This is a genomic window from Pseudomonas sp. AP42, from assembly GCF_001728935.1.
Taxonomy (GTDB): Bacteria; Pseudomonadota; Gammaproteobacteria; order Pseudomonadales; family Pseudomonadaceae; genus Aquipseudomonas; species Aquipseudomonas lactis.
The window spans coordinates 1-53,389 of the sequence record NZ_LYSO01000036.1; the positions used below are offsets into that span (position 1 = coordinate 1).

A 53,389-nucleotide genomic window follows, 5' to 3' on the forward strand; every position below is an offset into this window, starting at 1 on the left:
TTTAGATCAGTGGCAAAAGTGACTGATCACCCTTTCATTGAGCTGAGTCAAAAGACCGAACGGAACGATCTTTACCATTGGACGTACAACTTTTAAACGTCCTTTGGAGCTCCCATGAACAAGTCTCTGCTCGGCGCGTCCCTCTTCGCGCTCGCCCTCGTCGCCCCCGTCGCTCACGCCCACCAGGCGGGCGATATTCTGGTTCGCGCCGGTGCAATCACCGTGAACCCGAAGGCCGACAGCAGCAGCGTCAAAGTTGACCAGGGCCCATTGGCCGGTACCAACCTGGGCGGCAAGGCGACCATGAGCAGCGACACCCAATTGGGCTTGAACTTCGCCTACATGATCACCGACCACGTCGGCATCGAACTGCTCGCGGCCACGCCGTTCGAGCATGACGTGAAGATCAAGAACACCGCCCTGGGCGCCGCCAACGGCAAGCTCGGCACCCTGAAACACCTGCCGCCGACCTTGAGCGTCGTGTACTACCCGCTGGATCATAAGTCTGCGTTCCAGCCGTATGTGGGCGCCGGTATCAACTACACCTGGATCTACGACGAACACGTGGGCAGCCGTGCCGAACAGGCCGGTTTCAGCAACTTCAAGGCCGAAAACTCCTGGGGCTGGGCCGCGCAGATCGGCGCCGACTACATGATCAACGACAAGTGGATGATCAACGCCCAGGCGCGCTACATCGACATCAGCACCAAAGCGACTGTGGATAACAACGCGCTGGGCCAGGGCACTCGGGCCAAGGTCAATGTGGATGTAGACCCGATGGTTTACATGGTGGGTATCGGCTACAAGTTCTAAGTCCGGTTAAGCCACACCGCATAACCCATGTGGGAGGGGGCTTATGTGGGAGCCGGGCTTGCCCGCGATGCAGACACCTCGGTGTATCAGTGATACCCAGGTGATGCTATCGCAGGCAAGCCAGCTCCCACATAAGTCCCCTCCCACTTTTGGTTTTGGGGGTGTCAGCTATGGCGGTAGAAGCGATCCAGTAGCGCCGGCAAGCCTGCCCGCCATGCCCGTGGCTTGATGCCGAAGGTATGCAGGATTTTCTTGCAGGCCAGCACCGCATGCTGCGGTTCATCCGCCGCATCCGGCCGCGCTGCGTGAGCCTGGGCGGTGGGGGACTCGATGGCCAATGGATGGAAGTTGCGCGCTTCAGTGAGAATCGCCTGGCCCAGCGCCAACGGCGTGGTCGCCTCGTGGCCGGCGTAGTGGTAAGTGCCCCACAGTGGCGCGGCGCAATCGAGTTGCTTGAGCACCGAGATAATTACCCGTGCGGCGTCGTCAACCGGCGTCGGGTTGCCACGACGGTCGTCGGCCATCAACAGCTCATCCGGTTTTTCAGCCCGGGCCAGGAAGCGCCCGAGCGTGCCGTCGACGCTGTCATCCAGTAGCCAGCCAAACCGCAGCAGCACATGCTGCGGGCACGTGGCGCGCACGCTTTGTTCGATGCGCCACAACGCTTGGCCGCGCAGGCCCAGGGGCACCGGCTCGTCTTTCTCGCTGTAGGCGGTGGCGCGGGAGCCATCGAATACGCGGTAGCTGGACGGTTGCAGCAGGGTGATGCTGTGATGCTGGCACAGCTCGGCCAGGCGTTCGATGGCGAATTCCTGGGCGGCCAAGCGGGACTCGCTCACGGCTTCGGCCTGGAACCAGTCGAAATAGTAGGCGAGGTTGATCAAGGCATCGGGACGGGTGTCGTCGAGCAATTGGGTGAGACTTGCGGCATCCCAGCCGTCTTGGGGCGGTTTGGGGGCGAGGAAACCGATGTCTTCCTCCGCACCGAGGCGAATCAGCGCCTGCCCGAGGGCATTCCCGCCGCCCAGTAACATAAGGCGCATTCGCATAGATTGAGCAGGCCCGGTCTGTTTGGAACGATGGTTATTATCGACAGGCGTGTGTGCGCTGTCGTAGGTCATTGCCAGAATCGTTGCATTTTGCGGGCTTGTAGCGCAACCGTCACGGATTAAGTGTCTTGACGTCGGGTTCGGCGGCCTCCTGTTTCAGCGCCGTACGCGGTGCGAGCAAGAGCTGCTGTGGATAAGTCTGGGCGAAGTGCACCGCCTCACAGTTATCCACAAGCTTTTTCAGACGCTGGTTAAACGCACGGCTAACCGCGTACTGGCCACCCGAAACCGTGCGGAACTGCGCGGTGAGCACCACGCCATTGAGGTCCATCTTGTCTACCCCGAACACCTCCAACGGCCCTTGCAGGTTGTACTTGAGGAACACATCGTCGCGGATCGACTGGCCGGCCTCGCGGATCAGCTCCACGGCCTTGTCCACGTCGGTGTCGTAGGTGAACTGCACCGAGAAGAACGCATAGGCGAACTGACGGGACTGGTTGGTGACCGCCTTGATCTGCCCGAACGGCACAGAATGCACAAAGCCCTTGCCGTCGCGCAGGCGCAGGGTGCGGATGGTCAGGCCTTCGACGGTGCCGGCGTGGCCGGAGTCGAGCACCACCCAATCGCCGATGGACAGGGTGTCTTCGATAATGATGAACAGGCCGGTGATCACGTCCTGCACCAGTTGCTGGGAACCGAAACCGATGGCCAAGCCCACCACCCCAGCGCCCGCCAGCAACGGCGCGACATTGATGCCCAGGTTGGCCATGGTGGTGATCGCGCAGATCACCACCAGGATGATCTTCACCGCATTGCGCAGCAGCGGCAGGATGGTTTTGACCCGGGTACTGGGCTGGCGGCTGGAGCGTTTATTCACCGGTGGTTTGAGGGCTTCCTGGATCGCAGTGTCAAGCACCACCCAGAACAGCCAGGTCACCAACAGGATCAGGCCGATGCTGCTGAGGGAGTCACTGATGGCCCGGCCCACGGAGTTGCGCTGGGCGAATTCGAACAACGAGACACCCCAGATACGCCCGAGTATCTCGATAAACGCGATGGCCATGACGATACGCAAAATCGCGTGCAGCAAACTCAGGAAGCGTTCCTTGTAGGCGCTGCTGCGTTGGATCGATACCTGACTGCGGGACTTGAACAGGTGTTGCAGCACAGTGCTGAGAAACACCGTACCGATCAGTAACAAGGTGGTGAGCAGCGCGCAGCGCAGGGCCTCTTGGTTGTCGTCACCGGCGCCAATCAGGTTGACCGCCGAGACCAGCACCATCAATAGAATCGGCCAGTACCAGAGCCCGGAAAACACCCGCAGCGACTGTTGCAATGCTGGATGCTTGAGGCGCTGGGCCAACGGCCGGTTGCGGATCAAATGGGCCACCGGGCGACGCAGGCGTACCACCAGCACGCCAAAGATGACCGCGGCAAACAGGCCGGTAAACACAGCGATGCTGCTGGTGATATTGCCGCCCAGTTGCCGAGCGATTTGCGGGCTGGTCAGCGCATCGCTGAGGGCCGCGAGAAAGCCGATCAGGAATAGAGGCTTGGGGCAATAGTCACGAATGATCCGCACCGCAGGCCGCTTGTGCCCGACGTTGAACATCACAATGACGCACAGCAACAGCGAGGTGGAAAAGATGCCACTGCTGGTGGCGTAGGCAAAACACAGCGCCAGGGCTCGGCCGACAGACGCGGCTAAAAAGTGACTGACATAAAGGGTCAACGGCAAGCAGATCAGCGCTGGAATCGTGTAGGGCACCACATAGCCCAGCAAGCCTTGCAGCCGTTGACGCCGCGCAAGGAATGGGCGACGGCTCGCGCGTTTCACAACCAGGCGCCCCAGCATCGTCAGCAAAGCAAAGGCACCGGCCCACACGCCAGACAACAGCAGGAAATCGCCGGCCACGCTCCACGGCGAGCGTGCGGTGGTCTGGTCCACCAGACGCCCTACTTCGTCTGCGGCGCGGTCGGCCCGCAGGCGCCAGGCGTCAATGAGGTTCTGGTTGAGGTCGAGCTTGTCTTGCACGTCATCAATGCTGGAACTGATGGCCCCGAGTAGCCCGCCTTGCACCAGCAATTCCGGCTTGGCCGGCGTCTCGGCAGCGGGTGCCGTCGCTGCGGCTTGCAGTGCGCCGTTACCGCAAAGCAGCAACGCACCGAGCAGTAATGCAGTCTTTAGATTCAGCAAAACAGCGAGCTCCTTCAGCAGGGTCTGTAAGGAACTGACGGGTTTAGGCCTTGATCGTTCCCCGCATGGGCGATGCCCTCCCATCTTTTCCTACCCTGTACCGCCTGTAGGAATGTGGAAACTTTCAGCCAAATAGCGCAGTCATCCCATAACGGAGGTCACCTCACCCACCAACCACGGGAGCACACATGGCGGCGATTCACATCGGCATTTCCGGCTGGCGCTACACGCCCTGGCGCGGGGACTTCTACCCCGAAGGGCTGACCCAGAAACGCGAGTTGCAGTTTGCGTCACGCGCCGTCAACAGCATCGAAATCAACGGCTCGTTCTACGCGCTGCAAACCCCTAAGCGCTATGCCGAGTGGTATGCCGATACGCCTGAAGGTTTCATGTTCAGTGTCAAGGCGCCCCGTTTCATCACGCATATCCTGCGCCTGCGCGATGTACACAAGCCGATGGCGAATTTCTTCGCTTCCGGGGTGCTGGAACTCAAAGAAAAACTCGGCCCAATCCTCTGGCAGTTTCCGCCCAGCTTCAAATTCGACGCCACGCTGTTTGAAACCTTTTTGGCTGAATTACCCGCCGACACCCAACAGGCCGCCGCCCTCGCGCGCCAGCATGAGCCGCGCCTTAACGGCAAGTCGAGCATGAAGGCCTATGCCAAGAAGCCGTTGCGCCATGCCGTGGAGATTCGCAATACGAGTTTTGCCGTGCCGGAGTTCATCCAGATGCTGGATAAGCACGGGGTGGCCCTGGTGGTCGCGGACACCGCAGGCAAGTGGCCGTACATGGAAGACGTGACCGCCAACTTCATGTACCTGCGCTTGCACGGCGACAAGCAGTTATACGCCAGCGGTTATAGCGCCGAAGCGCTCCAGCGCTGGGGTGACCGCATCGAGCGCTGGGCCCACGGCAAGCAGCCTGCCGATGCACACCTGGTCGACCCGCACCACACGCCCCGCAGGCGTAAACAGCGCGATGTGTTCTGCTTTTTCGACAACGACATCAAAGTTCGCGCGCCCTTCGATGCACGCCAATTGCTGCAACGTTTCGGGCTGGACCAACACCTGCTCACCGAACCTGGCCGGCTGCCGGAACCAGGAGTATTGCCATGACGCATCCAGAGCTGATCCCCACCCCGCCGACCACCGCCATCACCCGTTTCACGGTGCTGACGGTCAATATCCACAAGGGTTTCACCGCGCTGAATCGCCGCTTCATCTTGCCCGAGCTGCGTGAAGCGGTGCGCAGTGTGGGCGCGGACATGGTGTTCTTGCAGGAGATCCATGGCACCCACGAACGCCATCCGCAGCGTTACAGCGACTGGCCAAAAATGCCGCAGTATGAGTTCCTCGCCGACAGCATCTGGCCGCAGTTTGCCTATGGGCGCAATGCGGTGTACCCCCATGGCGACCATGGCAATGCACTGCTGTCCAAATTTCAGATCATCCGCTATGACAACCTCGACATATCGCAAAGCGGCCATGAAAACCGCGGCCTGCTGCATTGCGTGCTGCGCCTGCCGGGCAGCGGTCAGCAGGTGCACGCGATCTGCATCCACCTGGGCTTGCGCGAGGTGCATCGCCAACAACAATTGCGGTTGCTGGAACAACGTATCAGCGAGATTCCGGCCGATGCGCCGTTGGTGGTCGCCGGCGACTTCAACGACTGGCGGCAAAAAGCCGACCTGAGTCAAAGCGGTTTGCAGGAAGTGTTCATGCACACCCTCGGCAAACCGGCGCGCACCTTCCCGGCGCGCCTGCCACTACTGCCGCTGGACCGCATTTATGTGCGCAATTTGAAGGTGCACAACCCGCGCGTGCTCACCACTCGCCCCTGGTCCCATCTTTCAGACCATGTGCCGCTGTCGGTGGAGGTTGAGCTATGAACGTTGCGGTAGACCATATCGCCACAGACCAACCGCCAGACGACAGCAAGGCGCGGGATCTGGATTACGGCTGGCAAAGCGGCAACCGCGTGGAGTTGCTGGAGAACGGCGAGGCATACTTTCCTGCCGTATTCGAGGCGTTGCGCGGCGCCGAGCGCGAGATCCTGCTGGAGACCTTTATCCTCTTTGAAGACAAGGTCGGCTTTGAGCTGCACAGCATCCTCATCGAGGCGGCCAAGCGCGGGGTGAAGGTGGTGGTCAGCCTCGACGGTTTTGGCTGCGGCGAACTGAGCCCGGGCTTCCTGCGGGAGTTGGCCGAGGCCGGGGTGATGGTGCAGATGTTCGACCCGGCGCCCAAGACGCTCGGCATACGCACTAACTGGTTTCGCCGCCTGCACCGCAAGATCGTCGTGGTGGACGCCCGCGTGGCGTTTATCGGCGGGATCAATTTTTCCGCCGACCACCTGGCGGATTTCGGCCCCGAAGCCAAGCAGGATTACTCAGTACAGGTGATCGGCCCGGCTGTGGCAGACCTGCACCATTTCGCCCTCGCCCAAAGTGGCCGCCAGGTGCGCAGCCGTCGCGGTTGGCGACGGCGCCAGCAACGGCCCTCGCCCTGGACGAACGAGCCAGGCGACGGCCTGGTACGCCTGATCTATCGCGACAACATCCAGCATCGTGACGACATCGAAGACGCGTATATCCATGCCTTGAGTCAGGCCCGGCAGCGGGTGGTAATCGCCAACGCGTATTTCTTCCCCGGCTACCGCCTGCTCCGCGAGATCCGTAACGCGGCGCGCCGTGGCGTGCACGTGCAGTTGATCATGCAGGGCCAGCCCGACGTGCTGTTGGCGAAACTGGCCGCGCGCATGCTCTATGACTACTTGCTCAAGGATGGCGTGGTGATTCACGAATACTGCCAACGCCCGCTGCACGGCAAGGTGGCGTTGGTGGATGACGAATGGAGCACCGTCGGCTCCAGCAACCTGGACCCCCTGAGCCTGGCATTGAACCTGGAAGCCAACGTGCTGATTCGCGACCGGGCTTTCAATCAACAGCTCTACGAACGCCTGGAAGCACTCGCCCACAATCATTGCCAGACCATGCCGGAAAAGCGCAAGCCACGCCTGTGGCTCTGGCGCCTGACCGTGGGTTTCCTGGTGTTTCATGTAATGCGCCATTTCCCGGTACTGGCCAGTTGGTTGCCGGCCCACAAACCGCGCTTGAAACCTTTTGAGGCCACGCCCCATGACGTCTGAAGCCCGCCCCCAAGCGCAAGCCTCTGGGTTCAAGCGCTGGAAGAAACCGCTGACGATTGCGTTCTTCGTGCTGCTGATCGTGTTGTTTACCCTGCTCGCCCGGCGCATCGACTGGAGCGAAGTGTTCCAGACCCTGAGCGAGTTCAAGCTGCGCACATTGTTCATCGCCGGCGCGCTGACGCTGTGCAGTTTCATTGTCTACGCCTGTTTTGACCTGATCGGCCGCACCTACATTCGCCAGCCGCTGCGCTGGAAGCAGATATTGCCGGTGGGCATCATCAGCTACGCGTTCAACCTCAACCTCAGCGCTTGGGTCGGCGGCATTGCCATGCGGTACCGGCTGTATTCGCGCCTGGGCGTGAGCACCAGCAATATCGCCAAGATCCTCGGCCTGAGCCTGGCCACCAATTGGTTCGGCTATATGGCGTTGGCCGGGGTGGTGTTCAGCAGCGGGTTGGTGACCCTGCCGCCGGGCTGGAAGCTCAGCAGCGGCGCCTTGCAAGGAGTCGGGGTGTTATTGGTGCTCGCGAGCCTGGGCTACCTGGCGGCGTGCCGGTTTTCTAAAAAGCGCGCGTGGTCGATTCGCGGTATCGAGATCAACTTGCCGTCGCTGCGCATGGCCTGTTTGCAGCTGGCTCTGGGTGCGTTGAACTGGTCGTTGATGGCCGCAGTGATATTCACCTTGCTGCCGGCCAAACTGGATTACCCGTTGGTGCTGGGGGTGCTGTTGATCAGTGCGATTGCCGGAGTGGTCACCCATATCCCGGCCGGGTTGGGGGTGTTGGAGGCGGTGTTCATTGCGCTATTGCAACATGAGGCGTCGCGGGGGAGTTTGCTGGCGGGGCTGATCGCGTACCGGGCCATTTATTTTATTTGCCCGTTGTTGATTGCACTGGTGATGTATTTGGGGGTGGAGGCCAAGGCAAAGGCGTTGCGGGTGAAGAAAACAGCCTGAGAGAACTGAGGTGATAGTTACATCGCCTTCGCGAGCAAGCCCGCGCCCACAGGTTGGATAGCGTTCCAAATGTGGGAGCGGGCTTGCTCGCGAAGGCGCCAGCCCAGACACAGATGAATCAACGGGCCTGAATGATGCTCAACCGCTCCCCCACCACCATCTCGGTAATCCAGTCCACCAGTATCGAGGTGTACGCCTGTTGCGACACCGGGTCGCTCAGGGAATGGTCGGCACCGTCGATGATGCGGTGGGTCAGGGAATGGGTCTGCTGGCACGCCGCACGGTAACTCATGATGGTCGCGTGGGGCACATGGTCGTCGGTTTCCGACTCGACAATCAGCACATCGCCGGTAAATTGCGCACAGGCATGCAGGGCCCGATTGGTTTCGGCGTGCACCAGGGTGCCGCGGTAATCCATCAGGTCGGCTTTGTCCAAGTCGCGCTTGGGCTTGAGCCATTCCTGGTCGCGATACAGTGCCGGCACTCGCAGCGCCAGCCAGCGTACCGGGCGCAACGAGGTGAGGATCGCCGCCAAGTAGCCGCCATAACTGGTGCCTACCACTGCCACCGCCGAGGTGTCGATCGCCGGGTGGGACAGTAGGCGGTCGTAGGCAGCCAGCAGGTCGCGCAGGTTGTCTTCGCGGGTGACGCGGGACAAGGGGATGCCGGTGCCAGCATGGCCACGCAGGTCGAAGGTCAGGCACACACACCCAAGGCCTGCGATACCTTTGGCTCGCTCCAGGTCGCGCTCCTGGCTACCGCCCCAACCGTGCACGAACAACACACCGGGCACTTTGGACTTGGGGCTGAGGAAGGTCCCGCTCATTTGTTCGTCGTCTATATCAATGCTGATGCTCTCGCTTCTAGCCGTCATAAGTCTGGACCGTCACATACTTGAGTAGAAAGTCGCTGTTCTCGGCCGGGCCTCGGTATACCTCGATGGCATCCGCCGGCAGCGCTTGGTCTACATAGGTTTCTACCGAGGACACACGGATGGCCTTCAGGCCCGGGTGGTTGATAAAGCTCTGCAGCGCCGCGACTTCCGCGCTACTGGCCCCGCCCATGCGCCAGGATTGTTCGAGCACGCCACTGCGGCGCTGGCCTGTGCTGTCCAGGCCTTGGGCGATGTCGTAGTTGCGGCGCGAGGCGAAGAAGCTTGGGTAGGCTTCATTCGCGGCTCGGTCAAAAACCAGCGCCTGTTCGATAGCCTTACGCACGTCTTCAGGCAGATCCAGTTTGAGCAGGGCTGCGTAATCACCGGGGACGACCAGCAGATCGGAACCGCCGTAGACCTCTTCGCCCTGCCCGTCTTGCGTCAGGTGCTGCTCGCCGCAGTAGCTGAAGAGGTGATCGCCGATAAAACTCTGGCCCACACTATGGGTGACCACCTCGTGCAGGTCTTGTTCCAGCACCACGCCTTGATTGAACATTCGGGCCGCTTCCGGGCGGGCCACTATCGCGTCGAATTCATCCAGGCTGTGGATAACTTCCTGCCCCCGCCCTGCACAGGCATTTACGGGTTTCAGACGAATCGGGCCGCTGTAGAGCAAGCGGGTCGCGGCAGGCCGTGCATCCTCAAGGGCGAACACACTCACGCCGTCCAACACCACGTCACGCACACGCTCGCAGAATGTCGGCGACCAGCCTTCGGGCGCCTTGGCCTCGGGACTCAGCAGGCCGTGACTGATGGCTTTGGTGCAGATGAAAGCGTGATCGACATAGCCGCCCCACAGATCTTGTGGCCCTTTGATATTGAGCCGTTGCGCTTGGGCAGGTCCGACCAGCGTTTGCGTGGGCAGCAGGTACAATTCCCGGCCCGCATGCAGGGCCGGGTCGTAGCTACCACCGAACTTGAGCCCCAGGATCTGCGCCAGCCAGCGCGCGAGTGCACGGTTGGTTTCAATTTCATGCAGGGGCGCGCCTTCTCGCATGGAGTGGGCGACCACCAGCTTCTTGCGACTTATGGGGGTCATGCGTTCCCCTTTCTATCAGCCGTTGTGTAGCAGGAGGGCTGCATGGATCAGGCCAACATAGGGTTTGCGGGGATGGCCGTAAAATCAATCAGTTGCGCAAGAAGTGATGGCCGTTAGCCTGTTTTATTCTGCACGACCCTAAGTTAACCCTGCGGCGTTCTGCACGATTCAAACCCCAAAACGGTTGCGGTAATCGCTGGGGGACAACCCCGTGATTTTCTTGAAAATGGCGCGAAAGGCGCTGGGGTCCTGATAGCCCACGGTCCAGGCAATGTGATCGATCGTGCCGTTGGTGAACTCCAGCATCTGCCGTGCCTTGCCGACCCGCAGGTGCTGGCAGTACTCGGTGGGTTTCAACCCGGTGGCGTTGCGAAATCGCCGCAAGAACGTGCGCTCCTCCAGGTTGGCCTCCTGCGCCATCGCCGCCACGGACACATCCACCGCGCCACTGGCCTGCAGCCAATGCTGGACCTTGAGAACCGCACCATCACCATGCCTGAGAATCGGCGCAAAGTTGCTACCGCACTGGCTGGCACTGGCGCTGTGTTCAATCACCAGAAAACGCGCCGTGTCGGCTGCAACGCTCGGGCCCATCAGGCGGTCGACCAGGCGCAGGCCCAGTTCGGACCAGGCCATCAGCCCAGCGGAGGTGATCAGGTCGCCGTCATCGACAATGGGTTTATCCGCTTCCAGGCGCACCGCCGGGTAACTGGCCGCAAAGGACTTCGCGGAAGACCAGTGAGTGGTGGCGCTGCGACCATCCAACAAGCCGCTGCGCGCCAGCATGATCGAACCGATGCACACACCGCCCAGCACGGTGCCGACCGCATGTTGCCGGCGCAGCCATTGCAGCAGTGCAGGCGGCGCCTGGTCTTCGGTGAACTCGGCAATCGAGGGTGGCACCAGCACGGCCATCATCGGTTGGTCGGGGCCGGGATGGCTGTCGAACGTGCGCGCGGGCGTGCCGTGGGCATCTACCTGCCAGTGGCTGACCCGCAGCAGCGGCAGTTGCGCAGATTCATGCTCGGCGGCGATGCGGTTGGCGACCCCGAACAGGTCAGTCAGCCCGTGGACTGCGGCGAGTTGCGCGCCCTGGTAGATCAACACACCCAGCTCGACAGTGCTGCGTTGCGCGGCCATTGTCAGTTTTCCCCCTGTTATTGTCGGTGCAGCCAATTCTCGGTGTGATCGCCAGATAAGATACTAGGCCCATCAACCCATCACGAGGCAACATACATGGCCAAGCAGGCGCTCATCCTAATCGATATCCAGAACGACTACTTCCCCCAGGGCAAGTGGCCGCTCGACGGCGTGGAAGCCGCAGCGGACAAGGCGGCGCAGGTGCTACAGGCATTTCGGCAAGCAGGCGATGCGGTGATTCATGTACGCCATGAGTTCGCTGGCGACGACGCACCCTTCTTCACCCCGGGCTCCGAAGGCGCGCACTTGCATGCCAAGGTAATCAACGAGGGCGATGAGCCGGTGGTACTCAAACACTTCGTGAATGCGTTTCGCCAAACCAATCTGCGCGAACTGCTGGAACAGCGCAGCATCACCGACGTGGTGGTAGTGGGCAGCATGAGCCATATGTGCGTTGACGCCGTGGTGCGGGCAGCGGCGGACCTGGGCTACAAGGTTACGGTGATTCATGATGCCTGCGCGACCCGCGACCAGGAGTTCAACGGTCAGGTAATTCCGGCAGCGCAGGTACACGGCGCGTACATGGCCTCCCTGGCCTTTGGCTATGCGGGTGTGGTGTCGGCAGAGGAATATTTGAAGGCCCAAGCAGCGGCCGCGTGACCGCCACCCGGGTTGATCGCTTCAGCGTGTGGCAATGATGAACAGGCGCGGAAAGGGCAACAACACCGTGCCATCGGCCAGGGCGGGATAAGCCTGGGTAATTCGCGCCTGGTATTGCTGCAGGAAGGCGGCTTTTTCATCGTCGGTCAACGGCGCGAGAAAAGGCCGTAATGCCGAAGCCTTGAACCACTCCACCACCGCCCCGTGGTCCGCCAACGGGTGCTGATAGGTGGTGCGCCACACATCCACGGTACTGCAATGCTTGCTCAGCAGTTCGTAGTAGTAACTGGCGGTGTGCCGCTCATTGTGTTTGACCGCCCCTATCTTGGCCGCCCATGGGCCATCGGCCGCAACTTCACGGGCCAGGCGATGGGCGGGCTCGTCCAGATTGTCCGGGGTTTGTACCGCCAGCGTGCCGCCTGGGTTCAGTTGGTGGACCAAGTGCGGGTACAGCGTGGCGTGATCGGGCAGCCATTGCAGCGAGGCATTGGCCAGGATCACATCCAAGCGTTGCGCCGGATGCCAGGCGCCGATGTCTGCCAGCTCGAAGTTCAACCTGGGCAGGCGCTTGCGTGCGTCTACCAACATGTCATCGGAGCTGTCCATGCCCGTGACGTGCGCTTGGGGGAAACGCTCGGCCAGTACTTCGGTGGAGTTCCCCGGCCCGCATCCCAGGTCGACGGCGGTGGTCACGTCGATGTTGGGAATGGCTGCCACCAGGTCACGGACGGGGCGAGTGCGCTGCTGTTCGAACATCGTGTACTGCTTGGCGGACCAGGTCATCACAGCCTTCCTTCTTGCTAGAGGTGACGACAGCCTAAATCTTGTGGGCCATGAGAACAAATGTCGGGGTTGGTGTGCTGTTTGCACAAAGGCATCCCGTGCACCGACACCTGGGCATTGCCCATAAAAAACCCCCGATGCTTTCGCTATCGGGGGTTTTGTTTGTTCAGGGTCGGTCTTGGACCTTAGAACGGGATATCGTCATCAAAGCTGTCAAAATCCGGAGCCGGTTGCGGAGCAGCCTGTTGTGGCGCTGGGCGCGACTCACGCTGTGGCTGTTGGCTTGGCTGCGGACGCGACTGCTGCGGGCGCGGTGCCGAGTTGGACATGCCGCCCTGGCCCTGTTGGTCGCCCTGTGGACGGCCGCCCAGCAGTTGCATGGTGCCTTGCATGTCGACCACGATTTCGGTGGTGTAACGCTTGATGCCGTCTTTTTCCCACTCACGGGTTTGCAGTTTGCCTTCGATGTACACCTGCGAACCTTTGCGCAGGTATTCACCGGCGATCTCTGCGACCTTGCCGAACAACGACACGCGGTGCCACTCGGTTTTCTCTTTGCGCTCGTTGGTCTGCTTATCGGTCCATTGCTCGCTGGTCGCCAGACTCAGGTTGGTCACAGCATTACCGTTAGGCAAGTAGCGAACTTCGGGATCCTGGCCGCAAGTACCGACCAATATGACTTTGTTAACCCCACGGGCCATAACGTTCTCCTAGGCTGGGCGCGCTGTCGGCACTGGGTTGACCAGTTGCTCGAGCGTCGCGCGATCCAATAATTCGGTGTCCAATTTGATGTAAATGGCCGCCTCTTCAGCGACCACCACTGCATCCGTTACCCCTACCACGGCCTTCAGGCGCTCGACCAGGCCGGCTTCGCGGATCGCCTCGGGCGATAGCGGCAAACGCAGGCTGGTGACGTAGGGAGGTTCGCGCATGGTAACAGCAAAGACCAGCCAAAGTGCAGCCAGCGCGGCGCATCCGAGGAACACAACCGACAAACCGCCATGCTGGAACATCCAGCCGCCCATGATGCCGCCCAACGCGGAGCCCAGGAACTGGCTGGTGGAATACACCCCCATGGCCGTGCCCTTACCGCCCGCCGGTGAAACTTTACTGATCAGCGACGGCAACGACGCTTCGAGCAGGTTGAACGCGGTGAAAAACACCACCGTGCCGATCACCAGTGCGCGCAGGCTGTCGCCGAACTGCCAGAAGAATAGTTCAGTGAGCATCAATGTCGCGACGGCGCCGAGTAAAACTCGTTTCATTTTGCGTTTCTTCTCGCCATAGATGATGAACGGGATCATGGCGAAGAACGAAATCAACAACGCAGTGAGGTAGACCCACCAGTGCTGTTCCTTGGGCAGCCCGGCTTTTTCCACTAGGGCCAGGGGCAAGGCGACGAAGCTGCACATCAGCATGGCGTGTAATACGAAGATACCTAAATCCAGGCGCAGCAGGTCCGGGTGCTTGAGCGTCGGCAGCAACGCCTTGCGTGCAACGCCCGATTCACGGTGCGCCAGGGTGCCGGTGGAGCGCGGCACCATAAACGCCACGATCAGGATGCCAAACAACGCCATGCCGCCCGTGGCCAGGAACAGCCCATGCAAGCCGAACGCACGCGTGAGCAAGGGGCCCACCACCATGGCCACGGCAAACGACAGGCCGATGGTCATGCCGATCATCGCCATGGCCTTGGTGCGGTGTTGTTCGCGGGTCAGGTCCGAGAGCAGCGCCATCACGGCGGCGGAAATCGCACCGGCGCCCTGCAGGATGCGCCCGGCGATCACGCCCCAGATCGAATCGGACTGGGCCGCCAGCACACTGCCAAGGGCGAATACGATCAGCCCGAGATAGATCACCGGGCGACGGCCAATGCGGTCGGAAATAATCCCGAACGGGATCTGGAAAATTGCCTGGGTCAGGCCATAGGCGCCAATCGCCAGGCCGATCAAGGCGGGGGTCGCCCCTGCGAGATCCATCCCATAGGTGGCCAGCACCGGCAACACCATAAACATGCCCAGCATACGGAAGGCGAACACCAGGGCCAGACCGCTTGCCGCTCGGGTCTCGCCGCTACTCATGCGTTCGCTGTGGGGATCGTGCATGGAAAAACCTCGTGTGAACCGGCGGCGATTCTACCAGTCCCATCGATTGAGAGGGTATATGCGGCGCTTTGCCGCGCAGCTTTCATGTAAGGCTGCAAGCGGCGTTTTGACAGTGTATATTCATCCAGTCTTTAGCCGTATACTCCGGCATCATTTACGCCCGCCGTGCGAGGCCATCTTGGACAAGATCCTGATTCGTGGGGCTAGAACCCACAACCTGAAGAACATCGACCTGACCCTGCCCCGGGACAAACTGATCGTCATCACCGGCTTGTCCGGCTCCGGCAAATCGTCCCTGGCGTTCGACACGCTGTATGCCGAAGGTCAGCGTCGCTATGTGGAATCGCTGTCGGCCTACGCCCGACAGTTCCTCTCGATGATGGAAAAGCCCGATGTCGACACCATTGAAGGCCTGTCGCCGGCTATTTCCATCGAGCAGAAGTCCACGTCCCACAACCCGCGCTCTACCGTCGGTACCATTACCGAGATCTACGACTACCTGCGCCTGCTGTACGCACGCGTGGGTATCCCCCGTTGCCCGGACCACGATATCCCCTTGGAAGCCCAGACCGTCAGCCAGATGGTCGACCTGGTGCTGGCCCAGCCCGAAGGCGCCAAGCTGATGCTGCTGGCGCCCGTCATTCGCGAACGCAAGGGTGAACACCTGTCGGTCTTCGAAGAGCTGCGGGCCCAGGGCTTCGTGCGGGCGCGCATCAACGGCAAGCTCTATGAGCTGGACGAAGCGCCGAAGCTGGACAAGCAGAAAAAGCACTCCATTGATGTGGTGGTCGACCGATTCAAGGTGCGCGCCGACCTGCAGCAGCGTTTGGCGGAATCGTTCGAAACCGCGCTGAAGCTGGCCGATGGCATTGCCCTGGTAGCGCCGATGGATGACGAGCCGGGCGAAGAGATCATCTTCTCCGCGCGTTTCGCCTGCCCTATCTGTGGCCATGCCATCAGTGAGCTGGAACCCAAGCTGTTTTCCTTCAACAACCCGGCCGGCGCCTGCCCGACTTGCGACGGCCTGGGTGTGAAACAGTTTTTCGATATCAAGCGCCTGGTCAATGGCGAACTGACCTTGGCCGAGGGTGCGATACGTGGCTGGGACAGGCGTAATGTCTACTACTTCCAGATGCTTGGGTCATTGGCGTCCCACTACAAATTCAGCCTGGAAGTGCCATTCAACCAACTGCCGGCAGACCAGCAGAAAGTCATTCTCAATGGCAGCGGTTCACAGAATGTCGACTTCAAATACCTGAACGACCGCGGCGATATCGTCAAGCGCTCGCACCCGTTCGAAGGCATCGTGCCGAACCTGGAACGCCGCTACCGCGAAACCGAATCGGCGAGCGTGCGCGAGGAGCTGGCGAAATTCCTCAGCACACAGCCATGCCCGGATTGCCGTGGCACGCGCCTGCGCCGTGAAGCCCGGCATGTATGGGTAGGCGAGAAGACCCTGCCGGCAGTGACCAACCTGCCGATCGGCGATGCCTGTGAATACTTTGGCGTGCTGAAGCTGACCGGTCGTCGCGGGGAAATTGCCGACAAGATCCTCAAGGAAATTCGCGAGCGATTGCAGTTCCTGGTTAACGTGGGCCTGGACTATCTGTCGCTGGACCGCAGCGCCGACACCTTGTCCGGCGGTGAGGCGCAGCGCATTCGCCTGGCCAGCCAGATTGGCGCCGGCCTTGTGGGCGTGCTGTATATCCTCGACGAGCCGTCGATTGGCTTGCACCAACGGGACAATGACCGCTTGCTGGGCACGCTGAAACACCTGCGCGATATTGGCAATACCGTGATCGTGGTCGAGCATGATGAAGACGCTATCCGCCTGGCGGACTACGTAGTCGATATCGGCCCCGGCGCGGGCGTGCATGGTGGCCATATCGTTGCTGAAGGCACGCCTGCCGAGGTGATGGCACATCCTGATTCACTGACCGGCAAATACCTGTCCGGCCGTGTGAAGATTGAAGTGCCCGCCAAGCGCACACCGCGCAACAAGAAGATGGCGCTACACCTCAAGGGCGCGCGCGGCAACAACCTGCGCAATGTCGACCTGGAGATTCCGCTGGGCCTGCTGACTTGCGTGACCGGTGTTTCCGGTTCGGGCAAGTCGACGCTGATCAACAACACCCTGTTCCCCCTGAGTGCTACCGCCCTGAACGGCGCGACCACCCTGGAAGCAGCGGCCCACGACAGCATCAAGGGCCTGGAGCATCTGGACAAGGTGGTCGACATCGACCAGAGCCCGATTGGACGTACGCCGCGTTCAAACCCAGCCACCTACACCGGGCTGTTTACGCCTATCCGCGAGTTGTTCGCTGGCGTGCCAGAGTCGCGCTCACGGGGTTATGGGCCGGGTCGGTTCTCGTTCAACGTCAAGGGTGGCCGCTGTGAAGCGTGCCAGGGCGATGGCCTGATCAAGGTGGAGATGCACTTCCTGCCGGACATCTACGTGCCGTGCGATGTGTGCAAGAGCAAGCGCTACAACCGCGAGACCCTGGAGATCAAGTACAAGGGCAAGAGCATCCACGAGACCCTGGAAATGACCATCGAGGAAGCTCGCGAGTTCTTCGACGCGGTGCCGGCGTTGGCGCGCAAGCTGCAGACGCTGATGGATGTGGGCCTGTCGTACATCAAGCTGGGGCAATCAGCGACCACGCTGTCGGGTGGCGAGGCGCAGCGGGTCAAGCTGTCTCGCGAGCTGTCCAAGCGCGATACCGGCAAAACCTTGTACATCCTCGACGAGCCGACCACCGGCCTGCACTTCGCGGATATTCAGCAGTTGCTGGACGTACTGCACCGCCTGCGAGACCACGGCAATACCGTGGTGGTGATCGAGCACAACCTTGATGTGATCAAGACTGCCGACTGGCTGGTAGACCTGGGGCCGGAAGGTGGTTCGAAGGGTGGCCAGATTATCGCAGTGGGCACTCCGGAGCAGGTTTCCGAAATGCCGCAGTCGCATACCGGTTACTACTTGAAACCGTTGCTGGAACGCGACCGGGCCTGATTTTTCAGGCCCAATAAAAAGCCCCTGTCACTTTGCAGTGACAGGGGCTTTTTTGTAACCGGGAATCAGAACTGCGATTGCAGGTAATTCTCCAGGCCGATCAGCTTGATCAGGCCCAACTGCTTTTCCAGCCAGTAGGTGTGATCTTCTTCGGTGTCATTCAACTGCACCCGCAGTATTTCCCGGGTGACATAGTCGTTGTGCTGCTCGCAAAGCTCGATGCCCTTGCAGAGTGCGGCACGGACCTTGTACTCAAGGCGAAGATCGGCAGCGAGCATGTCAGGCACTGTGGTACCCACATCCAGATCATCAGGACGCATACGCGGCGTGCCTTCGAGCATCAGAATGCGGCGCATCAGGGCATCAGCGTGCTGCGCCTCTTCTTCCATTTCGTGGTTGATACGCTCGTAGAGCTCGGTAAAGCCCCAGTCTTCGTACATACGCGAATGGATGAAATATTGGTCACGAGCTGCCAGTTCGCCCGTCAGCAACGTGTTGAGGTAATCGATTACGTCGGGGTGACCTTGCATCGCCCTACATCTCCCTGCTTGAAAGGCTGTAGTTTGAACCATGCTGACTTGAAGGTCACGGGACAAACGGCAGAAAAGTGAAGATTTTCAGGGAAAAGTAGCTGAATTAACGCAAAAACCGCCCAAATGAGGGCGGTTCTGCTTATCGTTTAGAGTCAGTTAAGCGATACACCCAGTGCCTTTGCGATTGCTTCTCCATAAGCCGGGTCGGCTTTATAGAAGTGCTGCAGTTGACGCTGGACCACGTCGCTGGAAACGCCCCCCATTGCACCGGCGATGTTATTGGTGAGCAGGGCTTTCTGCTCGTCATTCATCAGACGGAACAGCGCACCGGCGTGGCTGTAGTAGTCCGTGTCTTCGCGATGATCGTAGCGATCAGCGGCGCCGCTCAGGGCCAATGCTGGCTCTGCATATTGCGGAGCTTGTTTCGGTGCGTCGGCGTAGCTGTTTGGCTCGTAGTTCGGAGCCGCACCACCGTTGCTGCCAAAAGCCATGGAACCGTCACGCTGGTAGCTGTTAACCGGGCTACGTGGCGCGTTCACCGGCAGTTGCTGGTGGTTGGTGCCCACACGGTAGCGGTGCGCATCGGCGTAGGCAAAAACCCGACCTTGCAGCATACGGTCTGGCGACAGGCCAACGCCTGGGACCATGTTGCTTGGGCCAAATGCGGCCTGCTCGACTTCGGCGAAGTAGTTCTGCGGATTACGATTGAGCTCCAACTCACCCACTTCAATCAACGGGAATTCTTTTTGCGACCAGGTCTTGGTCACGTCAAACGGGTTCTCGTAATGGGCGTTCGCCTGGGCCTCGGTCATGATCTGGATGCACACGCGCCACTTGGGGAAGTCACCGCGCTCGATTGCGCCAAACAGATCGCGCTGGGCGTAGTCAGGATCAGTACCCGCCAAGCGGGCAGCCTCGGCCGGCGCCAGGTTCTTGATGCCTTGCTTGGTCTTGTAGTGCCACTTCACCCAATGACGCTCGCCCTGGGCGTTGATCAGGCTGTAAGTGTGGCTGCCGAAACCGTGCATGTGACGGTAGCCGTCTGGAATGCCACGGTCCGAAAACAGAATGGTGACTTGGTGCAGCGCCTCCGGGGAGTGCGACCAAAAATCCCACATCATCTGTGCGCTTTTCAGGTTGCTTTGCGGCAGACGCTTCTGGGTGTGGATAAAGTCCGGGAATTTCAGCGGGTCACGGATAAAGAACACCGGGGTGTTGTTACCGACGATGTCCCAGTTGCCTTCTTCGGTGTAGAACTTCAAGGCGAAGCCACGTGGATCGCGCTCAGTATCAGCCGAACCACGTTCACCGCCTACGGTGGAGAAACGCAGGAACGTAGGCGTCTGCTTGCCAACGGACTCGAACAACTTGGCGCTGGTGTACTGGGTAATGTCTTTTGTCACCGTGAAGGTACCGAAGGCACCCGAACCTTTGGCGTGCACGCGACGCTCAGGGATATTTTCACGGTTGAAGTGAGCAAGCTTCTCGATCAGGTGGAAATCGTCGAGCAGCAATGGGCCACGTGGGCCGGCGGAACGTGAGTTCTGATTGTCCGCAACGGGCGCGCCGCTGGCGGTGGTAAGGACTTTATTCTGGCTCATGCGCATCTTCCTCAGGTCGGGCTTTGAACTGCCGGCTAATCGGCTTGGAGGGAGTATTGACCATCCACATGACACCTACAAATTCATTAAATTGTAGGCTTCAATAGAAAATAACTACCAACATACCCAACGCTCATAGTGAGGCGTGTCGCTTGAGGATTCTTGTACGCAGCACGCTTTTGTTACGCGCACAAAAAACCGGGCACTAGGCCCGGTTTTTCGTTGCAGCTTGTCGTTTTACTCGGCGCTTACAGCTTCGCCGGCAGTAGCACGATCAACCAACTCGACGTACGCCATAGGCGCGTTGTCGCCAGCGCGGAAACCGCACTTGAGGATGCGCAGGTAGCCACCCTCACGGGTAGCGTAACGCTTGCCCAGGTCGTTGAAGAGCTTACCAACGATAGCTTTCGAACGAGTACGGTCGAAAGCCAGACGGCGGTTAGCCAGGCTGTCTGTCTTGGCCAAAGTGATCAGCGGCTCAGCAACGCGACGCAGTTCTTTAGCTTTCGGCAGTGTAGTTTTGATCAGCTCGTGCTCGAACAGCGACACCGCCATGTTTTGGAACATGGCCTTGCGGTGCGAGCTGGTACGGCTCAGGTGACGACCACTTTTACGATGACGCATGGTTCATTCCTTACCAAACTCACGTTCGGTGATTACGACGATCAGGCAGTCGCCTTGTCGTCCTTCTTAAGACTTGCAGGCGGCCAGTTGTCGAGGCGCATGCCGAGGGACAGACCGCGGGAGGCCAGAACGTCCTTGATTTCAGTCAAGGATTTCTTGCCCAGGTTCGGAGTCTTCAACAGTTCTACTTCGGTGCGCTGGATCAGGTCACCGATGTAGTAAATGTTTTCCGCCTTAAGGCAGTTAGCCGAACGTACAGTCAGTTCCAGATCGTCAACCGGGCGAAGCAGGATCGGATCGATCTCGTCTTCCTGCTCGATTACCACTGGTTCGCTGTCACCTTTGAGGTCGACGAACGCAGCCAACTGCTGTTGCAGAATGGTTGCAGCGCGGCGGATAGCCTCTTCAGGATCCAGGGTACCGTTGGTTTCCAGATCAATAACCAGCTTGTCCAGGTTAGTACGCTGTTCGACACGGGCGTTTTCCACCACGTATGCGATACGGCGAACCGGGCTGAACGAAGAGTCAAGCTGCAAGCGACCAATGCTGCGGCTTTCGTCTTCATCGCTCTGACGCGAGTCGGCCGGTTCATAACCACGACCACGAGCTACAGTGAGCTTCATGTTCAGGGCGCCGTTAGACGCCAGGTTAGCGATTACGTGATCGGGGTTAACGATCTCGACATCATGATCCAGCTGAATATCGGCAGCGGTAACCACCCCCGAACCCTTCTTCGACAAGGTCAGCGTAACTTCGTCACGGCCGTGCAGCTTGATAGCCAGACCTTTAAGGTTCAACAGGATTTCAATTACGTCTTCCTGTACACCTTCGATGGCGCTGTACTCGTGGAGCACACCGTCAATCTCGGCCTCGACTACTGCACAGCCGGGCATTGAGGACAACAGGATGCGGCGCAGCGCGTTGCCCAGGGTGTGGCCAAAACCACGCTCGAGAGGCTCGAGAGTAATTTTGGCGCGGGTTGGACTGACAACCTGCACATCAATGTGGCGGGGTGTCAGGAACTCATTTACCGAAATCTGCATGGATGCACCTATTTTCTAGCCCTTACTTGGAGTAGAGCTCGACAATCAGGCTTTCGTTGATGTCGGCGGACAGATCACTGCGAGCAGGAACGTTCTTGAAAACGCCCGACTTCTTCTCAGTGTCTACTTCTACCCATTCTACGCGGCCACGTTGGGCACACAGATCGAGAGCTTGGACAATGCGAAGTTGGTTTTTTGCTTTCTCGCGAACTGCGACCACGTCACCAGCACGAACCTGGTAGGACGGAACGTTTACGGTCTGACCGTTAACGCTGATCGACTTGTGCGATACCAGCTGACGGGATTCGGCACGAGTCGAACCAAAGCCCATACGGTATACAACGTTGTCCAGACGGCATTCGAGCAGTTGCAGCAGGTTTTCACCGGTTGCACCTTTCTTGCCAGCAGCTTCTTTGTAGTAGCCGCTGAACTGACGCTCGAGAACGCCGTAGATACGACGGACCTTCTGCTTTTCACGCAGTTGAGTGCCGTAGTCGGACTGGCGACCGCGGCGTTGGCCGTGGATACCAGGTGCTGCTTCAATGTTGCACTTCGATTCGATCGCGCGCACGCCGCTCTTCAGGAAGAGATCGGTGCCTTCGCGACGAGCGAGTTTGCATTTTGGACCAATGTAACGAGCCATTCTTTACAATCTCCTGGATTACACGCGGCGCTTCTTCGGCGGACGGCACCCGTTGTGCGGGATTGGCGTCACGTCGGTGATGCTGGCGATCTTATAGCCACAGCCGTTCAAAGCACGGACAGCAGACTCACGACCTGGACCTGGACCTTTGACGTTAACGTCGAGGTTTTTCAGGCCATATTCCAGCGCAGCTTGACCAGCACGTTCAGCAGCTACTTGAGCAGCAAACGGAGTGGACTTGCGGGAACCGCGGAAACCCGAACCACCGGAGGTAGCCCAAGAAAGCGCGTTACCTTGACGGTCGGTGATGGTCACGATGGTGTTGTTAAAAGATGCATGGATGTGGGCGATGCCATCAACCACTGTCTTTTTAACTTTTTTACGAGGACGAGCAGCAGGTTTTGCCATGATAATTTTCCTGTCGATTCGCTGGGGCGATTACTTGCGGATCGGCTTACGCGGACCTTTACGGGTACGCGCGTTAGTCTTGGTACGCTGACCGCGTACTGGAAGACCACGACGATGACGCAGACCGCGATAGCAACCGAGGTCCATCAAACGCTTGATTTTCATGTTGATTTCGCGACGCAGGTCACCTTCAGTGGTGAACTTCGCCACTTCGCCACGCAGCTGTTCAATCTGCTCGTCGCTCAGATCCTTGATCTTAGCGGCTGGGTTTACCCCAGCGACCGCGCAAATTTTCTGCGCAGTAGTGCGACCAACACCATAGATGTAGGTCAGCGAGATAACAGTGTGCTTGTTATCTGGAATGTTAACGCCTGCAATACGGGCCATTCAGTGGGACTCCAATTGACAGCTACCTACGCCCCGGAAGCCAAGAAATAGGGCGCGAGATAATATCGCTGTAATAACAAATAATCAACCCGGCAGCGCACTAGCTGCCGGGCTTCAAGCGGATCACACTCAGCCTTGGCGCTGTTTGTGACGCGGTTCCGCGCTGCAAATTACTCGAACAACACCTTCGCGGCGAATAATCTTGCAGTTACGGCACAGCTTTTTCACCGATGCACGAACTTTCATCACCAACTCCTCGAACCTTATGGGGTACTCAGCGCAACATGCCGCTGCCGTAGCCCTTCAGGTTGGCTTTCTTCATCAGGGATTCGTACTGGTGCGAAACGAGGTGCGATTGTACTTGGGACATGAAGTCCATCACAACCACGACCACGATCAGCAACGAGGTCCCGCCAAGGTAGAACGGAACGTTTGCTGCAACCACCAGGAACTGGGGCAACAGACACACGGCCGTCATATATAGAGCACCGAACAGGGTCAAACGAGTCAGAACGCCATCAATGTAGCGTGCCGACTGCTCACCTGGACGGATGCCCGGAATAAAGGCACCGGACTTCTTCAGGTTTTCCGCTACGTCTTTCGGATTGAACATCAACGCCGTATAGAAGAAGCAGAAGAAAATAATCCCTGCACTAAACAGCAGAATATTCAACGGCTGACCAGGAGCGATCGACTGAGAGAGGTCCTGCAGCCAGCCCATATTTTCAGACTGACCAAACCAGGTACCCAACGAAGCCGGAAACAGCAAGATGCTGCTCGCGAAAATTGCCGGAATAACACCGGCCATATTCACTTTCAGCGGCAAGTGGCTGGTCTGCGCAGCAAAGACCTTACGGCCCTGCTGACGCTTGGCGTAGTGAACAGCAATACGACGCTGGCCACGCTCAATGAACACCACAAAACCGATAATCGCTACTGCCAGCAAACCGATGGCAACCAAGGCGAAGATATTGATATCACCCTGACGCGCAGACTCGAAAGACTGCCCGATTGCTCTCGGAAGACCGGCGACGATACCTGCGAAAATCAACATCGAGATACCGTTGCCAACACCACGCTCAGTAATCTGCTCACCCAGCCACATCATGAACATCGCACCAGCCACAAACGTGGATACTGCGACGAAATGGAAGCCAAAGTCACCAGTGAACGCAACGCCCTGCCCGGCCAAGCCAACGGACATGCCGATAGCTTGAACCAGGGCGAGGACGACAGTGCCGTAGCGGGTGTACTGGCTAATCTTGCGACGGCCAGCTTCACCTTCCTTCTTCAACTGCTCCAGCTGCGGGCTGACGGCTGTCATCAGCTGCATGATGATCGATGCCGAGATGTACGGCATGATCCCCAGTGCAAAGATGCTCATCCGCTCCAGCGCGCCGCCGGAAAACATGTTGAACAAGCTAAGAATGGTCCCCTCATTCTGTCGAAACAGGTCTGCGAGTCGGTCCGGGTTGATACCTGGAACCGGGATGTGTGCGCCTATTCGGTAGACGATAATCGCCAGGAACAGAAAACGCAGACGAGCCCAAAGTTCAGACATACCGCCTTTGCCGAGCGCTGAGAGAGCACCTTGCTTAGCCATTTATTCCTCGAACTTGCCGCCAGCTGCTTCGATAGCCGAACGCGCACCTTTGGTGGCGCCGATTCCCTTGCCGATAGTGACAGCGCGAGTCACTTCACCGGACAGCATGATTTTCACACGCTGTACGTTGACGTTGATCACGTTGGCATCTTTCAGGGTCTGCACAGTAACGATGTCGCCTTCCACTTTAGCCAGCTCGGACAGACGCACTTCTGCGCGGTCCATGGCTTTCAGGGATACGAAACCGAACTTAGGCAGGCGACGATGCAGCGGCTGTTGACCGCCTTCAAAGCCTGGAGCAATGGTGCCACCGGAGCGGGAGGTTTGACCCTTGTGGCCACGGCCACCGGTCTTACCCAAACCACTACCGATACCACGGCCCGGACGATGCTTTTCGCGACGGGAACCCGGCGCTGGACTCAGATCATTGAGTTTCATCGATTAACCCTCTACACGCAGCATGTAGTAAGCCTTGTTGATCATCCCGCGATTCTCGGGAGTATCCTGGACTTCTACAGTGTGACCGATGCGACGCAGACCCAAACCTTTAACGCACAATTTGTGGTTAGGGATGCGGCCGGTCATGCTTTTGATCAGCGTTACTTTAACGGTAGCCATGATCAGAAGATCTCCTTGACAGTCAGACCACGCTTGGCAGCGATGGACTCAGGAGATTGCATAGCCTTCAGACCCTTGAAAGTGGCGTGAACCACGTTTACCGGGTTAGTCGAGCCGTAGCACTTGGCCAGAACGTTCTGAACGCCAGCAACTTCGAGGACAGCACGCATAGCGCCGCCAGCGATGATACCGGTACCTTCAGAAGCAGGCTGCATGTACACCTTCGAAGCGCCGTGAGCGGACTTCATTGCGTACTGCAGAGTGGTGCCGTTCAGATCAACTTGGATCATGTTGCGACGAGCAGCTTCCATTGCCTTCTGGATCGCAGCAGGCACTTCACGTGACTTGCCACGGCCGAAGCCAACACGCCCTTTACCATCACCCACCACGGTCAACGCGGTGAAAGTGAAGATACGGCCGCCTTTAACGGTTTTGGCTACGCGGTTAACTTGAACCAGCTTCTCAATGTAGCCTTCGTCGCGCTTTTGGTCGTTATTTGACATAACTTAGAACTCCAGCCCAGCTTCACGAGCAGCATCAGCCAGCGCTTTCACGCGACCGTGGTACTTGAAGCCAGAGCGGTCGAAAGCCACTTGCGAGACGCCAGCGGCCTTAGCACGCGTAGCGACCAGCTGGCCAACCTTTGTGGCCGCGTCGATGTTGCCAGTGGCACCATCACGCAGTTCTTTATCCAAAGTCGAGGCGCTTGCCAGGACTTTGTTGCCGTCGGCCGAGATGACCTGGGCGTAGATGTGCTGCGACGAGCGGAACACGCAGAGACGCACGACTTCGAGTTCGTGCATTTTCAGGCGTGCTTTGCGAGCGCGACGCAGTCGAGTAACTTTTTTGTCGGTCATTTGCTATGCCCTACTTCTTCTTGGCTTCTTTACGACGGACGACTTCGTCCGCGTAGCGCACACCTTTGCCTTTGTACGGCTCTGGTGGACGGAAGTCGCGGATCTCAGCGGCCACTTGACCTACCAGCTGCTTATCGATGCCCTTGATCAGGATATCGGTCTGGCTAGGAGTCTCAGCAGTGATGCCCGCTGGCAGTTCGTAATCCACTGGGTGCGAGAAGCCAAGGGCAAGGTTCAAAACCGTGCCTTTTGCTTGCGCTTTGTAACCAACACCGACCAGCTGGAGCTTACGCTCGAAGCCTTGGCTTACGCCTTGGACCATGTTGTTTACCAACGCACGCGTGGTACCGGCCATTGCGCGAGTTTGTTGATCGCCATTGCGAGCAGCGAAACGCAGCTCACCAGCTTCTTCAACGATCTCAACGGACGAATGGATGTTCAGTTCAAGAGTACCCTTGGCACCCTTCACCGAAAGCTGTTGGCCTGCGAATTTGACTTCGACACCGGCTGGCAGCTTAACGGGGTTCTTAGCGACGCGAGACATGCTTATCCCCCCTTAGAACACAGTGCAAAGAACTTCGCCGCCGACACCGGCAGCGCGCGCAGCACGATCCGTCATCACACCTTTGTTGGTGGAGACGATAGACACGCCCAGACCGCCACGAACTTTCGGCAGATCTTCAGCGGACTTGTACTGACGCAGGCCTGGACGGCTAACGCGCTTCACTTCCTCGATGACCGAACGGCCTTCGAAGTACTTCAGCTCGATGGACAGCAGTGGTTTGATTTCGCTGCTGATCTGATAACCCGCAATGTAGCCTTCGTCTTTCAGGACTTTGGCAACAGCTACCTTCAACTTGGAAGATGGCATGCTTACGACGGACTTTTCAGCCATCTGGGCATTACGGATACGAGTTAGCATGTCCGCTAACGGGTCCTGCATACTCATGGGCTAGACGCTCCTAATACAAAAAAATTAGCCTTGCGGCTACATATGTCGCCGAGAATCTCCGAGCACAAAAAACACGGGCTCAGGCGAGCCGCGTATTTTAGACATACTCCAGAAATGAAACAAGCCCCAAAAGGGGCTTGATCCAGATTCAAGGTCACCGGTGGTCAGTATCTTGCGATTCCGACCACCTGGACGTTGAAAGTACTTACCAGCTGGCTTTAACCAGACCTGGTACGTCACCACGCATTGCCGCTTCACGCAGTTTGTTACGGCCGAGGCCGAACTTGCGGTAAACGCCGTGTGGACGACCGGTCAGGCGGCAGCGGTTACGCATGCGCGAAGCGCTTGCGTCACGTGGCTGCTTCTGCAGAGCAACTGTCGCTTCCCAACGCGCTTCTGGACTTGCGTTCAGATCAACGATGATTGCTTTCAGTGCTGCACGCTTCTTGGCGTACTTGGCAACCGTGAGCTGACGCTTCAGCTCGCGGTTTTTCATGCTCATCTTGGCCATGGTCCTACTCCAATCAGTTGCGGAACGGGAATTTGAAAGCACGCAACAGGGCGCGACCTTCATCATCGTTCTTGGCAGTGGTGGTCAGGGTGATGTCCAGACCGCGGAGAGCATCGATCTTGTCGTAGTCGATTTCCGGGAAGATGATCTGCTCTTTCACGCCCATGCTGTAGTTACCACGACCATCGAAGGACTTGGCATTCAGGCCGCGGAAGTCGCGGACCCGAGGCAGGGAGATCGACAGCAGACGATCCAGGAATTCGTACATACGCTCACGGCGCAGAGTCACTTTGACGCCGATCGGCCAACCTTCACGGACTTTAAAGCCAGCGATGGATTTCCGAGCGTAAGTCACAACGACTTTCTGACCGGTGATCTTTTCCAGGTCGGCAACAGCGTGCTCGATGACTTTTTTGTCGCCGATCGCTTCGCCCAGACCCATGTTCAGGGTGATTTTGGTGACGCGCGGAACTTCCATCACGTTCCCGAGCTTAAGTTCTTCCTTAAGCTTAGGGGCGATTTCCTTCCGGTAAATCTCTTGTAGTCGTGCCATGGTCTAATCTACCTAGCAGTGTTCAAGCATCAACCGCTTTTTGGGTCGACTTGAAGACACGAATTTTCTTACCGTCTTCTACTTTGAAACCAACGCGGTCAGCCTTGTTGGTTTCGCCGTTGAAGATGGCGACGTTAGAAGCATCCAGCGGAGCTTCTTTCTCGACGATACCGCCCTGCACGCCCGACATCGGGTTAGGCTTGGTATGACGCTTGACCAGGTTCAGACCACCGATAACCAGACGGTTATTAGCGAGAACCTTAAGCACCTTACCGCGCTTACCTTTGTCTTTGCCGGCGATCACGATGATCTCGTCGTCACGACGAATCTTTTGCATGTCGGATCTCCTTACAGCACTTCTGGGGCGAGCGAGACGATCTTCATGAACTTCTCAGTACGAAGTTCACGGGTCACTGGCCCAAAGATACGGGTGCCGATCGGCTCTTGCTTGTTGTTCAGAAGAACAGCAGCGTTGCCATCAAAGCGGATAATGGAGCCATCAGCACGACGTACGCCGTGACGAGTGCGGACTACAACAGCAGTCATCACTTGGCCTTTTTTCACCTTACCGCGAGGAATTGCTTCCTTCACGGTAACTTTGATGATGTCACCGATACCAGCGTAACGACGATGGGAGCCACCCAGCACCTTGATGCACATAACACGGCGAGCGCCGCTGTTATCGGCCACATCGAGCATGGATTGAGTCTGAATCATATAATTTCTCCGACCCCTAGTCCTTAGACTTCCACAGCGCGTTCGAGAACATCAACCAGTGCCCAAGACTTGGTCTTGGCCATCGGACGAGTTTCACGAATAGTGACTTTGTCGCCGATGTGGCACTGATTGGTTTCGTCGTGCGCGTGCAGCTTAGTCGAACGCTTAACATATTTACCGTAGATCGGGTGCTTAACGCGACGCTCGATCAAAACGGTGATGGTTTTGTCCATCTTGTCGCTGACAACACGGCCAGTCAGCGTACGGACAGTCTTTTCGGCTTCAGCCATGATCACTTACCTGCCTGCTGGTTGAGCACAGTCTTCACGCGAGCGATGTCACGCTTAACTTGCGAGAGCAGATGAGACTGCCCCAACTGGCCAGTTGCTTTCTGCATACGCAGATTGAACTGGTCGCGCAGCAGGCCGAGCAGTTGCTCGTTCAGCTGCTGTGCGGATTTTTCACGAAGTTCATTCGCTTTCATCACATCACCGTCCGTTTAACAAAGGAGGTGGCGAGCGGCAGCTTTGCAGCAGCCAGGGCGAAAGCCTCACGCGCCAGCTCTTCAGAAACACCCTCGATTTCATACAGGACTTTGCCTGGCTGAATCTGGGCTACCCAGTATTCCACGTTACCCTTACCTTTACCCATCCGAACCTCAAGAGGCTTTTTGGAGATCGGCTTGTCCGGGAATACACGGATCCAGATCTTGCCGCCACGTTTTACGTGACGGGTCAGAGCACGACGCGCTGACTCGATCTGACGAGCGGTGAGACGACCACGAGCTACAGACTTCAGCGCGAACTCGCCGAAGCTGACTTTGCTACCGCGCTGAGCCAGACCACGGTTGTGGCCTGTCATCTGCTTGCGGAACTTCGTACGCTTAGGTTGCAACATTTGGCGTACCCCTTACTTAGCAGCTTTTTTACGAGGCGCTGGTGCTTGTGGTTTCAGTTCTTCTTGGCGACCACCAATTACTTCGCCTTTGAAGATCCAAACCTTTACACCGATCACACCGTAAGTGGTGTGAGCTTCGTAGTTGGCATAGTCGATGTCGGCACGCAGGGTGTGCAGTGGCACACGACCTTCGCGATACCATTCAGTACGTGCGATTTCAGCACCGCCGAGACGACCGCTCACTTGGATTTTGATGCCTTTGGCACCAATGCGCATGGCGTTCTGTACGGCGCGCTTCATAGCGCGACGGAACATTACGCGACGCTCCAGCTGCTGAGCTACGCTCTGCGCAACCAGCATACCGTCGAGCTCCGGCTTGCGGATCTCTTCGATATTGATGTGCACAGGCACACCCATTTGCTTGGTCAGGTCCTGACGCAGTTTCTCAACATCTTCACCTTTCTTCCCGATAACGATACCTGGACGAGCGGTGTGGATGGTGATACGTGCAGTTTGGGCCGGACGATGGATATCGATACGGCTTACGGACGCGCTTTTTAGTTTGTCTTGGAGATACTCACGCACCTTCAGATCAGCGAACAAGTAGTCCGCATAAGTCCGACCGTCTGCGTACCAGACGGAGGTGTGCTCCTTGACGATTCCCAGGCGAATGCCAATGGGATGTACTTTCTGACCCATCTCTTCGACTCCGTTACTTGTCAGCAACCTTGACAGTGATATGGCAAGACCGCTTGACGATGCGATCAGCACGGCCTTTGGCACGTGGCATGATGCGCTTCAGCGAACGCCCTTCGTTGACGAAAACGGTGCTGACCTTCAGGTCATCAACGTCTGCGCCTTCGTTATGCTCGGCGTTGGCTACGGCCGACTCCAGCACTTTCTTCATGATCTCGGCGGCTTTCTTACTGCTGAAAGCCAACAGGTTGAGCGCTTCGCCCACCTTCTTCCCGCGGATCTGGTCGGCGACCAAGCGGGCTTTCTGGGCGGAGATTCGAGCGCCCGACAACTTAGCGGCTACTTCCATTTCCTAACCCCTTAACGCTTGGCTTTCTTGTCTGCCACGTGCCCACGATAAGTGCGGGTACCGGCAAACTCGCCCAGTTTGTGGCCGACCATGTCTTCGTTAACGAGAACTGGGACGTGTTGACGACCGTTGTGTACTGCGATGGTCAGACCGACCATTTGTGGCAGGATCATCGAACGACGCGACCAGGTTTTAACTGGTTTGCGATCGTTCTTTTCCGCCGCCACTTCGATCTTCTTCAGTAGGTGAAGATCAATAAAAGGACCTTTTTTCAGAGAACGTGGCACTGTCGTATCCCTCTATTTACTTGCGACGACGGACGATCATTTTGTCGGTACGCTTATTACCACGAGTCTTCGCGCCCTTAGTCGGGAAGCCCCATGGCGATACCGGATGACGACCACCAGAGGTACGACCTTCACCACCACCGTGTGGGTGGTCAACCGGGTTCATGGCAACACCACGAACGGTTGGGCGAACGCCACGCCAGCGTTTGGCACCAGCTTTACCCAACGAACGCAGGCTGTGCTCGGAGTTCGAGACTTCGCCCAGGGTCGCACGGCATTCAGCCAGTACTTTACGCATCTCACCAGAACGCAGACGCAGGGTCACGTAGACACCTTCACGAGCGATCAGCTGAGCCGAAGCACCAGCGGAACGAGCGATCTGTGCGCCTTTACCTGGTTTCAATTCGATGCCGTGTACGGTGCTACCAACTGGAATGTTACGCAGTTGCAGAGCGTTGCCCGGCTTGATCGGTGCCAGAGCACCTGCGATCAGCTGGTCGCCAGCACTCACGCCTTTAGGGGCGATGATGTAGCGACGCTCGCCATCTGCGTACAGCAGCAGAGCGATGTGAGCAGTACGGTTTGGATCGTATTCGATACGCTCGACAGTGGCAGCGATGCCATCTTTGTCGTTGCGACGGAAGTCGACCAGACGATAATGCTGCTTATGGCCACCACCGATGTGACGAGTGGTAATGCGACCATTGTTGTTACGACCACCAGACTTCGATTTTTTCTCGAGCAGCGGTGCGTGAGGAGCGCCTTTATGCAGCTCCTGGTTGACCACCTTGACCACAAAACGGCGGCCAGGGGAAGTCGGTTTGCATTTAACGATTGCCATGATGCACCCCTTCCTTACTCAGCACTGCTGCTGAAATCGAGATCTTGGCCTGGCTGAAGGGAGATAACTGCCTTCTTCCAGTCATTACGCTTGCCCAGACCGCGAGCAGTGCGCTTGCTCTTACCCAGAACATTCAGGGTAGTAACACGCTCTACTTTCACGCTGAACAGGCTTTCGACGGCCTTCTTGATTTCCAGCTTGGTTGCGTCAGTTGCAACCTTGAAAACGAACTGGCCTTTCTTGTCAGCCAGAACCGTAGCCTTTTCGGAAACGTGCGGGCCAAGCAGAACTTTAAATACGCGTTCCTGGTTCATCCCAGCAGCTCCTCGAATTTCTTCACGGCCGACACGGTGATCAACACCTTGTCGTATGCGATCAGACTAACTGGATCGGAACCTTGCACGTCACGTACATCAACGTGTGGCAGGTTGCGAGCAGCCAGGTACAGGTTCTGATCAACAGCTTCGGACACGATCAAAACGTCGGTCAGGCTCATGTTGTTCAGTTTGCCCAGCAGATCTTTGGTTTTTGGACTTTCAACAGCGAAGTCCTGAACCACGACCAGACGATCAGTACGCACGAGTTCAGCAAGGATGGAGCGCAGTGCTGCGCGGTACATCTTCTTGTTGAGCTTCTGAGAGTGATCCTGTGGACGAGCTGCGAAAGTGGTACCGCCGCCACGCCAGATTGGGCTACGGATAGTACCGGCACGAGCACGGCCAGTGCCTTTCTGACGCCAAGGGCGCTTACCGCCACCACGTACGTCGGAACGGGTCTTTTGCTGCTTGCTACCTTGACGGCCGCCGGCCATGTAGGCCACGACTGCTTGGTGAACGAGCGTCTCGTTGAATTCGCCGCCAAATGTCAGTTCGGAAACTTCGATCGCTTGAGCGTCATTTACATTTAATTGCATGTCAGCTTCCCCTTAACCGCGAGCCTTGGCCGCTGGACGTACAACCAGGTTGCCGCCAGTAGCGCCAGGAACAGCACCCTTGACCAACAACAGATTGCGTTCAGCGTCGACGCGCACTACTTCGAGGGACTGCACGGTCACGCGCTCAGCGCCCATATGACCGGACATTTTTTTGCCCTTGAATACACGACCAGGAGTCTGGCACTGGCCAATAGAGCCCGGGACGCGGTGGGAAACGGAGTTACCGTGAGTGTTGTCTTGACCACGGAAATTCCAACGCTTGATCGTACCCTGGAAGCCTTTACCTTTGGACTGACCGGTTACATCAACCAGTTGACCAGCGGCGAAGATTTCAGCGTTGATCAGATCGCCAGCCTGGTAGTCGCCGTCTTCAAGACGGAACTCCATGACAGTACGACCAGCTGCAACGTTTGCTTTAGCGAAGTGACCTGCTTGAGCAGCAGTCACGCGCGAAGCACGACGCTCGCCGACAGTGACTTGCACTGCACGATAGCCATCGGTTTCTTCAGTTTTGAACTGGGTGACGCGATTCGGTTCGATCTCAATGACCGTGACCGGAATGGAGACACCTTCTTCGGTGAAAATACGGGTCATACCGCATTTACGACCGACTACACCAATAGTCATGTTGTAAACCTCATGAGTGTACGGGGCTTTCACCCGCTATGGCCGCCCATTTCAGAGCGTTACACGACTAAGACCCAAGTCTTAGCCGAGGCTGATCTGTACTTCCACACCGGCCGCAAGATCGAGCTTCATAAGTGCATCAACGGTTTTATCCGTTGGCTGGACGATGTCCAGTACGCGCTTATGAGTACGGATCTCGTACTGGTCACGCGCGTCTTTGTTGACGTGCGGGGAGACCAGAACGGTGAACCGCTCTTTACGGGTAGGCAGTGGAATTGGACCACGCACTTGAGCACCAGTACGTTTCGCGGTTTCCACGATTTCCTGGGTGGATTGGTCGATCAGGCGATGGTCAAAAGCCTTCAACCTGATACGGATTTGCTGATTTTGCATTGGATTTCAGACTCCGGCTGCTATTCCCACCGGGCGCAATACGCCCGTTAAAAGGAGGCGCAATTCTATAGACGCCCTAGATAGGTGTCAACCCAATAAAAAAGCCCCCGCTAAGCGGGGGCTTTCTCAAAACATCAAAGCTCACTCAAAAGAGAGATTACTCGATGATTTTAGCTACAACGCCAGCACCAACGGTACGGCCGCCTTCACGGATTGCGAAACGCAGACCGTCTTCCATAGCGATGGTTTTGATCAGGGTGACAACCATTTTGATGTTGTCGCCTGGCATTACCATTTCTACGCCTTCCGGCAGTTCGCAGTTACCAGTCACGTCAGTAGTACGGAAGTAGAACTGTGGACGGTAGCCTTTGAAGAACGGAGTGTGACGACCGCCTTCTTCTTTGCTCAGCACGTACACTTCAGCTTCGAACTTGGTGTGCGGCTTAACCGAACCTGGCTTGACCAGAACCTGGCCACGCTCAACGTCGTCACGCTTGGTACCACGCAGCAGAACGCCGCAGTTCTCGCCAGCACGACCTTCGTCGAGCAGCTTACGGAACATTTCAACACCGGTGCAGGTGGTGACGGTAGTGTCACGCAGACCAACGATTTCCAGTGGATCTTGTACCTTAACGATACCGCGCTCGATACGACCAGTTACAACAGTACCGCGACCGGAGATCGAGAATACGTCTTCGATTGGCATCAGGAAAGGCTTGTCGATAACACGGACTGGATCTGGGATGTAGCTGTCCAGAGTCTCAACCAGTTTACGAACGGACGTGGTGCCCATTTCGTTATCGTCTTTGCCTTCCAGAGCCATACGAGCAGAACCGATGATGATCGGAGTGTCGTCACCTGGGAAGTCGTAAGTGCTCAGCAGATCGCGCACTTCCATCTCAACCAGTTCCAGCAGCTCAGCGTCGTCTACCAGGTCAGCCTTGTTCAGGTAAACCACGATGTACGGAACGCCAACCTGACGGGACAGCAGGATGTGCTCACGGGTTTGTGGCATCGGACCATCAGCGGCCGAGCAAACCAGGATTGCGCCGTCCATCTGGGCAGCACCGGTGATCATGTTCTTCACATAGTCAGCGTGACCTGGGCAGTCAACGTGAGCGTAGTGACGGATCAGCGAGTTGTATTCAACGTGCGCGGTGTTGATGGTGATACCACGAGCTTTCTCTTCTGGCGCGCTGTCGATTTTATCGAAATCAACGATTGCGGAACCGAATACTTCGGAGCAAACGCGAGTCAGAGCAGCAGTCAGAGTGGTTTTACCGTGGTCAACGTGACCGATGGTGCCAACGTTGACGTGCGGTAGGGAACGATCAAATTTTTCTTTAGCCACGACAATTAACTCCTTGCCTAAAGGACTGAATCAGCCTTGTTTTTTGGATACAGTTTCAGCGATGTGCGCCGGAGCTGTGTTGTATTTTTTGAATTCCATAGAGTAGCTTGCGCGACCCTGGGACATGGAACGAACGTCGGTCGCATAACCGAACATCTCGCCCAACGGAACCTCGGCGCGAATCACTTTGCCGGAAACCGTGTCTTCCATACCCAAGATCATGCCGCGACGACGGTTAAGGTCGCCCATGACATCACCCATATAGTCTTCAGGTGTAACAACTTCTACCGCCATGATTGGCTCAAGCAACTCACCACCGCCCTTCTGGGCCAGTTGCTTGGTTGCCATGGAAGCAGCCACCTTAAACGCCATCTCGTTGGAGTCGACGTCGTGGTAAGAACCGTCAAAAACGGTTGCTTTCAGGCCGATCAGCGGATAGCCGGCAACAACACCGTTCTTCATCTGCTCTTCGATACCCTTCTGGATAGCAGGGATGTATTCCTTAGGAACAACACCACCTACTACTTCGTTCACGAATTGCAGACCTTCCTGACCTTCGTCAGCAGGAGCAAAACGGATCCAGCAGTGACCGAACTGACCACGACCGCCGGACTGACGAACGAACTTGCCTTCGATTTCACAGTTCTTCGTGATGCGCTCACGATAGGAAACCTGAGGCTTACCGATGTTGGCTTCGACGTTGAACTCACGGCGCATCCGGTCAACCAGGATGTCCAGGTGCAGCTCGCCCATGCCGGAGATGATCGTTTGACCAGTCTCTTCATCAGTCTTGACGCGGAAAGATGGATCTTCCTGAGCAAGTTTGCCCAGAGCGATACCCATTTTTTCCTGGTCATCCTTGGTCTTAGGCTCTACGGCAACCGAAATAACCGGCTCCGGGAAGTCCATGCGAACCAGGATGATTGGCTTGGCAGCGTCGCACAAAGTCTCACCAGTGGTGACGTCCTTCATGCCGATCAGGGCCGCGATGTCACCAGCGCGTACTTCCTTGATCTCTTCACGGGCGTTTGCGTGCATTTGCACCATACGACCCACGCGCTCTTTCTTGCCTTTAACCGAGTTGATCACGCCGTCGCCGGAGGCCAACACGCCCGAGTAAACGCGGACGAAGGTCAAAGTACCCACGAATGGGTCGGTAGCGATCTTGAACGCCAGAGCCGAGAACGGCTCGTTGTCATCGGCGTGACGCTCCATTTCTTCTTCCTCGTTATCAGGGTTGGAACCCTTGATAGCAGGAATGTCGGTTGGAGCAGGCAGGTAGTCGATAACGGCGTCGAGAACCAGGGGAACACCCTTGTTCTTGAACGAGGAACCGCAAACAGCCAAGACGATCTCACCAGCGATAGTACGCTGACGCAGAGCGGCCTTGATTTCCACGTTGGTGAGTTCTTCACCTTCGAGGTATTTGTTCATCAGCTCTTCGCTGGCTTCGGCAGCAGCCTCAACCATGTTGTTGCGCCACTCGTCAGCCAGTTCCTGAAGCTCTTCAGGGATAGGCTTACGAACAGGAACCATACCTTTGTCGGAATCATTCCAGTAAACAGCTTCCATGTTGATCAGATCGATCTGACCCTGGAAGTTGTCTTCGGAACCGATAGCCAACTGGATAGGCACCGGAGTGTGACCCAGACGCTGCTTGATCTGACCGATCACGCGCAGGAAGTTGGCACCAGCACGGTCCATCTTGTTTACATAAACAAGACGTGGAACACCGTACTTGTTGGCTTGACGCCATACGGTTTCCGACTGAGGCTCAACACCCGAGGTGCCGCAGAACACAACGACAGCGCCGTCGAGTACGCGCAGGGAACGCTCAACTTCAATGGTGAAGTCTACGTGGCCCGGGGTATCGATTACGTTGAAGCGATGCTCGTCTTTGTACTGCTTCTCGGAACCTTTCCAGAAGGCGGTAATAGCAGCAGAAGTAATGGTAATACCACGCTCCTGCTCCTGAACCATCCAGTCTGTGGTCGCGGCGCCGTCATGCACCTCGCCCATTTTGTGACTTTTGCCGGTGTAAAACAGTACGCGCTCGGTGGTGGTGGTTTTACCAGCATCCACGTGAGCGACGATACCGATGTTACGGTAGCGGCTAATCGGAGTAGTACGAGCCATAAAGCCCTCGCAAAATTAGTGAAGCTAAAATTAGAAGCGGTAGTGCGAGAAAGCTTTGTTGGCTTCAGCCATACGGTGCACGTCTTCACGCTTCTTAACAGCAGCACCTTTACCTTCAGCAGCGTCCAACAGTTCGCCGGCCAAACGCAGAGCCATAGACTTCTCGCCGCGCTTACGGGCGAAGTCTACCAACCAGCGCATTGCCAGAGCGTTACGACGGGACGGGCGAACTTCAACCGGAACCTGGTAAGTAGCACCGCCTACACGGCGCGACTTCACTTCGACCAGCGGAGCGATGGCGTCGAGAGCTTTCTCGAAGATTTCCAGGGGGTCGCTGTTCTTGCGTTCTTTAACCTTTTCCAGCGCGCCATAAACGATACGCTCGGCAACGGCTTTCTTGCCGCTTTCCATCACGTGGTTCATGAACTTGGCCAGAATTTGGCTTCCGTATTTTGGATCGTCAAGCACTTCGCGCTTGGCTGCTACGCGTCTTCTTGGCATGGATAAGCCCTCAAACGGTCTTCAGGTTCGCTCGGAATCGGTGCCCTTTCGGGACGCCTCCGACCTTACTCTTATCGACTCAGAAAATAAGATGATTCAGGTTTACAAAAAGCCGCTACTACTTAGGCTTCTTGGTACCGTACTTCGAACGACCCTGGTTACGACCTTTAACGCCGGAAGTATCCAAAGAACCGCGTACGGTGTGATAACGAACACCTGGCAAGTCTTTTACACGACCGCCGCGGATCAGTACCACGCTGTGCTCTTGCAGGTTGTGGCCTTCACCGCCGATATACGAGGAAACCTCGAAACCGTTGGTCAGACGCACACGGCATACTTTACGCAGTGCCGAGTTAGGTTTTTTCGGCGTGGTGGTATACACACGGGTGCATACGCCACGACGTTGCGGGCAGTTCTGCAGCGCAGGTACGTCGGATTTCTCGACGATACGCTTACGCGGCTGACGTACCAGCTGGTTGATAGTTGCCATCTACTAGCTCCACTGTTGTCTTGCGACGCTATTGTCTTGCAAGAAAAGCAAAATGGCAGGAACGAATTCCCGCCAAATTTAGGGGTACAAGAGTCTAAAGAGGATCTTGTCCCCAGTCAAGGCAAGGCCCCGACCTCCCCTCGCGTCGAACCGGGGCAAAAATGCCTCGATCCGACGAATGGGAGTGTCAGGGCCCAGACTCATCTATCGCAGAACTCAGTTACCGCTTGAGTTCAGCGCTTCGGTCAGTGCAGCTTCCACTTCACTGGCGCTTACGCGCAGCGGCTTGTCAGCATCACGGCGACGCTTACGCTCGCTGTGATAAGCCAAACCGGTACCCGCCGGGATCAGACGACCCACGACTACGTTTTCTTTCAGGCCGCGCAGGTAATCGCGCTTGCCGGTTACCGCTGCTTCGGTCAGTACGCGAGTGGTCTCCTGGAAGGAGGCCGCCGAGATGAACGACTCAGTGGACAACGACGCCTTGGTGATACCCAGCAACACGCGAGTGAACTTGGAGACAAATTTCTCTTCGTTCGCCAGGCGCTCGTTTTCTACCAGTACGTGAGTCAGTTCCATCTGGTCGCCCTTGATGAAACTAGAATCGCCGGATTCAGCGATTTCAACTTTACGCAGCATCTGACGCAGGATGGTCTCGATGTGCTTGTCGTTGATCTTCACGCCTTGCAGACGGTAAACGTCCTGGATCTCGTTAACGATGTACTTGGCCAGCGCACTCACACCCAGCAGACGCAGGATGTCGTGTGGATCGCTCGGACCGTCGGAGATAACTTCGCCGCGGTTTACCTGTTCGCCTTCGAACACGTTCAGGTGACGCCACTTCGGAATCAGCTCTTCATACGGATCGCTACCGTCGTTCGGGGTAATGACCAGACGGCGCTTGCCCTTGGTCTCTTTACCGAACGCGATGGTGCCGCTGACTTCAGCCAGAATCGACGCTTCTTTCGGACGACGAGCTTCGAACAAGTCGGCAACACGCGGCAGACCACCGGTGATGTCACGGGTCTTCGAAGTTTCTTGCGGGATACGCGCGATAACATCACCGATCGCGATCTTCGCACCATCCGCTACACCGACCAGGGCGTTGGCTGGCAGGAAGTACTGAGCGATTACGTCAGTACCTGGCAGCAACAGATCCTTGCCGTTGTCATCGACCATCTTCACGGCAGGACGGATGTCCTTACCGGCAGCTGGACGATCTTTGGCGTCGAGCACTTCAATGTTGGTCATACCGGTCAATTCGTCAGTCTGACGCTTGATCGTGATGCCTTCTTCCATGCCCACGTAGGTCACGGTACCTTTCATTTCGGTAACGATTGGGTGAGTGTGCGGATCCCACTTGGCCACGATTGCGCCAGCGTCGACCTTGTCACCTTCTTTAACCGAAATCACAGCACCGTACGGCAGCTTGTAACGCTCACGCTCACGACCGTAGTCATCAGCGATGGCCAGCTCACCGGAACGGGACACAGCAACCAAGTGGCCATCCACTCGCTCAACGTGCTTGAGGTTGTGCAGGCGGACGGTACCGCCATTCTTCACCTGAACGCTGTCGGCTGCGGAGGTCCGGCTTGCCGCACCACCGATGTGGAACGTACGCATGGTCAGCTGGGTACCCGGCTCACCGATAGACTGGGCAGCGATAACGCCGACCGCTTCACCGATGTTCACCTGGTGACCACGAGCCAAGTCACGGCCGTAGCACTTGGCGCAGATGCCGTAGCGGGTTTCGCAGCTGATCGGCGAGCGAACGATCACTTCGTCGATGCTGTTGAGTTCGATGAACTCGACCCACTTCTCGTCAACCAGGGTGCCAGCAGGAACGATAACTTCCTCGGTACCCGGCTTGAACACGTCACGGGCAATAACACGACCCAATACACGTTCACCCAGTGGCTCTACAACGTCACCGCCTTCAATATGCGGAGTCATCAGCAGGCCGTGCTCGGTGCCGCAATCGATCTCGGTTACAACCAGATCTTGTGCAACGTCTACCAGACGACGAGTCAGGTAACCGGAGTTAGCGGTTTTCAACGCGGTATCCGCAAGACCCTTACGAGCACCGTGAGTGGAGATGAAGTACTGAAGTACGCTCAAACCTTCACGGAAGTTCGCAGTGATCGGCGTTTCGATGATGGAACCGTCCGGCTTGGCCATCAGGCCACGCATACCGGCGAGCTGACGGATCTGCGCAGCAGAACCCCGCGCGCCCGAGTCGGCCATCATGTACATCGAGTTGAAGGATTCCTGGTCAACTTCGTCGCCGTGACGGTCGATGACTTTCTCTTTCGAGAGGTTGGCCATCATCGCCTTGGAAACTTCGTCGTTCGCCTTGGACCAAAGGTCGATCACCTTGTTGTACTTCTCGCCCTGGGTTACCAGGCCGGAGGCGTACTGGCTCTCGATCTCTTTCACTTCGTCAGTGGCAGCACTGATGATGCGAGCTTTTTCATCCGGGATAACGAAGTCGTTAACGCCGATGGAAACGCCGGAGATAGTCGAGTAAGCGAAACCTGTGTACATCAACTGGTCAGCGAAGATAACGGTCTCTTTCAAACCAACCACGCGGTAGCACTGGTTGATCAGCTTGGAGATCGCCTTTTTCTTCATCGGCAGGTTGACGACGTCGTACGACAGACCTTTTGGCACAACCTGGTACAACAGCGCACGGCCGACAGTGGTGTCGACGATACGGGTGTTGCTCACGCTGCCGCCGTCACGGTCGTTGACGGTTTCGTGGATCCGCACTTTGACCTTGGCGTGCAGTGCGGCTTCGCCGGCACGGAACACACGGTCAACTTCTTGCAGGTCAGCGAACACACGACCTTCGCCCTTGGCGTTGATCGCTTCACGGGTCATGTAGTACAGACCCAATACAACGTCCTGCGACGGAACGATGATTGGCTCACCGTTGGCTGGCGACAGGATGTTGTTGGTCGACATCATCAACGCACGCGCTTCCAACTGAGCTTCCAGTGTCAGCGGTACGTGCACGGCCATTTGGTCGCCGTCGAAGTCGGCGTTGTACGCAGCACAGACCAGAGGGTGCAGCTGGATAGCCTTACCTTCGATCAGTACAGGTTCAAACGCCTGGATACCCAGACGGTGAAGGGTCGGTGCACGGTTGAGGAGAACCGGGTGTTCGCGGATCACTTCAGCAAGAACGTCCCAAACCTCTGGCAGTTCGCGCTCGACCATTTTCTTGGCCGCTTTGATGGTGGTCGCGAGACCGCGCATTTCCAGCTTGCCGAAGATGAACGGCTTGAACAGCTCGAGTGCCATCTTCTTAGGCAGACCGCACTGGTGCAGACGCAGGGTCGGGCCTACGGTAATTACCGAACGACCGGAGTAGTCAACACGCTTACCGAGCAAGTTCTGACGGAAACGACCTTGCTTACCCTTGATCATGTCAGCCAGGGATTTCAGAGGACGCTTGTTGGAACCTGTGATAGCGCGGCCACGACGACCGTTGTCGAGCAGGGCATCGACCGCTTCTTGCAACATACGCTTTTCGTTGCGCACGATGATGTCCGGAGCGGACAGATCAAGCAGGCGCTTCAAGCGGTTGTTACGGTTGATCACGCGGCGGTACAGGTCGTTGAGGTCGGACGTCGCGAAACGACCACCGTCCAACGGTACCAGCGGACGCAGGTCTGGCGGCAGAACCGGCAGAACGGTCAGCACCATCCACTCTGGCAAGTTGCCGGAACCCTGGAAGGCTTCCATCAACTTCAGACGCTTGGACAGCTTCTTGATCTTGGTTTCGGAGTTGGTTTGCGGAATCTCTTCGCGCAGACGACCAATCTCGTGCTCCAGGTCGATAGCGTGCAGCAGTTCGCGGACAGCTTCGGCACCCATGCGGGCATCGAAATCGTCGCCGAACTCTTCCAGCGCTTCGAAGTACTGCTCGTCGTTCAGCAGCTGACCTTTTTCAAGGGTGGTCATGCCTGGGTCGATAACGACATAGCTCTCGAAGTAGAGAACACGTTCGATATCACGCAGGGTCATGTCCATCAGCAAGCCGATACGGGACGGCAGCGATTTCAGGAACCAGATGTGGGCAACCGGCGAAGCCAGTTCGATGTGCGCCATGCGCTCACGACGAACCTTGGCCAGCGCGACTTCAACGCCACACTTCTCGCAGATCACACCACGGTGCTTCAAGCGCTTGTACTTACCGCACAGGCACTCGTAATCCTTTACCGGGCCAAAGATCTTGGCGCAGAACAGGCCGTCACGTTCTGGTTTGAACGTACGGTAGTTGATGGTTTCCGGCTTTTTAACTTCACCGAACGACCACGAACGGATCATCTCAGGCGATGCCAATCCAATACGGATGGCGTCGAACTCTTCGACTTGACCCTGGTTTTTCAGCAAATTCAGTAGGTCTTTCAAGGCCTTTCCTCCTGGCGGAGCAGAGAGCGGGCTAAACAGCCCCGCTCTCGATTCGCGTCACGTGTTATTCGGTTTCCAGATCGATATCGATGCCGAGGGAACGAATTTCTTTGATCAACACGTTGAAGGACTCGGGCATGCCCGGCTCCATACGGTGATCGCCGTCCACGATGTTTTTGTACATCTTGGTACGACCGTTCACATCGTCCGACTTCACTGTGAGCATTTCTTGCAGAGTGTATGCAGCACCGTATGCTTCCAGTGCCCAGACCTCCATCTCCCCGAAACGCTGACCACCGAACTGAGCCTTACCACCCAGCGGCTGCTGGGTAACCAGGCTGTACGAACCGGTAGAACGAGCGTGCATCTTGTCGTCTACCAAGTGGTTCAGCTTCAGCATGTACATGTAGCCAACAGTAACCGGGCGCTCGAACTTGTTGCCGGTACGGCCGTCGAACAGCTGCATCTGGCCGCTTTCTGGCAGGTCTGCCAGTTTCAGCATGGCCTTGATTTCGCTTTCCTTGGCGCCGTCGAACACCGGGGTAGCCATTGGAACGCCGCCGCGCAGGTTCTTCGCCAGATCCAGGATTTCCTGGTCGGAGAAGGTGTCCAGCTCTTCGTTGCGACCGCCGATCTCGTTGTAGATCTCGTGCAGGAACTTACGAAGGTCTGCGACCTTGCGCTGCTCTTCGATCATACGGTTGATCTTCTCGCCCAGACCTTTGGCCGCGAGGCCCAGGTGGGTTTCAAGGATCTGACCAACGTTCATACGCGAAGGTACGCCCAACGGGTTGAGGACCACGTCGACCGGGGTGCCATTGGCATCGTGCGGCATGTCTTCAACCGGCATGATCACAGAGACCACACCCTTGTTACCGTGACGACCGGCCATCTTGTCGCCCGGTTGGATGCGGCGACGGATTGCCAGGTAAACCTTGACGATTTTCAGCACGCCTGGAGCCAGGTCATCGCCCTGCTGCAGTTTGCGCTTCTTGTCTTCGAACTTGTCGTCCAGCAGACGGCGGCGATCAACGATATAGGCCTGGGCCTTCTCGAGCTGCTCGTTCAGAGCGTCTTCAGCCATGCGCAGTTTGAACCACTGGCCGTGCTCAAGACCGTCGAGGATTTCGTCGGTGATGTCCTGACCTTTCTTCAGGCCTGCGCCACCTTCGGCCTTGTGGCCTACCAGAGCGGAACGCAGACGTTCGAAGGTCGCACCTTCAACGATACGGAACTCTTCGTTCAGATCCTTGCGGATCTCGTCGAGCTGGGTCTTCTCGATGGACAGTGCACGAGCATCACGCTCAACGCCGTCACGGGTGAAGACCTGTACGTCGATGACAGTACCTTTGGTACCGGTAGGTACACGCAGGGAGGTGTCTTTAACGTCGCTGGCTTTTTCACCGAAGATGGCACGCAGCAGCTTCTCTTCCGGCGTCAGCTGGGTCTCGCCTTTCGGAGTGACCTTACCGACCAGGATGTCGCCAGCGCCAACTTCAGCACCTACATAAACGATACCGGCTTCGTCCAGCTTGTTCAGTGCAGCTTCACCCACGTTCGGGATGTCTGCAGTGATTTCCTCAGGCCCAAGCTTGGTATCACGCGCCACACAGGTCAGTTCCTGAATGTGGATCGTGGTGAAGCGGTCTTCTTGAACCACACGCTCGGACAGGCAGATGGAGTCTTCGAAGTTGAAGCCATTCCATGCCATGAACGCGATGCGCATGTTCTGACCCAGAGCCAGTTCACCCATGTCGGTGGACGGGCCGTCGGCCATGATGTCGCTACGCTGAACGCGATCACCCTTGCTCACCAGCGGACGCTGGTTGATGCAGGTGTTTTGGTTCGAGCGGGTGTATTTGGTCAGGTTGTAGATGTCGACACCGGCTTCGCCAGTTTCTACTTCGTCATCGGCAACACGAACCACGATGCGGCTGGCATCAACGGAGTCGATCACACCGCCACGACGAGCCACGACGCAAACGCCGGAGTCACGCGCTACGTTGCGCTCCATGCCGGTACCTACCAGCGGCTTGTCAGCACGCAGGGTCGGTACAGCTTGACGCTGCATGTTGGAACCCATCAACGCACGGTTGGCGTCATCGTGTTCCAGGAACGGGATCAGCGACGCTGCAACCGAAACTACCTGCTTCGGAGAAACGTCCATCAAGGTGACGTCTTCCGGCGCCTTGACGGTGAACTCGTTCAAGTGACGAACAGCTACCAGCTCGTCGACCAGGACTTTCTTGTCGTTCATCGTGGCCGAAGCCTGAGCGATCACGTGATCAGCTTCTTCGATGGCGGACAGGAATACGATCTCGTCGGTGACCAGGGCGTCTTTCACCACACGGTACGGGCTTTCGAGGAAGCCGTACTGATTGGTGCGCGCATAGGCAGCCAGGGAGTTGATCAGACCGATGTTCGGACCTTCCGGCGTTTCGATCGGGCAAACACGACCGTAGTGCGTCGGGTGTACGTCACGGACTTCAAAGCCAGCACGCTCACGGGTCAGACCGCCCGGGCCCAGTGCAGAAACACGGCGCTTGTGGGTGATCTCGGAGAGCGGGTTGTTCTGGTCCATGAACTGCGAAAGCTGGCTGGAACCGAAGAACTCTTTCACCGCAGCAGCCACTGGCTTGGCGTTGATCAGGTCTTGCGGCATCAGGCCTTCGCTTTCAGCCATCGACAGACGCTCTTTGACCGCACGCTCAACACGTACCAGGCCAACGCGGAACTGGTTCTCGGCCATTTCGCCTACGCAGCGAACACGACGGTTACCCAGGTGGTCGATGTCATCGACGATGCCTTTGCCGTTACGGATGTCGACCAGGGTCTTCAATACCGCGACGATGTCTTCCTTGCACAGCACGCCCGAACCTTCGATCTCGGTACGACCGATACGACGGTTGAACTTCATCCGGCCGACCGCAGACAGGTCATAGCGCTCAGGGCTGAAGAACAGGTTGTTGAACAGGGTTTCGGCAGCGTCTTTGGTTGGTGGCTCACCAGGACGCATCATGCGATAGATCTCGACCAGCGCTTCCAATTGGTTGCTGGTGGAGTCGATCTTCAGTGTGTCGGAGATGAACGGACCGCAGTCGATATCGTTGGTGTACAGGGTCTCGATGCGAACAACCTGGGCCTTGGCGATCTTGGCCAGGATCTCGGTGTTCAGCTCGGTGTTGCACTCAGCCAGGATTTCGCCTGTAGCCGGGTGAACGATGACCTTGGCGGTAGTGCGACCCAGGACGTAGTCCAGTGGCACTTCCAGCTCTTTGATACCGGCTTTTTCGATCTGGTTGATGTGGCGCGCAGTGATACGACGGCCAGCCTCAACGATGACCTTGCCTTTTTCGTCCTGGATGTCCAGGACAGCAATTTCACCACGCAGACGCGAAGCGATCAGTTCCAGCTTGAGGGTTTCATCCTTCAGGCTGAATACGTTGGTGGTATAGAAAGCATCCAGCACTTGCTCAGTGGTGTAACCGAGCGCGCGCAGCAATACCGAGGCCGGCAGCTTGCGACGACGGTCGATACGCACGAACACGCAGTCTTTCGGGTCGAACTCGAAGTCCAACCACGAACCGCGGTACGGAATGATCCGCGCGGAGTACAGGAGTTTGCCGGAGCTGTGCGTCTTGCCGCGGTCGTGGTCGAAGAACACGCCCGGGGAACGGTGCAGCTGGGAAACGATTACACGCTCGGTACCGTTGATTACGAAGGTACCGTTCTCAGTCATCAATGGGATTTCGCCCATGTAGACTTCTTGCTCTTTGATGTCCTTGATCGCTTTGTTCGACGATTCTTTGTCGAAAATGATCAGACGGACTTTTACCCGCAAAGGTACGGCGTACGTAACGCCACGCAACACGCATTCTTTGACATCAAATGCCGGTTCGCCCAGGCGATAACCGACGTACTCCAGCGCAGCATTGCCGGAGTAGCTGATGATCGGGAAAACGGATTTGAAGGCCGCATGCAGGCCCACGTCGCGGAACTGATCTTTGGTCGCTCCCGCCTGCAAGAATTCACGATACGAATCCAGCTGGATAGCCAGAAGGTACGGGACATCCATGACGTCCGGCAACTTGCTAAAGTCCTTGCGGATACGTTTTTTCTCAGTATATGAGTAAGCCATCAGCGTTCCCCAGCTTGGTCACCTGCTTGTTTGGCCCCTCCGACGGGAGCAGCCAGAAAATCTTGCAAACCCCATGGTTTGCACCACCGCTTCGGGTGGCTACAGCGCGTTAATGGCGGCGACCGAGTCGACAGCCAAGAACGGAAAAAGGCCGGTGGCAAGAGCCACCAGCCATCAGCCTTCAGCTTAACGCTTGGGCTGGAGACGCAAGGTCGATGCTTACTTCAGCTCGACTTTAGCGCCTGCTTCTTCCAGAGTAGCTTTGGCTTTGTCAGCGGCGTCTTTCGACACAGCTTCCAGAACCTGGGCAGGAGCGCCGTCAACTACAGCCTTGGCTTCTTTCAGGCCCAGACCGGTCAGTTCACGTACTGCCTTGATCACGTTTACTTTCTTCTCGCCAGCTTCCAGCAGCATGACGTTGAATTCGGTTTGCTCTTCAGCAGCGACAGCAGCAACAGCTGGGCCAGCGGAAGCAGCGGCAGCGGAAACGCCGAATTTTTCTTCGAAAGCTTTGATCAGCTCAACAACCTGCAGAACCGACATTTCAGCTACGGCGTTGAGGATATCGTCTTGGGAGATAGACATTGCTGTATTTCCTGAATTGGGGGACGGCCTACGCGGCCATCGAAATAAACAAAAATACGCGAGAGAATTTGCTCAGCCTTAGGCTGCGGCAGCTTCTTTTTGCTCGCGAACTGCAGCCAGAGTACGAGCCAGCTTGCTGGTAGCGCCTTGAATCACGCTCATCAGCTGCGAAATAGCTTCGTTACGGGTCGGCAGTGTTGCCAGTACGTCGATTTGGTTAGCTGCGAGGAACTTGCCCTCGAACGCAGCTGCCTTGATCTCGAACTTATCCTGACTCTTGGCGAATTCTTTGAACAAACGGGCAGCAGCGCCTGGATGATCTTTAGAGAACGCGATCAGAGTCGGGCCGGTGAACACGTCGTTGAGAACACTGTATTCAGTGTCAGCAACGGCGCGCTTGAGCAGGGTGTTACGTACAACACGTACGTATACACCAGCTTCACGAGCCTCTTTACGGAGTCCGGTCATAGCGCCTACTGTCACACCACGGGCATCAGCCACGACAGCGGACAGAGCAGCTTTGGCAGCCTCGTTGACTTCAGCGACGATGGCCTTCTTGTCTTCGAGATTAATTGCCACGGGTTTAACTCCTGCTTGTTACCGTTTCATCTGGCCTAGGCCTGATGTCGTTTTGGTGTCTGATTCGGTAAGGAACCGGGAGCACCATCTGCGTAGGCTTGTTGGTTTAAGACTTGCGTCGCCTACGGTCTTGGATAGCCCCCGCCAGGCAGGGACCCCAATCTTTCAATTGGCGCAATTACTTGCGCCAATTTATGTCTTATACGTCCAGCGAGCCTTGGTCGATGACCAGACCTGGGCCCATAGTGGTGCTCAGGGTAACGCGCTTGACGTAGATACCTTTCGAGGAAGCCGGCTTGATACGCTTCAGATCAGCGATCAGGGCTTCAACGTTTTCCTTCAGCTTGACGGCATCGAAGCCGACTTTGCCAACGGAGGTGTGAATGATGCCGTTTTTGTCGGTGCGATAACGAACCTGACCAGCCTTGGCGTTTTTAACCGCGGTAGCTACGTCTGGCGTTACGGTGCCGACTTTAGGGTTAGGCATCAGGCCACGTGGACCGAGGATCTGACCCAACTGACCTACAACGCGCATTGCATCCGGGGAAGCAATTACGACGTCATAGTTCAGGTCGCCGCCTTTCATTTCGGCAGCCAGGTCGTCCATGCCAACGCGATCAGCACCAGCGGCCAGAGCAGCTTCAGCAGCTGGGCCTTGGGTGAAGACAGCAACACGTACAGTCTTGCCAGTACCGTGTGGCAGCACAGTAGCGCTACGAACGACCTGGTCGGATTTACGTGGGTCAACACCCAGGTTTACAGCAACGTCAACAGACTCGCTGAACTTGACAGTCGACAGCTCGGTCAGCAGGGCAGCAGCGTCTACGAAGTTGTAGGACTTGCCTGCTTCGATTTTGCCGGCGATAGCCTTTTGGCGCTTGGTCAGCTTAGCCATTACACACCCTCCACGTTAAGGCCCATGCTACGAGCAGAACCGGCGATGGTACGCACGGCTGCATCCATATCAGCTGCAGTCAGATCCGCGTTTTTGGTTTTCGCGATTTCTTCCAGCTGAGCACGGGTTACAGTGCCAACCTTAACGGTGTTAGGACGAGCGGAACCGCTGGTCAGACCGGCAGCTTTCTTCAGCAAAACCGAAGCCGGGGTCGACTTGGTTTCGAAGGTGAAGCTACGGTCGCTGTATACAGTGATGATCACTGGAGTCGGCAGACCTGGCTCAAGACCCTGAGTACGGGCGTTGAAGGCCTTGCAGAATTCCATGATGTTCACGCCGTGCTGACCCAGAGCTGGACCGACGGGTGGGCTAGGGTTGGCCTGAGCGGCCTTCACTTGCAGCTTGATGTAAGCGGTAATCTTCTTGGCCATGAGGCACTCCAATTACGGGTTCAAACGCCTCGAAAGGCTCCCCGGTTACTTGCGCGTTTATCCCAGTGACGACAAAACCCCACAGCCGAAGCTGCGGGGTTGGGATGCTTGCCCAGCTAGACCTTCTCGACCTGGCTGAACTCCAACTCTACCGGAGTAGAGCGACCGAAAATGAGCACTGCCACTTGGATCCGGCTCTTTTCGTAGTTAACTTCTTCGACCGTACCGTTGAAATCAGCAAACGGACCGTCTGTAACGCGAACAACCTCACCCGGCTCGAACAACGTCTTCGGCTTGGGCTTGTCGCTACCGTCAGCAACACGACGCAGAATTGCTTCCGCCTCTTTATCGGTGATCGGAGCAGGCTTATCGGCAGTACCGCCAATGAAGCCCATGACGCGAGGGGTATCCTTGACCAAGTGCCAAGTACCTTCGTTCATGTCCATCTGTACCAGCACGTAGCCAGGGAAGAACTTGCGTTCGCTTTTGCGCTTCTGCCCATTCCGCATTTCAACCACTTCTTCAGTGGGAACCAGAATTTCGCCGAAGCCATCTTCCATGCCTGCCAGCTTTACGCGCTCCAGCAAAGAGCGCATAACATGCTTCTCGTAACCCGAGTAAGCATGCACAACGTACCAACGCTTAGCCACGGGACACCCTTAGCCAACAATCAAGGAAACAAGCCAGCCGAGCAGGGAATCAAGCCCCCACAACAGCAACGCCATAACCAGAACAACAGCCACGACAATCAATGTGGTCTGCGTGGTTTCTTGGCGAGTCGGCCAAACGACTTTACGGATTTCGGTGCGAGCTTCCTTAACCAGTACCGCGAAGGACTTGCCTTTGGCAGTCTGCAGGCCTACAAAGGCAGCTACAGCAGCAAGGGCAAGCAAAGCGAGTACACGGTACAGGATCGGCGAAGCAGAATAGTACTGATTGCCAACAACGCCTACGACCACCAAGGCGACTACAGCGAGCCACTTTACCAGATCGAAACGAGAGCTTTGAGCTTCAGCCTTAGGAGTCATCTATGAAGATCCTGTGAAAAGAAAGCCAGACACACCACGTGAATCTGGCAGGTCAGGAGGGAATCGAACCCCCAACCTACGGTTTTGGAGACCGTCGCTCTGCCAATTGAGCTACTGACCTAAAACAAAATCAGGCCGACCATTATGCAGGCCTGAAAAAGACTTTACAACAACCAACCCCACAAGACCTGAAACATCGAACAACATTCAAGCCGAGGCAGCTGTTAAAACAAAGGCAGATATTTTCATATCTGCCTTGTTATATGGAGCTCTTGAGCGGATTTGAACCGCTGACCTCACCCTTACCAAGGGTGTGCTCTACCAACTGAGCTACAAGAGCGAAACACCTTGCACAACCTGCAAACTTGGAGCGGGTAGCGGGAATCGAACCCGCATCATCAGCTTGGAAGGCTGAGGTTCTACCACTAAACTATACCCGCGGAGCTTGCAGCTCACGCTAAAAATGGTGGAGGGGGAAGGATTCGAACCTTCGAAGTCGTAGACGTCAGATTTACAGTCTGATCCCTTTGGCCGCTCGGGAACCCCTCCTAAGCGAGCCGGCATTTTACATCACACCGACCTTCTGTCAAGCATTTTCTCATTTAAATTATGAGGTTAGCTGCATTGACGGTAGCTTTGCACTGTAGCCCTTAAAGGTCTTCACTGCGAAGCGGGCGCCATTCTATGCAAACTATTCGAGAGTTGCAATGCCTTCACACAGCATTATTTTATGTTTTAACTCATTGAATTCATTAGCAAGGCTTTCAAAGGGCAGATCGTCAGCCAGGCGACGGCTCTCAGGGGCTACGCGCAACCAATAACCCGAGGCGTCCGGTGCGTTCAGCAACTGGACCTTGACCTTGATATCCAGGCTCGTGAGCCTCTGTTCGAGAGAGGAGGCTTGGCGTCGATCAGAGAACCCACCGATGTATAAGCAGGTATTTTGCGCCTCCGCCGGCCTAGCCCGATCACGCCGCGCCACCGCATCTGCCGACTCACTCAGCAGGCGAATATCTTGTTGTGCTCCCCGATGGAGACTCAAGGGCGTGACATCCTTGGCCCGCAATGGCGCCCCTTGCTGATGCCAGACGTAATAGAAAACATTGAGAACCAGTAAAAGTAAAAACAGCCAGCGCATAATCACCTCAAGACAAAGGACACGCCATCGCCAAACCAACAAACACCAGGTCCGGGACCAGCCGAGCCTGAGGCGCAGCTTCCCTGACCAGGTCGGCATCGCCTCCAGTGAGGAAGACCGTGAAATCCTCCCCCCAATAGCCTCGGGCCAACTCGAGCTGGGTCAGCACGAACCCTCTAAGCATGAGCGTACAACCACGCTCGACAGCCTCTACGGTCGTTCGACCAGGAGAGAGACGCTCCAGAGCCCGCTCAGCGGCCGCATCGTCATAGCGTATCTTGCGGGTATGGGTTCGCAGCTGATTCCGCATAAGCGGCATACCCGGGCAAATAAACCCACCCAGGTGCCCACCGTCCGGACCAATAAAATCTGCTGTCGCCGCTGTACCAAAGTCGAGTACCAAGCATGCACCTGACGCCAACTTGAACGCGCCCAGCATGGCCAGCCATCGATCCATCCCCAGGCGCTGGAAGTCGTCGTAGCCATTGCGCACTCCACCCATTTCTTGAGCAGACGTTGCACAGGAAACAGCAACGCCAAATGCCGCTACCAAGGCTGCTATCAGCTTATCGGTCTCCTCAAGCGCGCGAACACTCACCAACCGACAACGCGTGAGCAATAGACCAGGCAAAGCCACCAAACTATCGATCAGCGCGATATCCGAACCTGCGATGCCTTCCGCGCGAACAGTTGCCTCACTCAACTCAAGAACACGCCATTTGATAAAGCTATTTCCACAGTCGAGCTCAAGAATCATCACGCAACCTCAGGCTTAACTCACCACCGCTGTATATTTTCTCAACGCCACCGACATTCAAACGCAAGGCGCCCTGACGATCCACGCCCAGCACAACCCCATCAATCTGATTGACGCCCGCGATAAGAGACACGGACTTCCCCTGCCAGGCGTGATGCTGTTCCCATTCGTCTTGCAACCCTGCAAAACCCGCAGCCTTGTGTCGATCTAGGTAGGCTTGTAGTTGCAAACCCAAACGCGCCACCAGGTGATTACGATCCACAGGAGAGCCAGCCTCGAGCTGCATCGAAGTCCATTGCTGATCAACCTCTACAGCCTTCTGCATATTCACATTGATACCTATCCCTAGCACAACGTGACAGATATCTGCAGGATCTCCCACCAACTCAAGCAAGATGCCTGAGATTTTCTTTTGCCCAACCAGGACGTCGTTTGGCCACTTCAAAGCTGCACCCCGCACACCCGACTCACGCAGAGCCTGCAGGACTGCCAGCCCCACCACCAGACTCAGCCCTTCCAGTTGCCGCAGACCGCCCTCAATACGCAATACAAGGCTGTAGTAAACGTTTTGCGCAAATGGGCTGACCCACTTTCGGCCTCGTCGCCCCCTACCCGCCGTTTGCTGCTCCGCCAGCACAACAAAAGGAGCCGCACTGCCCGCACCGATAAGACGTAAAGCCTCAGCATTAGTGGAATCAATGGAGTCGAAAATGTGAACGGGCCAAGCCAAGGAAGCCGCGCCCAGAGAAATCTCCTGCGCATTCAAAAACACCAATGGCGCAGCCAATCTATATCCGCGGCCCCGCACCTTATGAATGGGGAGATTCAATTCTGCCTCAAGATGCTGAAGCTGCTTCCACACGGCACTGCGACTAACGCCCAAGGCAGCGCCAAGCGCTTCTCCAGAATGGAACTGACCATCTTTCAGAAGTTTCAACAACGTCAGCATGCACATATCGCCTCAGAATGAGGCACGCATGATAGCCATGCGCAGGGTCATTGCATAGAAAGGCTGGATATCAGTCTGGGTCGAGA

The 53,389-nt window shown here is 57.0% G+C and carries 60 protein-coding genes and 4 tRNA genes; 7 read left to right on the forward strand and 57 right to left on the reverse strand.

Annotated features, from left to right (window positions below; all coding sequences use genetic code 11):
- Positions 1-114 precede the first annotated feature (114 nt).
- Complete coding sequence (locus A7K61_RS15045; protein WP_014720136.1) at positions 115-813, forward strand: OmpW family protein; 699 nt, start codon at positions 115-117, stop codon at positions 811-813.
- 164 nt (positions 814-977) lie between these two features.
- Here the strand turns inward: A7K61_RS15045 and A7K61_RS15050 are convergent, their stop codons facing one another.
- Together A7K61_RS15050 and A7K61_RS15055 are read right to left on the reverse strand one after the other, a co-directional pair.
- The gene (locus A7K61_RS15050) at positions 978-1,862 is read right to left on the reverse strand and encodes a sugar nucleotide-binding protein (protein ID WP_032897752.1); all 885 of its coding nucleotides are present in this window, start codon (positions 1,860-1,862) and stop codon (positions 978-980) included.
- A gap of 112 nt (positions 1,863-1,974) precedes the next feature.
- A complete protein-coding gene (locus A7K61_RS15055) occupies positions 1,975-4,059 on the reverse strand; it encodes a mechanosensitive ion channel family protein (RefSeq protein WP_057711939.1) in 2,085 nt (694 codons plus the stop codon).
- Positions 4,060-4,247: 188 nt separating this feature from the next.
- Here A7K61_RS15055 and A7K61_RS15060 point away from each other — a divergent pair, with 188 nt between their 5' ends.
- The 4 genes from A7K61_RS15060 to A7K61_RS15075 are packed head-to-tail and all read left to right on the forward strand — an operon-like array spanning position 4,248 to position 8,161.
- Positions 4,248-5,174 carry a DUF72 domain-containing protein gene (locus tag A7K61_RS15060; protein WP_069557868.1) on the forward strand — a complete coding sequence of 309 codons (927 nt, stop codon included), beginning with the start codon at positions 4,248-4,250 and terminating at the stop codon, positions 5,172-5,174.
- Positions 5,171-5,947, forward strand: coding sequence for an endonuclease/exonuclease/phosphatase family protein (locus tag A7K61_RS15065; protein ID WP_047711885.1), 777 nt, complete (start codon positions 5,171-5,173; stop codon positions 5,945-5,947). The genes A7K61_RS15060 and A7K61_RS15065 overlap by 4 nt, the downstream gene beginning before the upstream one ends.
- Positions 5,944-7,206, forward strand: coding sequence for a cardiolipin synthase ClsB (gene clsB / locus A7K61_RS15070; protein ID WP_047711886.1), 1,263 nt, complete (start codon positions 5,944-5,946; stop codon positions 7,204-7,206). Before A7K61_RS15065 ends, clsB begins: the two co-directional genes overlap by 4 nt.
- Positions 7,196-8,161 (forward strand): lysylphosphatidylglycerol synthase domain-containing protein, encoded by a 966-nt coding sequence (locus tag A7K61_RS15075; RefSeq protein ID WP_003194614.1) that lies wholly within the window; start codon positions 7,196-7,198, stop codon positions 8,159-8,161. The genes clsB and A7K61_RS15075 overlap by 11 nt, the downstream gene beginning before the upstream one ends.
- A gap of 118 nt (positions 8,162-8,279) precedes the next feature.
- Here A7K61_RS15075 and A7K61_RS15080 read toward each other — a convergent pair whose 3' ends face one another.
- The 3 genes from A7K61_RS15080 to A7K61_RS15090 form a co-directional block, all read right to left on the reverse strand.
- A complete protein-coding gene (locus tag A7K61_RS15080) occupies positions 8,280-9,035 on the reverse strand; it encodes a S9 family peptidase (RefSeq protein ID WP_003194616.1) in 756 nt (251 codons plus the stop codon).
- Positions 9,025-10,134, reverse strand: coding sequence for a DUF3182 family protein (locus tag A7K61_RS15085; protein ID WP_044269381.1), 1,110 nt, complete (start codon positions 10,132-10,134; stop codon positions 9,025-9,027). Before A7K61_RS15085 ends, A7K61_RS15080 begins: the two co-directional genes overlap by 11 nt.
- 168 nt (positions 10,135-10,302) lie before the next feature.
- On the reverse strand, positions 10,303-11,274 hold the full coding sequence (locus tag A7K61_RS15090) for a GlxA family transcriptional regulator (protein WP_069557869.1): 972 nt from the start codon (positions 11,272-11,274) through the stop codon (positions 10,303-10,305).
- A gap of 96 nt (positions 11,275-11,370) precedes the next feature.
- Here A7K61_RS15090 and A7K61_RS15095 point away from each other — a divergent pair, with 96 nt between their 5' ends.
- Positions 11,371-11,934, forward strand: a complete 564-nt coding sequence (locus A7K61_RS15095; protein ID WP_044269384.1) for a cysteine hydrolase family protein — start codon at positions 11,371-11,373, stop codon at positions 11,932-11,934.
- A gap of 21 nt (positions 11,935-11,955) precedes the next feature.
- On the opposite strand, the gene tam is transcribed toward A7K61_RS15095, so the two are convergent.
- The 3 genes from tam to A7K61_RS15110 all read right to left on the reverse strand — a co-directional run bounded on the left by tam (position 11,956) and on the right by A7K61_RS15110 (position 14,822).
- Positions 11,956-12,717, reverse strand: a complete 762-nt coding sequence (gene tam, locus A7K61_RS15100; RefSeq protein ID WP_057711934.1) for a trans-aconitate 2-methyltransferase — start codon at positions 12,715-12,717, stop codon at positions 11,956-11,958.
- Positions 12,718-12,902: 185 nt separating this feature from the next.
- Positions 12,903-13,418 (reverse strand): single-stranded DNA-binding protein, encoded by a 516-nt coding sequence (locus tag A7K61_RS15105; protein WP_003194626.1) that lies wholly within the window; start codon positions 13,416-13,418, stop codon positions 12,903-12,905.
- A gap of 9 nt (positions 13,419-13,427) precedes the next feature.
- Entirely contained in the window at positions 13,428-14,822 is a 1,395-nt protein-coding gene (locus tag A7K61_RS15110; RefSeq protein ID WP_034133877.1) for an MFS transporter, read from the reverse strand.
- A gap of 178 nt (positions 14,823-15,000) precedes the next feature.
- Here A7K61_RS15110 and uvrA point away from each other — a divergent pair, with 178 nt between their 5' ends.
- A complete protein-coding gene (gene uvrA, locus A7K61_RS15115; RefSeq protein ID WP_003194630.1) occupies positions 15,001-17,835 on the forward strand; it encodes an excinuclease ABC subunit UvrA in 2,835 nt (944 codons plus the stop codon).
- A gap of 65 nt (positions 17,836-17,900) precedes the next feature.
- On the opposite strand, the gene bfr is transcribed toward uvrA, so the two are convergent.
- The 49 genes from bfr to birA all read right to left on the reverse strand — a co-directional run bounded on the left by bfr (position 17,901) and on the right by birA (position 53,303).
- A complete protein-coding gene (gene bfr, locus A7K61_RS15120) occupies positions 17,901-18,365 on the reverse strand; it encodes a bacterioferritin (protein WP_003176400.1) in 465 nt (154 codons plus the stop codon).
- 155 nt (positions 18,366-18,520) lie between these two features.
- On the reverse strand, positions 18,521-19,969 hold the full coding sequence (locus tag A7K61_RS15125; RefSeq protein ID WP_047711897.1) for a catalase: 1,449 nt from the start codon (positions 19,967-19,969) through the stop codon (positions 18,521-18,523).
- A 237-nt stretch (positions 19,970-20,206) separates the two neighbouring features.
- Complete coding sequence (gene rplQ / locus A7K61_RS15130) at positions 20,207-20,593, reverse strand: 50S ribosomal protein L17 (RefSeq protein ID WP_003176402.1); 387 nt, start codon at positions 20,591-20,593, stop codon at positions 20,207-20,209.
- Between the two features lie 41 nt (positions 20,594-20,634).
- Positions 20,635-21,636, reverse strand: a complete 1,002-nt coding sequence (gene rpoA, locus A7K61_RS15135; protein ID WP_003176403.1) for a DNA-directed RNA polymerase subunit alpha — start codon at positions 21,634-21,636, stop codon at positions 20,635-20,637.
- A gap of 22 nt (positions 21,637-21,658) precedes the next feature.
- A complete protein-coding gene (gene rpsD / locus A7K61_RS15140) occupies positions 21,659-22,279 on the reverse strand; it encodes a 30S ribosomal protein S4 (protein ID WP_003176404.1) in 621 nt (206 codons plus the stop codon).
- Between the two features lie 18 nt (positions 22,280-22,297).
- Positions 22,298-22,687, reverse strand: a complete 390-nt coding sequence (gene rpsK / locus A7K61_RS15145) for a 30S ribosomal protein S11 (RefSeq protein WP_002555466.1) — start codon at positions 22,685-22,687, stop codon at positions 22,298-22,300.
- A 30-nt stretch (positions 22,688-22,717) separates the two neighbouring features.
- The gene (gene rpsM, locus A7K61_RS15150; RefSeq protein ID WP_003194635.1) at positions 22,718-23,074 is read right to left on the reverse strand and encodes a 30S ribosomal protein S13; all 357 of its coding nucleotides are present in this window, start codon (positions 23,072-23,074) and stop codon (positions 22,718-22,720) included.
- A 129-nt stretch (positions 23,075-23,203) separates the two neighbouring features.
- Complete coding sequence (gene rpmJ, locus A7K61_RS31415) at positions 23,204-23,320, reverse strand: 50S ribosomal protein L36 (protein ID WP_002555468.1); 117 nt, start codon at positions 23,318-23,320, stop codon at positions 23,204-23,206.
- Between the two features lie 28 nt (positions 23,321-23,348).
- Positions 23,349-24,677, reverse strand: a complete 1,329-nt coding sequence (gene secY / locus A7K61_RS15155) for a preprotein translocase subunit SecY (protein ID WP_003194637.1) — start codon at positions 24,675-24,677, stop codon at positions 23,349-23,351.
- Positions 24,678-25,115 (reverse strand): 50S ribosomal protein L15, encoded by a 438-nt coding sequence (rplO, locus tag A7K61_RS15160; RefSeq protein ID WP_003176407.1) that lies wholly within the window; start codon positions 25,113-25,115, stop codon positions 24,678-24,680. It lies immediately after the preceding gene.
- 3 nt (positions 25,116-25,118) lie between these two features.
- Positions 25,119-25,295: a 50S ribosomal protein L30 gene (gene rpmD / locus A7K61_RS15165; protein ID WP_003176408.1), complete on the reverse strand. Its 177-nt coding sequence runs from the start codon at positions 25,293-25,295 to the stop codon at positions 25,119-25,121.
- 2 nt (positions 25,296-25,297) lie between these two features.
- Entirely contained in the window at positions 25,298-25,798 is a 501-nt protein-coding gene (rpsE, locus tag A7K61_RS15170) for a 30S ribosomal protein S5 (RefSeq protein WP_003176409.1), read from the reverse strand.
- Between the two features lie 3 nt (positions 25,799-25,801).
- Positions 25,802-26,152, reverse strand: a complete 351-nt coding sequence (gene rplR, locus A7K61_RS15175; RefSeq protein WP_003186037.1) for a 50S ribosomal protein L18 — start codon at positions 26,150-26,152, stop codon at positions 25,802-25,804.
- A gap of 10 nt (positions 26,153-26,162) precedes the next feature.
- Positions 26,163-26,696: a 50S ribosomal protein L6 gene (gene rplF / locus A7K61_RS15180; protein WP_003194640.1), complete on the reverse strand. Its 534-nt coding sequence runs from the start codon at positions 26,694-26,696 to the stop codon at positions 26,163-26,165.
- Between the two features lie 12 nt (positions 26,697-26,708).
- Positions 26,709-27,101: a 30S ribosomal protein S8 gene (rpsH, locus tag A7K61_RS15185; RefSeq protein ID WP_003176413.1), complete on the reverse strand. Its 393-nt coding sequence runs from the start codon at positions 27,099-27,101 to the stop codon at positions 26,709-26,711.
- Between the two features lie 208 nt (positions 27,102-27,309).
- Positions 27,310-27,615, reverse strand: a complete 306-nt coding sequence (gene rpsN / locus A7K61_RS15190) for a 30S ribosomal protein S14 (RefSeq protein ID WP_003176414.1) — start codon at positions 27,613-27,615, stop codon at positions 27,310-27,312.
- Positions 27,616-27,628: 13 nt separating this feature from the next.
- On the reverse strand, positions 27,629-28,168 hold the full coding sequence (gene rplE / locus A7K61_RS15195) for a 50S ribosomal protein L5 (RefSeq protein WP_003194642.1): 540 nt from the start codon (positions 28,166-28,168) through the stop codon (positions 27,629-27,631).
- 22 nt (positions 28,169-28,190) lie between these two features.
- Positions 28,191-28,505, reverse strand: a complete 315-nt coding sequence (rplX, locus tag A7K61_RS15200; protein WP_003176416.1) for a 50S ribosomal protein L24 — start codon at positions 28,503-28,505, stop codon at positions 28,191-28,193.
- A gap of 11 nt (positions 28,506-28,516) precedes the next feature.
- Positions 28,517-28,885, reverse strand: a complete 369-nt coding sequence (rplN, locus tag A7K61_RS15205) for a 50S ribosomal protein L14 (RefSeq protein ID WP_002555479.1) — start codon at positions 28,883-28,885, stop codon at positions 28,517-28,519.
- Positions 28,886-28,908: 23 nt separating this feature from the next.
- Positions 28,909-29,175 carry a 30S ribosomal protein S17 gene (gene rpsQ, locus A7K61_RS15210; RefSeq protein WP_003194644.1) on the reverse strand — a complete coding sequence of 89 codons (267 nt, stop codon included), beginning with the start codon at positions 29,173-29,175 and terminating at the stop codon, positions 28,909-28,911.
- 2 nt (positions 29,176-29,177) lie between these two features.
- The gene (gene rpmC, locus A7K61_RS15215; RefSeq protein ID WP_002555481.1) at positions 29,178-29,369 is read right to left on the reverse strand and encodes a 50S ribosomal protein L29; all 192 of its coding nucleotides are present in this window, start codon (positions 29,367-29,369) and stop codon (positions 29,178-29,180) included.
- Complete coding sequence (gene rplP / locus A7K61_RS15220) at positions 29,369-29,782, reverse strand: 50S ribosomal protein L16 (RefSeq protein ID WP_003176421.1); 414 nt, start codon at positions 29,780-29,782, stop codon at positions 29,369-29,371. The genes rpmC and rplP overlap by 1 nt, the downstream gene beginning before the upstream one ends.
- A gap of 12 nt (positions 29,783-29,794) precedes the next feature.
- The gene (gene rpsC, locus A7K61_RS15225) at positions 29,795-30,481 is read right to left on the reverse strand and encodes a 30S ribosomal protein S3 (RefSeq protein WP_003176422.1); all 687 of its coding nucleotides are present in this window, start codon (positions 30,479-30,481) and stop codon (positions 29,795-29,797) included.
- A 13-nt stretch (positions 30,482-30,494) separates the two neighbouring features.
- Complete coding sequence (gene rplV / locus A7K61_RS15230) at positions 30,495-30,827, reverse strand: 50S ribosomal protein L22 (protein ID WP_003103908.1); 333 nt, start codon at positions 30,825-30,827, stop codon at positions 30,495-30,497.
- An 11-nt stretch (positions 30,828-30,838) separates the two neighbouring features.
- On the reverse strand, positions 30,839-31,114 hold the full coding sequence (gene rpsS, locus A7K61_RS15235) for a 30S ribosomal protein S19 (protein WP_002555486.1): 276 nt from the start codon (positions 31,112-31,114) through the stop codon (positions 30,839-30,841).
- A gap of 16 nt (positions 31,115-31,130) precedes the next feature.
- Positions 31,131-31,955, reverse strand: a complete 825-nt coding sequence (gene rplB, locus A7K61_RS15240; RefSeq protein ID WP_003186055.1) for a 50S ribosomal protein L2 — start codon at positions 31,953-31,955, stop codon at positions 31,131-31,133.
- A gap of 14 nt (positions 31,956-31,969) precedes the next feature.
- Positions 31,970-32,269, reverse strand: a complete 300-nt coding sequence (rplW, locus tag A7K61_RS15245; RefSeq protein WP_002555488.1) for a 50S ribosomal protein L23 — start codon at positions 32,267-32,269, stop codon at positions 31,970-31,972.
- Positions 32,266-32,868, reverse strand: coding sequence for a 50S ribosomal protein L4 (rplD, locus tag A7K61_RS15250; protein WP_003176424.1), 603 nt, complete (start codon positions 32,866-32,868; stop codon positions 32,266-32,268). Before rplD ends, rplW begins: the two co-directional genes overlap by 4 nt.
- Positions 32,869-32,880: 12 nt before the next feature.
- Entirely contained in the window at positions 32,881-33,516 is a 636-nt protein-coding gene (gene rplC / locus A7K61_RS15255; protein ID WP_003194649.1) for a 50S ribosomal protein L3, read from the reverse strand.
- 81 nt (positions 33,517-33,597) lie between these two features.
- Positions 33,598-33,909 carry a 30S ribosomal protein S10 gene (rpsJ, locus tag A7K61_RS15260; RefSeq protein WP_003186070.1) on the reverse strand — a complete coding sequence of 104 codons (312 nt, stop codon included), beginning with the start codon at positions 33,907-33,909 and terminating at the stop codon, positions 33,598-33,600.
- A gap of 157 nt (positions 33,910-34,066) precedes the next feature.
- The gene (gene tuf / locus A7K61_RS15265; protein WP_003176426.1) at positions 34,067-35,260 is read right to left on the reverse strand and encodes an elongation factor Tu; all 1,194 of its coding nucleotides are present in this window, start codon (positions 35,258-35,260) and stop codon (positions 34,067-34,069) included.
- Between the two features lie 30 nt (positions 35,261-35,290).
- Positions 35,291-37,396: an elongation factor G gene (gene fusA, locus A7K61_RS15270; protein ID WP_003194651.1), complete on the reverse strand. Its 2,106-nt coding sequence runs from the start codon at positions 37,394-37,396 to the stop codon at positions 35,291-35,293.
- A 30-nt stretch (positions 37,397-37,426) separates the two neighbouring features.
- Complete coding sequence (rpsG, locus tag A7K61_RS15275) at positions 37,427-37,897, reverse strand: 30S ribosomal protein S7 (protein WP_002555493.1); 471 nt, start codon at positions 37,895-37,897, stop codon at positions 37,427-37,429.
- Positions 37,898-38,015: 118 nt separating this feature from the next.
- Positions 38,016-38,387, reverse strand: a complete 372-nt coding sequence (rpsL, locus tag A7K61_RS15280) for a 30S ribosomal protein S12 (RefSeq protein ID WP_002555494.1) — start codon at positions 38,385-38,387, stop codon at positions 38,016-38,018.
- Between the two features lie 216 nt (positions 38,388-38,603).
- Positions 38,604-42,803 (reverse strand): DNA-directed RNA polymerase subunit beta', encoded by a 4,200-nt coding sequence (gene rpoC, locus A7K61_RS15285; protein ID WP_003194653.1) that lies wholly within the window; start codon positions 42,801-42,803, stop codon positions 38,604-38,606.
- Between the two features lie 64 nt (positions 42,804-42,867).
- Positions 42,868-46,941 carry a DNA-directed RNA polymerase subunit beta gene (rpoB, locus tag A7K61_RS15290; protein WP_010206926.1) on the reverse strand — a complete coding sequence of 1,358 codons (4,074 nt, stop codon included), beginning with the start codon at positions 46,939-46,941 and terminating at the stop codon, positions 42,868-42,870.
- Between the two features lie 219 nt (positions 46,942-47,160).
- Positions 47,161-47,526 carry a 50S ribosomal protein L7/L12 gene (gene rplL / locus A7K61_RS15295; RefSeq protein WP_003176432.1) on the reverse strand — a complete coding sequence of 122 codons (366 nt, stop codon included), beginning with the start codon at positions 47,524-47,526 and terminating at the stop codon, positions 47,161-47,163.
- 78 nt (positions 47,527-47,604) lie between these two features.
- On the reverse strand, positions 47,605-48,105 hold the full coding sequence (rplJ, locus tag A7K61_RS15300) for a 50S ribosomal protein L10 (RefSeq protein ID WP_003176433.1): 501 nt from the start codon (positions 48,103-48,105) through the stop codon (positions 47,605-47,607).
- 199 nt (positions 48,106-48,304) lie between these two features.
- Entirely contained in the window at positions 48,305-49,000 is a 696-nt protein-coding gene (gene rplA / locus A7K61_RS15305) for a 50S ribosomal protein L1 (protein ID WP_003176434.1), read from the reverse strand.
- Positions 49,000-49,431, reverse strand: coding sequence for a 50S ribosomal protein L11 (rplK, locus tag A7K61_RS15310; RefSeq protein ID WP_003176435.1), 432 nt, complete (start codon positions 49,429-49,431; stop codon positions 49,000-49,002). Before rplK ends, rplA begins: the two co-directional genes overlap by 1 nt.
- Before the next feature lie 116 nt (positions 49,432-49,547).
- Entirely contained in the window at positions 49,548-50,081 is a 534-nt protein-coding gene (nusG, locus tag A7K61_RS15315) for a transcription termination/antitermination protein NusG (protein WP_003176436.1), read from the reverse strand.
- A 9-nt stretch (positions 50,082-50,090) separates the two neighbouring features.
- Entirely contained in the window at positions 50,091-50,459 is a 369-nt protein-coding gene (secE, locus tag A7K61_RS15320) for a preprotein translocase subunit SecE (RefSeq protein ID WP_003194658.1), read from the reverse strand.
- 45 nt (positions 50,460-50,504) lie between these two features.
- Positions 50,505-50,580, reverse strand: a tRNA-Trp gene (locus A7K61_RS15325).
- A gap of 143 nt (positions 50,581-50,723) precedes the next feature.
- A tRNA-Thr gene (locus A7K61_RS15330) sits at positions 50,724-50,799 on the reverse strand.
- A 26-nt stretch (positions 50,800-50,825) separates the two neighbouring features.
- Positions 50,826-50,899: transfer RNA gene (locus tag A7K61_RS15335), tRNA-Gly, on the reverse strand.
- Positions 50,900-50,923: 24 nt separating this feature from the next.
- A tRNA-Tyr gene (locus A7K61_RS15340) sits at positions 50,924-51,008 on the reverse strand.
- A gap of 142 nt (positions 51,009-51,150) precedes the next feature.
- Entirely contained in the window at positions 51,151-51,597 is a 447-nt protein-coding gene (locus tag A7K61_RS15345) for a hypothetical protein (RefSeq protein WP_057711930.1), read from the reverse strand.
- Positions 51,598-51,604: 7 nt separating this feature from the next.
- Positions 51,605-52,354, reverse strand: a complete 750-nt coding sequence (locus A7K61_RS15350) for a pantothenate kinase (protein ID WP_057711929.1) — start codon at positions 52,352-52,354, stop codon at positions 51,605-51,607.
- Positions 52,344-53,303 carry a bifunctional biotin--[acetyl-CoA-carboxylase] ligase/biotin operon repressor BirA gene (gene birA, locus A7K61_RS15355; RefSeq protein WP_057711959.1) on the reverse strand — a complete coding sequence of 320 codons (960 nt, stop codon included), beginning with the start codon at positions 53,301-53,303 and terminating at the stop codon, positions 52,344-52,346. Before birA ends, A7K61_RS15350 begins: the two co-directional genes overlap by 11 nt.
- Positions 53,304-53,389 lie beyond the last annotated feature (86 nt).

Excerpts from the sequence above, each read along its gene's own strand:
- A7K61_RS15105 (WP_003194626.1), bottom strand. The coding sequence starts at position 13,418 with ATGGCCCGTGGGGTTAACAAAGTCATATTGGTCGGTACTTGCGGCCAG.
- A7K61_RS15085 (WP_044269381.1), bottom strand. The coding sequence starts at position 10,134 with ATGACCCCCATAAGTCGCAAGAAGCTGGTGGTCGCCCACTCCATGCGA.
- A7K61_RS15110 (WP_034133877.1), bottom strand. The coding sequence starts at position 14,822 with ATGCACGATCCCCACAGCGAACGCATGAGTAGCGGCGAGACCCGAGCG.
- A7K61_RS15080 (WP_003194616.1), bottom strand. The coding sequence starts at position 9,035 with ATGACGGCTAGAAGCGAGAGCATCAGCATTGATATAGACGACGAACAA.
- rpmC (WP_002555481.1), bottom strand. The coding sequence starts at position 29,369 with ATGAAAGCGAATGAACTTCGTGAAAAATCCGCACAGCAGCTGAACGAG.
- rplN (WP_002555479.1), bottom strand. The coding sequence starts at position 28,885 with ATGATTCAGACTCAATCCATGCTCGATGTGGCCGATAACAGCGGCGCT.
- rpsE (WP_003176409.1), bottom strand. The coding sequence starts at position 25,798 with ATGTCAAATAACGACCAAAAGCGCGACGAAGGCTACATTGAGAAGCTG.
- tam (WP_057711934.1), bottom strand. The coding sequence starts at position 12,717 with ATGACCTGGTCCGCCAAGCAGTACACGATGTTCGAACAGCAGCGCACT.
- rplO (WP_003176407.1), bottom strand. The coding sequence starts at position 25,115 with ATGAAACTCAATGATCTGAGTCCAGCGCCGGGTTCCCGTCGCGAAAAG.
- A7K61_RS15045 (WP_014720136.1), top strand. The coding sequence starts at position 115 with ATGAACAAGTCTCTGCTCGGCGCGTCCCTCTTCGCGCTCGCCCTCGTC.
- rplA (WP_003176434.1), bottom strand. The coding sequence starts at position 49,000 with ATGGCTAAGCTGACCAAGCGCCAAAAGGCTATCGCCGGCAAAATCGAA.
- A7K61_RS15050 (WP_032897752.1), bottom strand. The coding sequence starts at position 1,862 with ATGCGAATGCGCCTTATGTTACTGGGCGGCGGGAATGCCCTCGGGCAG.
- rpoB (WP_010206926.1), bottom strand. The coding sequence starts at position 46,941 with ATGGCTTACTCATATACTGAGAAAAAACGTATCCGCAAGGACTTTAGC.
- rpsJ (WP_003186070.1), bottom strand. The coding sequence starts at position 33,909 with ATGCAAAATCAGCAAATCCGTATCAGGTTGAAGGCTTTTGACCATCGC.
- fusA (WP_003194651.1), bottom strand. The coding sequence starts at position 37,396 with ATGGCTCGTACTACTCCGATTAGCCGCTACCGTAACATCGGTATCGTC.
- rpmD (WP_003176408.1), bottom strand. The coding sequence starts at position 25,295 with ATGGCTACCGTTAAAGTAACGCTGATCAAAAGCATGACCGGCCGCATC.
- A7K61_RS15090 (WP_069557869.1), bottom strand. The coding sequence starts at position 11,274 with ATGGCCGCGCAACGCAGCACTGTCGAGCTGGGTGTGTTGATCTACCAG.
- rplP (WP_003176421.1), bottom strand. The coding sequence starts at position 29,782 with ATGTTGCAACCTAAGCGTACGAAGTTCCGCAAGCAGATGACAGGCCAC.
- A7K61_RS15075 (WP_003194614.1), top strand. The coding sequence starts at position 7,196 with ATGACGTCTGAAGCCCGCCCCCAAGCGCAAGCCTCTGGGTTCAAGCGC.
- rplQ (WP_003176402.1), bottom strand. The coding sequence starts at position 20,593 with ATGCGTCATCGTAAAAGTGGTCGTCACCTGAGCCGTACCAGCTCGCAC.
- rplK (WP_003176435.1), bottom strand. The coding sequence starts at position 49,431 with ATGGCCAAGAAGATTACCGCTTACATCAAGCTGCAAGTGAAGGCCGCT.
- rpoA (WP_003176403.1), bottom strand. The coding sequence starts at position 21,636 with ATGCAGATTTCGGTAAATGAGTTCCTGACACCCCGCCACATTGATGTG.
- rpsC (WP_003176422.1), bottom strand. The coding sequence starts at position 30,481 with ATGGGTCAGAAAGTACATCCCATTGGCATTCGCCTGGGAATCGTCAAG.
- rplW (WP_002555488.1), bottom strand. The coding sequence starts at position 32,269 with ATGAACCAGGAACGCGTATTTAAAGTTCTGCTTGGCCCGCACGTTTCC.
- A7K61_RS15095 (WP_044269384.1), top strand. The coding sequence starts at position 11,371 with ATGGCCAAGCAGGCGCTCATCCTAATCGATATCCAGAACGACTACTTC.
- bfr (WP_003176400.1), bottom strand. The coding sequence starts at position 18,365 with ATGCAAGGTCACCCCGACGTAATCGATTACCTCAACACGTTGCTGACG.
- rplD (WP_003176424.1), bottom strand. The coding sequence starts at position 32,868 with ATGCAATTAAATGTAAATGACGCTCAAGCGATCGAAGTTTCCGAACTG.
- clsB (WP_047711886.1), top strand. The coding sequence starts at position 5,944 with ATGAACGTTGCGGTAGACCATATCGCCACAGACCAACCGCCAGACGAC.
- rpsN (WP_003176414.1), bottom strand. The coding sequence starts at position 27,615 with ATGGCCAAGATGAGCATGAAAAACCGCGAGCTGAAGCGTCAGCTCACG.
- rpsD (WP_003176404.1), bottom strand. The coding sequence starts at position 22,279 with ATGGCTCGTTACATTGGTCCAAAATGCAAACTCGCTCGTCGCGAAGGC.
- A7K61_RS15350 (WP_057711929.1), bottom strand. The coding sequence starts at position 52,354 with ATGATTCTTGAGCTCGACTGTGGAAATAGCTTTATCAAATGGCGTGTT.
- A7K61_RS15345 (WP_057711930.1), bottom strand. The coding sequence starts at position 51,597 with ATGCGCTGGCTGTTTTTACTTTTACTGGTTCTCAATGTTTTCTATTAC.
- rplX (WP_003176416.1), bottom strand. The coding sequence starts at position 28,505 with ATGCAAAAGATTCGTCGTGACGACGAGATCATCGTGATCGCCGGCAAA.
- secE (WP_003194658.1), bottom strand. The coding sequence starts at position 50,459 with ATGACTCCTAAGGCTGAAGCTCAAAGCTCTCGTTTCGATCTGGTAAAG.
- secY (WP_003194637.1), bottom strand. The coding sequence starts at position 24,677 with ATGGCTAAGCAAGGTGCTCTCTCAGCGCTCGGCAAAGGCGGTATGTCT.
- rpsG (WP_002555493.1), bottom strand. The coding sequence starts at position 37,897 with ATGCCAAGAAGACGCGTAGCAGCCAAGCGCGAAGTGCTTGACGATCCA.
- A7K61_RS15060 (WP_069557868.1), top strand. The coding sequence starts at position 4,248 with ATGGCGGCGATTCACATCGGCATTTCCGGCTGGCGCTACACGCCCTGG.
- rpsK (WP_002555466.1), bottom strand. The coding sequence starts at position 22,687 with ATGGCAAAACCTGCTGCTCGTCCTCGTAAAAAAGTTAAAAAGACAGTG.
- rplB (WP_003186055.1), bottom strand. The coding sequence starts at position 31,955 with ATGGCAATCGTTAAATGCAAACCGACTTCCCCTGGCCGCCGTTTTGTG.
- rplE (WP_003194642.1), bottom strand. The coding sequence starts at position 28,168 with ATGGCACGACTACAAGAGATTTACCGGAAGGAAATCGCCCCTAAGCTT.
- rplL (WP_003176432.1), bottom strand. The coding sequence starts at position 47,526 with ATGTCTATCTCCCAAGACGATATCCTCAACGCCGTAGCTGAAATGTCG.
- rpsQ (WP_003194644.1), bottom strand. The coding sequence starts at position 29,175 with ATGGCTGAAGCCGAAAAGACTGTCCGTACGCTGACTGGCCGTGTTGTC.
- rplF (WP_003194640.1), bottom strand. The coding sequence starts at position 26,696 with ATGTCTCGCGTCGCTAAGAACCCCGTTAAGCTGCCAGCCGGTGTCGAA.
- rpmJ (WP_002555468.1), bottom strand. The coding sequence starts at position 23,320 with ATGAAAGTTCGTGCATCGGTGAAAAAGCTGTGCCGTAACTGCAAGATT.
- rpsL (WP_002555494.1), bottom strand. The coding sequence starts at position 38,387 with ATGGCAACTATCAACCAGCTGGTACGTCAGCCGCGTAAGCGTATCGTC.
- rplC (WP_003194649.1), bottom strand. The coding sequence starts at position 33,516 with ATGACTATTGGTGTAGTCGGTCGTAAATGCGGTATGACCCGTATTTTC.
- rplR (WP_003186037.1), bottom strand. The coding sequence starts at position 26,152 with ATGACCGACAAAAAAGTTACTCGACTGCGTCGCGCTCGCAAAGCACGC.
- rplV (WP_003103908.1), bottom strand. The coding sequence starts at position 30,827 with ATGGAAGTAGCCGCTAAGTTGTCGGGCGCTCGAATCTCCGCCCAGAAA.
- rpsM (WP_003194635.1), bottom strand. The coding sequence starts at position 23,074 with ATGGCCCGTATTGCAGGCGTTAACATTCCAGATAACAAGCACACTGTT.
- birA (WP_057711959.1), bottom strand. The coding sequence starts at position 53,303 with ATGCTGACGTTGTTGAAACTTCTGAAAGATGGTCAGTTCCATTCTGGA.
- A7K61_RS15125 (WP_047711897.1), bottom strand. The coding sequence starts at position 19,969 with ATGAGCCAGAATAAAGTCCTTACCACCGCCAGCGGCGCGCCCGTTGCG.
- A7K61_RS15065 (WP_047711885.1), top strand. The coding sequence starts at position 5,171 with ATGACGCATCCAGAGCTGATCCCCACCCCGCCGACCACCGCCATCACC.
- rpsH (WP_003176413.1), bottom strand. The coding sequence starts at position 27,101 with ATGAGTATGCAGGACCCGTTAGCGGACATGCTAACTCGTATCCGTAAT.